We start from the raw sequence: 41,916 nt of genomic DNA on the forward strand, positions 1-41,916 counted from the left end.
CAAATCCTGTCTTCCCGATATTCCCAAAAACATGGGGCCTTAGCTCAGCTGGGAGAGCGCCTGCCTTGCACGCAGGAGGTCAGCGGTTCGATCCCGCTAGGCTCCACTTTATTTATTATATGTCTCGGAGGTATACCCAAGTTCGGCTGAAGGGATCGGTCTTGAAAACCGACAGGCGGTGAGAATCGCGCGGGGGTTCGAATCCCTCTACCTCCTCCATTTTCTTTTTAAATGGTTTAGACATAAATAATAAAATATTTCTTTTTTCCTTCATGGAGGTATACCCAAGTTCGGCTGAAGGGATCGGTCTTGAAAACCGACAGGCGGCGAGAGTCGCGCGGGGGTTCGAATCCCTCTACCTCCTCCATTTTTTAAAATATTATATTGTCGCGGGGTGGAGCAGCACGGTAGCTCGTCGGGCTCATAACCCGAAGGTCGCAGGTTCAAATCCTGTCCCCGCAACCAAATGGTCCCGTGGTGTAGTGGTTAACATGCCTGCCTGTCACGCAGGAGATCGCCGGTTCGAACCCGGTCGGGACCGCCATTTATGTTGGCTCGGTAGCTCAGTCGGTAGAGCAGAGGACTGAAAATCCTCGTGTCGGCGGTTCGATTCCGTCCCGAGCCACCATTTTTTTTTATGCCGACTTAGCTCAATTGGTAGAGCAACTGACTTGTAATCAGTAGGTTGGGGGTTCAAGTCCTCTAGTCGGCATCCTTTAGGGGCATAGTTTAAAGGTAGAACTGAGGTCTCCAAAACCTCCAGTGTGGGTTCGATTCCTACTGCCCCTGTAAGTATATGGGCCTATAGCTCAGCTGGTTAGAGCGCACGCCTGATAAGCGTGAGGTCGATGGTTCGAGTCCATTTAGGCCCACCATATATTATTCCGCAGTAGCTCAGTGGTAGAGCTATCGGCTGTTAACCGATCGGTCGTAGGTTCGAGTCCTACCTGCGGAGCCATGGCCCGTTGGTCAAGTGGTTAAGACACCGCCCTTTCACGGCGGTAACACGGGTTCGAATCCCGTACGGGTCATAAAAAAAGAGTCAGCAATATGCTGACTCTTTTTTATTTTGTAGAATCCTCTGTTATCAACTGATTTTCCTGAAATAAATAAAGGGATTTAGGAAAAGCTATGGTATGTATAAAAAGGAGGAGACAAAAATGACACGAGTGAGAGACGTTATGAGTACTCATGTTGTACATTGTACACCGCTAGACAATGTATATGAGGCTGCTGTAAAGATGAAAGAAGAATCGATTGGATTGATTCCAGTTGTTGAAAATGAGCAAGTTGTTGGGCTTGTTACGGACCGAGATTTAGTTATTCGTGGGATTGCTGAGAAACATCCTGGATCTAATAAAATTACAAATGTAATGACAACAAACATTGTTTCAGTTTCTCCAGATGATTCTATTGAAAAAGCTACAGAGTTAATGGCACAGTATCAAATTAGACGATTACCAGTAGTTGAGGGTGGTCAACTTGTTGGGATGCTAGCACTAGGTGATTTAGCTATAAGAGAATCGGCAGATGATCAAGCTGGATTTGCTTTAAGTGAAATTTCGGAGCATACGGAATGAAGAGAGACTTTTATTAGTGGGATAAGTTACGTATCAAAATCAGATGCATTATTCTAGTATATGGATTAAACTAATATGTTAGCATGATGTATCTGAGACATTATATAATATAAGTATACAGTTAATAATTTCGACAGTTTTTTTAAATTTGTCATTCCTAATTTTAAATAAGAGAAAAAATGATATACTGATAGATATAAGTATTATGAAAGATTTCGAATATAACAATATTCATCGTTAATGATGTAATAATGGATTAATATTTCCTATGTAGACAAAAGGGAAGGGGAATTATATGAGGGCTGTACAGCGCGATCCAAATTGGAATTTGGTTACAGATACATATATAGAACCAGATAATTTCGCTGAATTATTATCTTTGCTTGTACCTTGTCATCCAAAAGGTGGAGGGAAAGAACGAACTATATTAGTATGGAAAGAAAAAGAATTTTATAAAGAAGAAAATTTAGCGGCATTTATCGTATATGGAATGAATAAAGTAAAGAATTTACCGCAGTTTCATAAAGATGAAATTCCAACTCTAGTACGTATTCTTCGCTTATGCCAAGAGATTGGTTGGTATGAAGAAGCAAATACTTTTATGATAACTCAAGGACTAGCTGAGTTTGTTCACACTTCATTGGAATATGAAACGTGGGATCTTTTGACGCAGGCGGTTGCTTTAAACTATTTAATTATTAAATATCGTATTGGTGAATTGACTGATGAGGATGTAGAAATTTGGGATAGAGTTAAATTTAATGAGAAATGTATTACGGATTGTAAGCATCTATTATCTCATAAAGAAGTATTGGAATTTACATTCTTTTATATGTGTAAGAGAGCTAAATTACTATCAAAAGAGCAATTAAATAGTGATATGATGAGTCTAGCGATGTATTGTAATACGTTTGTGTATGACTTATACACACATGACTTATTACGAAAATATCGTAAGTGTACAGACTTCCTATCATATTATGGACCTAGTCAAGCGGTGTTAGCTTGTCAAAGAGCTGTACTTTCTCAAATTTCAGATCGATTAGATCCATTGAAAACTACTCATGTAGATGATTATTTATATGTAATGAAAGAAATGATGGAGCATATGACGATAGGAATAATGGATCGATATGATCATTTTATCGGGAAGTTATTATCATATGTGCCATTTTTCGAAATGATTCAAGTTCCACAACATGCATATTATTGTGAAGAATTACTGTATATTTGTAAGGGCATTGAATATAAAGAAGAAATATTACGCAATTATATATTTATACAATTACATGATTGTTTACCATCATTCTTTAAACTATTTCTTAAAAATAAGCGTTATGCAACGATTCATGACATTCTGTTCTATTGGTGTGATGATGAACAAAGAATGAGCTTAGAGAAAAAATATAATCTTAGCTTTATTTATGAAAAATATGCTTGCGGATAAAGAGCATTTTCTATATAAAAAATTTATATAAATTAAAAAGGATCTCAAATTTATTTGAGATCCTTTTTTTATTAGTAAAACAAGGAGAACGCAATTAAAATGAGCAATAACATTCCATAAAGGAGAAATTGTGCAGTATTACTTCCTTGTATACCAAAAAAAGTATTTGTTTTTTTATATAAATTTAATATATATTTTAGCGGATTATCTTTGAAAGATCGGTACACAGTGTCTCCTCTTTCTAAGCTTCTTGTTCGTGTTTCTTGTTTTTAGGAACATGAATGTACCTAGCTATGAATAATAAAACAGCCATAAAGAATACAGGATATACGGTAGATAAATAAAAACCATTACTAATAATATTTGTTATTAGGGCACTTAATAGAAAGATGGCATTATAAATATGGGCAATTTTTTGTTTTAGTTGTACTTGAAAAGATTCCATCATAATTTCTAAAGCAACAAAAGCAATGATAATAGATAAAAATACAGTGTTTGTATTATAAATGATTAAACAACAGATTAAGCCTAAAAAGGCTAAGTATTCAATTAAGAGAGGTATATTGATATTACGTGGCATACAATTTACCTAACTAAATATGGCAGTGGGTTTACTGCATTTGTTTTTTCAAAATTCCATTCTCCATTGTGTAACTCAAAATGAAGATGTTGCCCGTATGAATGACCTGTGTTTCCCATATGACCTACTAATTGTCCAGCTTGTACTTGATCACCAGCTTGTACAGTGCGATCTTTCATGTGTGCATAGACTGTTGTATATAATTTCCCGTTTATTTGATGGGCGACGAACACAACATTGCCATAGCTAGCTGAATAATATGATTTCACTACTTTACCTGCAGCCGCTGCCTGGATAGAGACATTACCTTGAGCTGCAATATCTATACCATAATGCATTTGTTCCCAGCGCATATCAAAGGTTGAGCTAATTCTTCCTTGAGTAGGAAATTTGAAAACAGCTGGAATGGAAGTAGATTGAGCTGTTTGAGCTTGTGATTGTGTTTGATTTTGCATCACATAATGTTTTGCCACGTATCCGTATCCTGTGCCAAAACGAATTTTATACCAAGTTCCCACAGTTTCCACTACTTGTATTTGTGTACCATTTTGTAATGAACCAAGTAGTGCACTACTTGTACTAGCGTTGCTACGTACATTAAGTTTAGGTGTTGCAACTGTGTATTTCGTATTATTTTGAACTGTGATGCCTTTTACTAAAGACTGTGAACCATTAGATACGAATGCTTTTTGTACGTAACCTGTTCTGCCATTATGTAAAATTTTATACCACTCACCTTGTTCTTCTTGAATGGTAACGAATTTCCCATTTGGTAATACATCTAAAATTGAAGATTCTAAATTAGGTTCAGAACGAACGTTTAATGCATTGGCATTAACGATGTATTGATTATTAGATTGAAGTTTGTTTTTTAGTAGAATAGCATCTTTTTGTACGTAACCTACTTTATTATTAACAGATACTTTATACCAGCCATTAGTTGTTTCAAGTATGTTCACTTTCGTATTAAAGCGAATTGTATCAATTGAAGAGCTATTTGCGTTATCTTTTGTATGTAAGGCTACTTGATCGACTTTGACATATCCAGTTTTCACATTAGATAATTGTTCAGCGTTGGCTGTTTTTACATTTGTTTCTCCCATAGAAGGAAGTAAAGAGGCAATTGCGACAGTAGTTGCTGTTAAAGCGGTAGCTTTCATATTCATATAATAGAGACCTCCTCTAGTTGTATAGTTGTAATTTTATTATAGTATAAAGATATAATATAGTGGGTGTATTCACATAAATGTAATATGAAATCAATATAAAAATAAATTTTTTGAGGATAATGATTCCTTATTATCCAATTCATTAGGATAATAATTTCTAACATAGAATATAAGTATTATATAGTTTCATTATTTTGTTGACAATTGAGAAAATTAAAACAGTTGATGATGTCTTATTACGATGTTATACTGACAGTGTTAATTTCATAGTTTGCTAGGAGAGCTGGTGTTGCCAGCTGAGAGTAGGCCATAAGCCTTTGATCCTTTTCATTACCTGATCTAGATTATGCTAGCGTAGGGAAGCAATTCGGACACTAATAATGAGTCCCCGTTTCTTTGCGTATAGAAACGGGGCTTTTTTATTTGAAAATTTCATATTGAAACCACTAGGGGTGCTTGTTGTGCTGAGAGAGGAATAATCCTTAACCCTTATAACACCTGATCTAGGTAATACTAGCGAAGGGAAGTGGAGCAACGAATAAATTATAATTTTATTTGCTGTAACCACTTCTTATTTAGAAGTGGTTTTTTATTTATATACACATACCGGAAGGGGATAGGGAAATGAAATTTTGCGATAGATTATTAGAAACTGTACAACCAGTTTGGGAGATGAGTCATAATCATCCGTTTGTAGTAGGTATGGGGGATGGCACGTTAGAAAAAGATAAGTTTCAGTATTACATTATTCAAGATTACTTATATTTGTTAGATTATGCAAAGCTATATGCGATTGGTGTTGTAAAGGCAACAAATCCACAAGTAATGGGGAAATTTGCTGAACAAATTGATGGCATATTAAATGGAGAAATGACGATCCATAAACAGTATGCAAAAAGACTTGGAATTTCTATAGAGGAGATAGAGTCTGCAAAGCCATCTGCTAAAAATTTAGCTTATACAAATTACATGATGTCTGTATCTCAAAATGGTACACTTGCGGAATTAATAGCAGCACTTCTTCCATGTATGTGGAGCTACTGGGAAATTGGAAAGCGTTTAAATGATATTCCTGGGGCAAGAGATCATGAGTTCTTTGGTGAGTGGATTCAAGGATATAGTTCTGCAGAATACGGTAACCTTTGTATTTGGTTAATAGATTTATTGAATGAAATGGCAGTTGGAAAGTCTGAAAAAGAGCTAGATCGATTAGAGGAGATTTTCCTATATTCCAGCCGATTTGAATATTTATTCTGGGATATGTCCTATCGTAAGGAGATGTGGGGATTTGAGGAGCAAGAACATACTACAGTTTCATAATGTTTCTTTTCATTATGATGAGAAACCAATCATCAATGAATTAAATGCTTCTATACAAGATAAAGAGTTTGTAAGTATTATCGGACCGAGTGGATGCGGGAAAAGTACTTTATTTCGCCTTATTACAGGTTTAGAAGAGGCAAGTACTGGACAAATAGAGCTGACAGAAACAAAGAGCCATCCTGTAGGGTATATGCCCCAAAAAGATATGCTTCTGCCGTGGAGAACGATTATTGAGAATGCAGCTCTGCCGCTAGAGTGCCAAGGTGTACAGAAGAAAGAAGCACAAATAAAGGCAAAGGAGCTGCTATATAAATTTGGGTTGCAAGGGTATGAGACAAAATATCCGAAAGATTTATCTGGTGGTATGAGGCAACGCGTATCTTTCATTCGAACTTTATTAACAGGCGGGGAGATATTGTTGTTAGATGAACCGTTTAGCGCGTTGGACGCTTTAACGAAGGCATCTTTGCAAGAATGGCTGTTTGAACAATGGAAAGAGTGGGAAAAAACAATTTTATTTATCACTCATGATGTGGAAGAAGCGTTGTTTCTTTCTAATCGAATTTTAGTAGTAGAGCAGCAACCGATAACTACTTTAACCGAGAGGGTTGTACCACTTGATCGTAATCGAACAAGAAAAGATTTATATAAGCCGGAAGTGTTAGCGCTTAAAGATGAGCTTCTTAGTATGTTACAAAGGCAGGTACTCGTATGATGAACCGGTTGAAGGAGCTATTGCCTGCCCTTACACTTTCTAGTATTTTACTTGCCTTTTGGGAAGTAGGCGCAAGAATCGTAGATGAAATGTACATTTTACCGTCACCGTCTGCAATTGTAATGAAGATATGGAAACTAAAAGATATATTATTCACGGTTCATTTGCCGGCAACATTATACGTCGTTTTAATAGGGGTGGCTATTTCTATCGTACTTGGGGTAGGGCTAGCGATGTTAATGAATGCGAGTAATTGGATGGAGAGAGCATTTTATCCATTATTAGTTGCTTCACAAACGATTCCGATTACAGCGCTTGCTCCGCTTTTCGTTTTATGGTTTGGATATACGATTTGGAGTAAGGTTGTTGTTACGGTATTAATTACGTTTTTCCCAATTGCGGTCAATACGTACGATGGACTACGCAGTACGAAAAAAGAATGGGAGGAGCTCTTAGTTACGTACGGGGCAACGAAAAAAGATGTTTTTCTTAAATTAAAGTTGCCGTCTGCTCTTCCTTATTTTTTCTCAGCTTTAAAAATTGCAGTTCCGCTTAGTGTAATTGGGGCAGCAATTGGTGAATGGCTCGGTGCACAAGCTGGGCTAGGGTATTTCAGTAAAAGAATGATGACGCAGTTAGACGGAGCGGGTGTATTTGCACCGATTGTATTGTTATCATTATTAGCTATTTTCTTCGTCATACTTATTACGGTATTAGAAAAGAAATTCATTAGTTGGAGGAAGCATTCATGAAATTTTTAAAACGCATCTTTGTGTTGACATTATTAGTTGCAATGATCGCTGGATGTTCTAATAATTCAGCATCAGATAAGAGTAAAAAAGAAAAAGAAATAACGGTCATGCTTGATTGGTACCCAAATGCGGTACATAGCTTTATTTATGCGGCAATTGAAAAAGGCTACTTTAAAGAAGAAGGAGTAAAGGTGAATATTAAATTCCCTTCCAATCCGACTGACCCATTAACTTTAGCAGCTGCAGGAAAAGTAACAGTGGGCTTATATTATCAGCCTGATGTTGTCATGGCAAAAGCAAATGAACAAATTCCAGTGAAATCAATTGGAGCTGTCGTACGTTCACCATTAAATCATGTTGTATCGCTGAAGTCAGCAGGCATTCAATCGCCGAAAGATTTAGAGGGGAAAACAGTTGGATATTCTGGAACACCTTTAAGTGAGATGTATTTAAAAACGATGGTAAAAGAAGCTGGTGGTAATCCAGATACAGTGAAAGTAGTCGATGTTGGCTTTGACTTAGTACCGGCACTAATTACGAAAAAAGTGGATGCGGTAACAGGGGCATACATTAATCATGAAGTACCTGTTATGCGTCATGAAGGTCATGAACCAGCATACTTTAATCCAGCTGATTATGGTGTACCAAATTATCATGAGCTTGTATTTGTAACAGGTGATAAAACGTTGAAAAAAGATAAAGAAGCGTTGCAAGCTTTCTTACGTGGTACGAAAAAGGGCTATGATTTCATGAAGAAAAATCCAGATGAAGCATTAAATATTTTATTAAACCACCAAGAAAAAGAAAACTTCCCACTTGTACCAGAAGTTGAAAAAGAAAGTATGAAAATTTTATTAGAGAAGATGGAAACGAAAGATGAGCCATTCTTATCAGATTCAAAAGAATCATGGGAGAAACAAAATAAATGGCTGAAGGATAAAGGAATGACGAAAGAAATCGTTCCGGCCAATGAATTATTCGAAAACATTTTAAAGTAGGCGAATGAATATGAAAAATGAGCTTCATGTAATCTCAAATGGTCACATGTCATTCGAAGAGTTAGTGAATGTAGCGATGCAAATTGAAAGTGAGATTGATTATTTGCATATTCGTGAGCGTGAGAAAAGTACGAAGGAATTGTATGAAGGTGTGGAAGGCCTTTTGAAGAAAGGCTTTCCGGCATCAAAAATAGTGATAAATGATCGAATTGATATTGCTATTTTATTAAACATTCCGCGCGTACAGCTAGGATATCGAAGCGCAAATGTAAGGTCAGTGAAAGAAAAGTTTTCTTATTTGCATGTCGGTTATTCTGTGCATTCTTTAGAAGAGGCGATCGATGCATTTAAGAATGGAGCGGATTCACTCGTCTATGGTCATGTATTTCCGACAGATTGTAAAAAAGGTGTGCCAGCGAGAGGGCTTGAAGAGGTTTCAGACATTGCAAAGTGTTTATCCATACCAATTACAGCAATTGGAGGAATCACCACGGAAAACACCAGGGATGTTCTTACTAACGGCGTCAGTGGTATTGCTGTTATGTCTGGAATTATAAGCAGTAGTAACCCGTATAGCAAAGCGAAATCTTATAAGGAATCAATAAGAAAGTGGGCGGAAAAACATGTGTAAGAAGTATGATGTAGCGATAATTGGCGGTGGTGTCATTGGTAGTGCAGTTGCACATTTTCTAGCAGAAAGAGGACATAAAGTAGCGATTATAGAGAAGCAAAGAATTGCATCTGAAGCCTCGAAAGCAGCCGCTGGCTTACTTGGGGTTCAGGCAGAATGGGATGCATATGACCCACTATTTGAACTTGCAAGAGAAAGCCGTGCTATATTTCCACAACTTGCAGAAGTTTTACGTGAAAAAACAGGCATCGATATTGGGTATGAAGAGAAAGGCATTTATCGCATTGCTCAAAATGAAGAGGAGAAGGAAAGAATTCTTCACATTATGGATTGGCAGCAGAAAACGGGTGAAGATTCTTACTTTCTAACGGGAGGTCGTTTACGAGAGAAAGAACCATTTCTTTCTGAGTCAATTATAGGGGCTGTATATTATCCGAAAGATGGTCATGTTATTGCACCGGAGCTTACGAAAGCATTCGCACATTCTGCATCATTTTCGGGTGCTGACATATATGAACAGACAGAAGTGTTTGATATTCGTATTGAAAATAATAAAGTGAACGGGATTGTGACGAGCGAAGGTAGTATCACATGTGAAAAAGTTGTTATTGCGGGTGGTTCATGGAGCACGAAGTTACTGCGTCATTTTCACCACGAATGGGGTACATATCCAGTTAAAGGAGAAGTAGTAGCGGTAAGAAGTAGAAAACAACTTTTAAAGGCGCCTATTTTCCAAGAAAGATTTTACATTGCACCAAAGCGCGGCGGACGTTACGTAATTGGAGCAACGATGAAGCCTCATACGTTTCATAAAACTGTGCAACCGGAAAGTATTACTTCTATATTAGAGCGCGCGTATACAATATTACCAGCTTTAAAAGAAGCAGAGTGGGAAAGCACATGGGCAGGGTTAAGACCACAATCGAATCACGAAGCTCCTTATATGGGAGAGCATGAAGAGATAAAAGGTTTATATGCTTGTACTGGGCATTATCGAAACGGTATTTTATTAAGTCCTGTTTCTGGTCAGTATATGGCGGATTTAATAGAAGGAAAGCAGGAGAATCACTTGCTAGATTCATTGCTTTCTAAAACAGTTTAGAAAGGGGATGGAAGTTTGAATTTAAAAATTAATGGTAATCAAATTGAAGTGCCAGAGAGTGTAAAAACAGTAGCTGAGCTACTTACACATTTAGAGTTAGAAAACAGAATTGTTGTAGTAGAGCGTAATAAAGATATTTTACAAAAAGACGATCATACAGATACATCTGTTTTTGATGGAGACCAAATTGAGATTGTAACTTTCGTAGGAGGCGGTTGATTATGTTAAACATTGGACCATTTTCATTTCATTCTAGACTTTTATTAGGAACAGGAAAATTCCCTGATTTTGATGTGCAGCAAAAGGCAATTGATGTATCTGAGGCGGAGGTTTTAACGTTCGCAGTACGTCGTATGGATATATTTGATGCAAAGCAGCCTAATTTATTAGAGAAACTTGATGTGAAAAAATATAAGTTATTACCGAATACAGCTGGAGCAAAAAATGCTGAAGAAGCGGTTCGTATTGCAAAATTAGCAAAAGCTTCGGGGCTTTGTGACATGATCAAAGTAGAAGTTATTGGTGATGATAGAACGTTATTACCTGATCCAGTAGAAACGTTAAAGGCATCTGAAATGTTACTAGAAGAAGGGTTTATCGTTCTTCCGTATACATCTGATGATGTTGTATTAGCACGTAAATTACAAGAACTAGGTGTGCATGCAATTATGCCAGGAGCATCACCAATCGGTTCAGGGCTTGGTATTGTAAATCCGTTAAATTTAAGCTTCATTATTGAACAAGCGAGAGTACCAGTTATCGTTGATGCTGGTATTGGTAGCCCAGCTGATGCAGCATTTGCAATGGAGTTAGGAGCGGATGGTGTGTTATTAAATACGGCTGTGTCAGGAGCAAAAGATCCTATTAAAATGGCACAGGCAATGAAGTTAGGCATTGAAGCAGGGCGTTTAGGGTTTGAGGCAGGTCGTATTGCACGTAAACGTTGTGCAACAGCAAGTAGTCCTTTAGAAGGAATGAGTGTAGTTGAATAATCGATATTCTCGCCAAGAACTATTTTCTCCAATTGGAGAAGAAGGGCAACGAAAAATAAGAGAAAAACATGTACTTATTATCGGTGCAGGTGCATTAGGTAGTGCAAATGCAGAGCTGTTTGTAAGAGCTGGTGTTGGCACAGTAACGATTGTTGACCGGGATTATGTTGATTGGAGTAATTTACAAAGGCAGCAATTGTATGCAGAGAGTGATGTAGAAAATAATCTTCCAAAGGCTGTAGCGGCGAAAAAACGTCTAGAAGAGATCAATCGTGAAGTAAGAATAGAAGCTCTCGTTCAAGATGTAACAGCTGAGGAATTAGAAGAACTTGTTACAAACGTTAATGTAATTATTGATGCAACTGATAATTTTGAAACACGTTTTATTGTAAATGATATAGCGCAAAAGTATTCTATTCCATGGGTTTATGGAGCATGTGTAGGAAGTTACGGCCTTTCTTACACAATTCTTCCTCGTAAAACGCCATGTTTATCTTGTTTATTACAATCGATTCCACTTGGAGGAGCGACATGTGATACAGCGGGCATTATATCTCCTGCTGTATCTCTCGTCGTTTCTCATCAAGTTACGGAAGCTCTTAAATTGTTAGTGGAAGATTACGAATCACTTCGAGATGGACTTGTGTCGTTTGATGTATGGAAGAATGAATATTCATGTATGAATGTGGAAAAGCTTCGTAAACACAATTGTCCTTCGTGCGGAGAGAATGCATTGTATCCGTATTTAAATAAAGAAAACACATCAAAAACAGCTGTTTTATGCGGGAGAAATACAGTTCAAATTAGACCGCCTCATAAAGAGGAAATGGATTTTGAACGATACAAAGAGCTGCTGCATGATCGTGTGAATGATTTAAATGTAAACCCATATTTATTATCATTTTCTGTGGAAGAAAAGAGATTAGTTGCTTTTAAAGATGGTCGTGTACTTGTACATGGAACGAAAGATATAAGCGAAGCAAAAACAATTTATCATCGCTATTTTGGATAGAAAAGGATGAGTGGGATGAAAGTAAATAAAGCTTTAACAATTGCAGGATCTGATAGCGGCGGCGGTGCCGGCATTCAAGCAGATTTAAAAACATTCCAAGAGCTTGGTGTGTACGGGATGACGGCTATTACGGCAATTACTGCTCAAAACACGCTTGGCGTTCAAGGGGTATATCCAGTTCCGTTAGAAGGTATTACGGAACAGTTGAATTCAATTGGTTCGGATTTAACACCAGATGCTGTGAAACTAGGAATGTTATTTAGCAGCGAAATTATTCAAATTGTAGCAGAACATATTAATAAATTTGGCTGGAATAATATTGTACTAGACCCTGTTATGATTGCTAAGGGCGGTGCATCATTATTACAACAAGAAGCAGTACAAGCATTAAAAGAATATTTATTACCAGTAGCAACAGTTGTAACACCGAATGTTCCTGAAGCAGAAGTGTTAACTGGGATGGAGATTCATAATGTTGAAGATAGTAAGGAAGCTGCGAAAGTACTGCATGAATTAGGTGCGAAATACGTGCTTATGAAGGGTGGACATGCAGAATATCAAGGTAATGAGGTAGTTGACTTACTCTTTGATGGTGAGCAGTTTATTGAATTTAGAAGTGAACGGATTCCTTCAAAGCAAACGCACGGAAGCGGGTGCACATTTGCTTCAGCGGTTACAGCAGGACTTGCGAAAGGCTACTCGATTGAAGAGGCAGTTCAAGAAGCAAAACGATTTATTAGTATAGCAATTGAAGAGCCGTTGAATATTGGAAGTGGCCATGGGCCGACGAATCATTTTGCATATAATTTGAATAAAACGCAAGCATAGGTAAGTAAAAAGTCAGTTTTATAACTGGCTTTTTTTCTGTTTACTTTTTCTAAATACAGGAGTAATATATCAGCCAGAATATATTTTTTGTAATACGCTGAGTCCAATTATATGGAGCGGGGGAACCAATTTGTGCATTGTCACTTGGGGTGAATCTTTCAATTTTGAAAGTAGGGCTACTCTCAAAGTCCGAATCCGACAGCTAACTTCGTAAGCGTCTTGAGAGAGGACGGTGCCATGATGGATACATCACTTCATCAATCTGATTAGTATAGGGGAATATCAATCTATGTTTGAGTTCTTTTATGCTAAGGAGGATGAGGTACATGGAACTAACACTTATTTGTGTTGGAGAAGAAAGCAAGGTAAATAGTTTAAGAGATTTAGTAGCATTTCAACATGAGTTAATTATTTTTACAGCAAATGAAGAGATAGCGGCTGAAGTTAGGGATTGTGGGTTTGATTGGACGTATAGTTGTAGCAAGGAGCAGGATTTTACTAGTATTTGTGAGTGCATAAAGAAGGTAATTTTACTAGGGGATGAGCTTCCAATCGTTAGCTTCTTTACAGAACACATTCGCTTTTCTTTTCAAGCACCTATTACTGTTGTTACAAGGAATAAACGATATCCAGCAAGGCTCTATGAAATAATTGGAGCTACATTTGTCGTGTTTACGAATTGTGATAATATTTCTTTTTTATTTTTTGAATAGGGCGGAGGAAAAGAAGATGAAGGTGTTGTTACTAGGAGATATAGCGAATCGTTGGGCGGTATCAGTAGATCGAGTTCAAGAATTGGTGGTGCTTGATCCTATTTTTCCAAGGCCCTATATTATATTGCCATCGAAAGACGCTTTATATTTAAAAACAGATGTTATCGAATATGAGCAGCTACATGCAGAATTGTCACAAGTTTATATTCGCGGGAGAAATTTACGTGCTTTTTTACAAGGAGAATAAATAGTGAATGAAAAAAGAGCGAATGCTAAGTGCAACAAGCTATGCACTTTATGTCATTCGCTCTTTTTATTTCGTATTTAAAAGATCATTTCTATGAAAAAGAAAGAAAAGACGAGAAAACAGGTGAAAAAATATTAATAACACTCAATGTAAGCGTTTAAATAGATGGATATTTTCTTATTTTCAGTAATTTGCCTCTTTACAAGTTAAATATAGAGGAGTATATTTACTCTCATAAATCATTCGTAAAATTTCCAAAAAAACCTAAAATCGCTGAGTTCCAGAAATGGAGCGGGGGAACCAATTTTGTGCATCGTCACTTGGGGTGAATCTTTCAGTTTTGAAAGTAGGGCTACTCTTTAGGCCCGAATCCGACAGCTAACCTCGTAAGCGTTTAGAGAGGAGGTTTACTTTGTGTTGTTCATTTCGAACACTAAGTAGAGCTTAGTGTTCTTTTTTTGACTATTTAATGGTAAATTTTTACAAAGGGAGAGGGTAGCTATGTTAGATGTTGTGATGATCGGGATTTTTGTTGTGTTAGTCGCATCGATGGCAAGTCTTGCAAGTTGGTCAGATAAAGTTGTGAAAGAAGGGAAGCAATCATGACGATTGCCTTATCGGTTATTGTTGCAGCAATTACGGTGTACTTAGTGTATGCATTATTAAATCCGGAAAAGTTTTAATTAGGGGGAGTCATTCATTATGATCTGGGTCGCAGTCGTTATTACAATGCTGTTGTTTATTCTTGTGGCAAAGCCAACGGGAATTTATTTAGAAAAAGCCTTTCAAGGGAGTAAAAAGCTAGATAAAGTATTCGGGCCTTTTGAAAAACTTATTTTTAAAATTACGGGTGTAAAAGAATACAATCAAACGTGGAAACAGTACGCATTATCATTAGTTTTATTAAATGGATTTATGATTGTTGTCGTATATTTCATTTTCAGACTACAAGGAGTATTGCCATTAAATCCAGCACACATTGAAGGAATGGAGCCCACGCTCGCTTTTAATACAGCAATTAGTTTTATGGCTGATACAAACTTACAGCATTATAGCGGTGAAAATGGTTTATCTTATTTATCACAATTAATCGGAATTACATTTTTAATGTTTGCAGCACCGGCAACGACGTTAGCACTCGTTATGGCATTTATAAGAGGGCTCGCTGGAAAAGAACTCGGTAACTTTTTCGTTGATTTTACGAGAGCATTAACGAGAGTATTTCTTCCTATCGCATTTATTGCGGCGCTAGCCTTTGTCGCACTTGGTGTACCACAAACTTTAGACGGTGTAGTTACAGCACAAACGATTGATGGCGCGAAACAAAGTATATTACGTGGGCCGGTTGCATCATTCGTTTCCATTAAGGAACTTGGAAATAACGGCGGTGGATTTTTCGGAGCAAACTCTACGCATCCTTTTGAAAACCCAGGACAAATGAGTAATATTTTGCAAATGATGCTTATGATGTTATTGCCAACAGCACTTCCATTTACGTACGGACGAATAGTAGGAAATAAAAAACAAGGTCGTATTCTTTTTGTATCACTATTCATGGTGTTTTTACTAGGGTTTATAACGATTACGACATCTGAACTACATGGGAATCCAGCGTTAAATGGAATAGGTATCGAACATGTACAAGGCAGTACAGAAGGAAAAGAAGTACGATTTGGAACGGTATTTTCTTCCCTATACGCAACAGTAACGACAGCTGCTGAAACAGGTGCTGTGAATACGATGCATGATACGTTAACACCAATTGGCGGGTTAGTACCACTCGTAAATATGATGTTAAATACAGTATACGGCGGCGTTGGAGCAGGTTTTGTGAACATTATTATGTATGCGATTATCGCAGTCTTTATATCTGGATTGATGGTTGGACGGACACCGGAGTTTTTAGGTAAGAAAATTGAAGGGAAGGAAATGAAATTAATTGCGGTAACAATACTATTTCATCCACTGCTTATTTTAGGATTTTCAGCATTAGCTCTTTCAACAAGTTTAGGAACGGATGCTATTTCTCATTCCGGTTTCCACGGTTTGACGCAAGTGGTATATGAATATACATCGTCAGCTGCGAATAACGGATCTGGATTTGAAGGATTAGCGGATAATACACCGTTTTGGAATATTACAACTGGTTTAGTTATGTTTTTAGGCCGCTATTTCAGTTTAATTACGATGCTGGCTGTTGCAGCTTCATTGAAAGAAAAGACGGTTGTACCAGAAACAGTCGGAACGTTCCGTACGGATAATAGTTTATTTGGTGGCATTTTCATCGGAACAATTGTAATTGTCGGTGCATTAACATTCTTCCCGATGTTAGTACTCGGTCCAATTGCAGAATTTCTTACATTGAAGTAATGGAGGGTAAATGATGAGACCGGTAGTAGTAAAAGAAAAAAGAGTAAATGAATCACAAATACATGCTGTAGAAGATGAAGTTAGACAAGCGAAAACGATGGATCGTGATATCGTGAAACATGCGATGAAACAATCTTTTGCGAAATTGAATCCGAAAGTCATGATAAAGAATCCGATTATGTTTGTTGTAGAAATTGGATTTATCATTACGTTCATTTTATCTTTTCTTCCAAGTCATTCTAGCAGTGTACCAGGATGGTTTAATATAACAGTTTCTCTCATTCTCTTATTCACAGTTTTATTTGCTAACTTTGCAGAAGCGTTAGCAGAAGGACGGGGGAAAGCGCAAGCCGATTCTTTAAAACAATCGAAGAAAGATGTGTTTGCAAATGTTATAAAAGAAAATGGAGACATTGCTCAAGTTTCAGCAACTGATTTGAGAAAAGGTGACGTTGTTATTGTAAAACAAGGAGAAATGATTCCAAGTGATGGAGAAGTCATAAAAGGGTTAGCATCTGTTGATGAATCTGCGATTACAGGGGAATCCGCTCCTGTTATAAAAGAAGCGGGCGGTGATTTTTGTTCCGTAACAGGCGGAACGATGGTTGTAAGTGATGAGATTACAATTGTCATTACGAGCAATCCTGGTGAATCATTTATTGATAAAATGATTTCGTTAGTAGAAGGAGCTGCGCGTCAAAAAACGCCGAATGAGATTGCTTTAAATACAGTATTAACGAGCTTAACGCTTATTTTCTTAATCGTCGTTGTGACGTTGCCGATTTTTACAAACTATTTAGGGTTTCAAATTGATACAGCTGTACTTGTAGCGTTGTTAGTTTGTTTAATTCCAACGACAATTGGTGGTTTATTATCAGCAATTGGTATTGCCGGGATGGACCGCGTGACAAAGTTCAATGTGTTAGCAATGTCGGGTAAAGCAGTAGAAGCTGCGGGTGATATTAATACAATCATTTTAGATAAAACAGGTACGATTACTTTCGGGAACCGAATGGCACATACATTGCTTCCTGTAGGAAATGAGACGATTGAGCAAGTAGGAAAATGGGCTGCGATTAGTTCAGTTTTAGATGAAACACCAGAAGGTCGATCAGTTATCGAATATGCAAAAACGAAATCTCTATCATATGATAGAGCACTTGCAGAACAAGGTGAATTTGTTCCATTTAAAGCAGAAACGAGAATGAGTGGTGTCGATTTACAGGACGGAACGAAAGTGAGAAAAGGTGCTGTTGGTGCCGTTATTGAATGGGTTAGGTCACAAGGCGGAACAATTCCGAAAGATGTAAATCAAAAAGCAGATTCCATTTCCAAAGAGGGCGGGACACCACTTGTGGTTGCGGTGGATAATCGTATTTACGGTTTAATTTATTTAAAGGATACAGTAAAACCTGGTATGCGTGAACGTTTTGAACAATTGCGCCAAATGGGGATTAAAACGGTTATGTGTACGGGGGATAACCCATTAACAGCAGCAACCATTGCAAAAGAAGCAGGGGTAGATGAATTCGTTGCTGAGTGTAAACCAGAAGATAAAATTGCGGTTATTAAAGCAGAGCAAGATAAAGGGAAACTTGTAGCGATGACAGGTGATGGTACAAATGATGCACCGGCACTAGCGCAGGCTGACGTTGGATTAGCGATGAATAGTGGGACGACAGCTGCGAAAGAAGCAGCAAATATGATTGATTTAGATTCGAATCCGACAAAAATTATTGAGGTTGTAGGAATCGGTAAGCAATTATTAATGACGCGTGGTGCGTTAACGACGTTTAGTATTGCGAATGATATCGCGAAATATTTCGCCATCATTCCAGCAATGTTTACACTTGCGATTCCGCAAATGGAAGCATTAAACATTATGCAACTAACATCACCACTGTCAGCTATTTTATCAGCATTAATATTTAACGCTGTTATTATTCCGTTACTTATTCCATTGGCGATGAAAGGTATCGCATATAAACCGATGAGTTCGAATGCACTACTTGGCCGAAACCTACTTATTTATGGGCTTGGTGGAGTGATTGTACCGTTCATTGGAATTAAAGTAATTGATATAATTGTAGGCTTGTTCATATAAGGAAGAGGGGAAAAAGATGGCGAAGAGACAAAGTATACTATCACCAATCATCCGTATTACTTTTACATTTTTAGTGTTGTGCGGACTTATATACCCGCTTATTGTAACTGGTATTGCACAAGCAGTAATGAAGGATAATGCGGATGGAAGTCTAATATATAATGATAAAAATGAAGTGATTGGTTCTACATTAATCGGTCAAAATTTCACAGATCCACGTTATTTTCATGGGCGTGTTTCTAGTATTGAATATAAGGCAGAAGCATCTGGTTCAAATAACTATGCACCGTCTAATCCAGATTTAGAGAAACGAGTAGAGAGAAGTATTGAAGAGTGGAAGAAACAAAACCGGGCCGTACCAGTTACAGAAGTGCCAATCGATTTAGTGACAAATTCAGGTTCAGGGCTTGATCCTGACATTAGTCCGAAGGCAGCTTCCGTGCAGGTAGAGCGTATCTCTAAAATAACGAATATTCCGAAAGAAATGTTAAATCAGTTGATTAAAGATCAAACGGAAGGTGCGGCACTTGGTTTATTTGGAGAAGATCGCGTGAACGTCTTAAAGTTAAATTTAGAATTACAGAAACTAATGAAATAGTAACAGTGCTACCTCAATCTAACGGATTGAGGTAGCGTTGTTTCGAAAGGAAGGTTGTGAGTGTTTTGTATGCGGATGACTATAAACCAACTTTTCAAAGGCGAACACCAGAAGAGTATTTAGAATATATTCGTCAGCAAAACCGCGGGAAGTTAAAGCTATACGTAGGAGCGGCTCCAGGAGTAGGGAAAAGTTATAAAATGCTCTTTGATGCAAGAGAGATGAAAAAAGACGGTACGGATATTGTAATTGGTTTAATTGAAACGCACGGAAGAAAAGAGACAGAAGAAGCAATTGCTGATTTAGAAAAAGTTCCTTTAAAAGAAATAGATTATAAAGGGAAAGTATTTTATGAACTCGACGTGGAAGGAATTATAAAACGTGCACCACAAGTCGTTGTTGTGGATGAACTTGCGCACAGTAATATTCCTGGATCTAAAAATAAGAAACGTTATATGGATGTACAGGAATTGCTAGATGCCGGTATATCAGTCTTATCAGCGTTTAATATTCAACATTTAGAAAGCGTTCATGACATTGTTGCTCAAATTACGAATGTAAAAGTAAGAGAACGTATTCCGGATTTTATTTTACAAAAAGCAAATGAAATTCAGCTCGTTGATGCAACACCGGAAGTATTAAGGAAGAGATTAATAGACGGGAAAATATATAGAGAAGAAAAAATAGAGCAAAGCTTACAAAATTTCTTTACGCTTAATAATTTAGGGGCACTCAGGGAATTATCGCTTCGTGAAGTGGCAGATGATATGGACGAGAAAATTAGCCAAACAGTGATAGAACCGATTGGCGTGAAAGAAAAAATTCTTGTTTGTGTACAATACAGTTCAACAGCAGAGAAATTAATAAGACGGGGATGGCGTATGGCGGATCGGCTAAACGCTGAATTGTATGTATTAAACGTTGAAAGGGAAAATATAGATTCTCTTTCAGCAGGGAAAAAGCAAACAATTGAAGAGTGGAAGTCGCTAACGAATCAATTTGATGCAAGTTTTGTTTTAGAAGAGGCTAAAGGAAGAAAGCCGGCTGATGTTATTATTGAAGTCGCGAAAAGACTACAAGTAACGCAAATTTTACTCGGACAATCAGCAAGAACAAGGTGGGAAGAAATTCGAAAAGGTTCAATTGTAAATGAAATTATGAGGCAAACGAAGTATATTGATATTCATATCGTTGCAGATCAAAGAGTTTAGAATAGAGACCATCTATAGGTCTCTATTCTGCTTTTTGTACAGCCTGAAAACGTAGCATTTTCATTGCGCATAAAATGATAAATAGAAATGTAATTGCACCTAGGAAGAAAATCCAAAAGTAATTTTGATTAAATACAAGAAATCCACCTAAAAGTGGCCCTGTGCCCATACCAAGATAGCGAATAAAGTTGTACATACCGATAGCAGTTGCGCGTTCTTGTACGAATTCTTCCGTTAATAAAGTAGTGTGAGTTGGCATAGAAATCCCCATACTAAAACCGTACAAAGATGTAACGATAATGATGAATGGGATATTGATGCTATATGTGAAAGAGAATAAAGTGACACATATAATATTGAAGAAACTAGTAATGAATAAAGTTTGTTTTGTTGTGAGGCGCTTTTGTAAAAGTTTGAAACAATAACTTCCTAACATAATAGAAAGGGACATCGGTACAAACATAAGACCAATTTCACTTGCAGTTAAGTGAAATAAATTCGTTAAAATACTCGGTAAAAAAACGAGGAAACAAAAGTAAATACAAAATTGAATAAAGCCAATAAGAGTAATAGAAAATCCAGTTTTATTTTTTAAGATAAACCAGTAATTCTTTTTTGCTTGGGGTTGCTTACTTACAGTTGGTTTTGTTTCTGGAAGTAGTGAAATGTTTATCGTTAATAAGAGAATGCCAAGTATAGATAAAAAGAGAAATACGGATACATGGCCGTTTATACTGCCAAGATAACCACCAATTAGAGGGCCAATCGCAGGTGCGAGGGCAAGTAACATTTGATAAAGGCTCATTGCTTCTCCTCGTTCTTTTCCTTCAAATAAATCGCCGATAATCGTTGCTGCTACTACAGGTATAGCCGCTATTCCTATAGCTTGAACAGCTCTAAAAAATAGAAATAAATAAATGTTGGCAGAAAAAGCACATCCGATTGAACCAATTGTACTAATGATCAAACTAGGGATAAGGACAGATTTTCTCCCTTTTGTATCAATTAAAGGTCCATATATGAGCTGCATAATCGCAAGAACGAATGTGAAAAGGGAAACTGTTAAATTTACAAGATAAAGAGAAGTGTGAAAAGAACCTTGAATCATGGGCAAGATAGGCGTGTAAATATTTTGAGCGAAGGAACCGAGTAAGGCACTCATACAGACGACATATAAAATGAAATTTAGTTTGGATTTTTTCATTATGTTAACCTCCTTGTCATTTAGTTTCTATGGAAACTAAATTTATTTTAACATGATATTCTCACTTGTAAATATGAAAAAATGATTTTAAAATGGTATATAGTTAAATTGTTTCTTTGGAAACTTAGGGGGCGAACGGATTGGATCATACAACGAAACAAATGGAAATACTTTTGCACATTCGTACACTTTTGCATAAAAAAGAAGAACATTCGAAAGGACAAAATGAGAAGTTTCTTCGTGAGACAGGTATAAGTGGTATGTCTTTATCTGAGTTACATGTGATCGAGTGTATCGGGAAAAATGGTTTGATGAATGTAACTGCTATTACGACAGAAATGGGAATGACGAAGGGTGCAATCTCTAAAATTTGTACAAAGTTGTTTCAAAAGAAATTCGTTGAGAAGATGCAAATGTTAGATAATCAAAAAGAAATATTCTTCCGCTTAACGGAAAGCGGAAATGAAGTATATAAAGCTCATGATAAATTGCATAAACAAGCTGAAGAAAAGTGGCTGTTATTGTTAGATAGATATACGAAAGAAGAGCAAGATTTTATTCAAAGGTTTATAAAGGATGTGTCCGATCATTTGGAAATATAATTGGAAGAAAAAACTCCTTTATTTCAAGTCTTTTGAATATAATTTCTAAAAGAACTTATATATAATAGAAAAGGATACTTAACATAGTGAATAATTAAAGAGTCAATATATAAAGAGGAGAGAATAACATGCTTGAAAATACGGGATTAGTATTAGAAGGCGGCGGTATGCGTGGTGTATATACGGGCGGGATATTAGAATATTTTATGGAACAAGATTTATATTTTCCATATGTAATCGGTGTATCGGCTGGTGCTTGTCATGCAGCGTCGTATCTTTCCAGACAAAGAAATAGAAATAAAACAGTAAATATTGATTATGCATCACACCCACAATATTTATCGTATAAAAACTTATGGAGAAAACGTCAGTTATTTGATATGGATTTCATTTTTCATGAAATTCCAGAAAAGCATGTGCCGTTTGATTTTGAAACATACTTTAATAGTCCAGAACGTTTCCTTGTAGGAACGACGGATTGTGAAACAGGACAGTCTGTTTATTTTGAAAAGGAGGGAACGAATGATGATGCACTAAATTTATTACAAGCATCTAGTTCATTGCCTTTCATTGCACCTGTAGTAAATTACCGTGGTAAGCAGTTATTAGATGGAGGAATTTCTGATCCGATTCCAGTTCGTAAAGCGCAAGAAGATGGCTTTAAAAAATCAGTCGTGATTTTAACGAGAAATCATGGTTATGCGAAGAAAAAGTCAAAGTTTGGCTGGGTGGCAGCGAAAGCTTATAAAAAATATCCGAACCTTGTTAATACGATGTTGAATCGTTATGAAGTATATAATGAAACACTTCACTATATTGAAAAAGAAGAGCAAGCGGGTAATTTATTTGTTATTCGCCCAGAAGTGCCGCTTCAAGTAGATCGTATGGAAAAGGATACTGCTAAATTACAAAGTTTATATGAGCAAGGCTATGAAGATGCAAAGAGACAGTTTGCAGATTTACAGTCGTTTTTACAAAAATAAGTATTAGGCTGCGGGGAAGAGTTTCTCCGCAGTCTTTTTTGTATTGCTTGCTTATCCGTTACTTTTTAAAAATGTATGAATGTTTAAGTGTTTAAAGAGTTTGTAAAACATATAGGTGTCTTATTGAGGAGAATTTACTTGAGAGGTATTATGACGATGTAGCGCTACAAAAAAACTATTTAATTTACGAGGTGATTGTTAATGAAGGGAAAGGTTTTTTCGATTACGACTTTAGTATTATTAGCAACATCAATCTCAACAAGTGCATTTTATCCAACTTTAAGTGGCCACAAAAGTGGTAACTTACTATCTTACAGAGCTCAAACGACTACGAATCAAAACGCATCTCGCTGTTCAGTAGCGATTTCTTTTATTAATTCAAAAGGAAGTTATTCATATATTGAAAGTGCTTCGGATAAATTAGGATCACATGAATCGGGAAGAGCATTAAATGCCACTGTTAGTAATGGCGCATATAACGCCTTTGGTGCAAAGGGGCTATATTCTGAGCATTATGCGAATGAGAATAATGACTATCAAGAAGATACACATAAAGGTACTTTTGATAGTAACGGTAACTTACGATTACAGTGGTGAAAAATATTAAATAGTTGTCTTTATAAATATTTGGATAAGGAGAAGGGGATGTGCATCATCTCCTTCTTATCTAAAAGGAGCAGAGACATGTATTTAGCCTTTAAAAATATAAAAAACAACAAACTGTTTTCAGTCATTCTTCTTATGTCATTTTTTATTTCGTTTCTTTCTATATCAGTAGCTGCGCTTTTAACAGAATCTAAACGGAATTTCATATCTGCTTTTCAAATCGGCTTTCCAGAAAAGAATCAAACGTTAACTGTTCCGATAGCGAATACAACTGAATTGGAAGCGATAATTCCTGTCATACAAGATATTTTTGTAAAAAGTGATATTTACGTAGAGCATTTAAAAGCATTAAATAGTTCAGGTGCAATAAAAATCGTAGCTGTGAATTTAAAAGATGATTATTATTGGAAGCCATATATTTCTGAAGGACAATATTTTTATCGTGAAAATGTAAACGATATGGTTGTTGGCGATCAAACGAATGTAGAGGACTTATATGAATTTGAGGATACATATAAAAAAATAGGAACTATATCGAGAAAAGACAGTGACGTCGGTGTATCAGACATATACATCCCACTTCAAAACTTACCTACTATATCTAAAAAAGGTATTATCGCGAGTAAACAATTACAATTAACAGTTGTTAATCCTACATCATCTATTCATAACGAAATAAAAAAATTTATGGGTAGGAGTAAAGAAGTGCTTTCGGGAGATGTTCAAATACTGAATGAACGAGATCTTCAGGAACTACATGTGACACATATAGATCCAGCAAATAAGTATTATTATAAATTTATTCTTGTTGCAATTGTTTCTGGCATTTCTGCGGTTTTATTTTGGATTTATAAAAAAGAAAGAGAGATTTCATTAAAAAAAGCAGTAGGTGCTTCTAATATATCTATTTACTGCGAACTATATATTCAAATTTTGTTTATTTCTCTAGTAGCGATGTTCCTAGTTTTTATTACGTTAGAAATGTTTTCGGGAACAATTCATACTTATTTTCAGACATACTTAGTAAAACCGTTAACACTATATGTGTTGATATGCAATGTTGTTTTTATAATTCTTCTTACAATTTGTGTTACTGTAATTCCAATCAAGCACATTATAAATATATATCCCGGAAAACATTTAAGAACGTAGGTGGTCGTCATGTTTTTTATATTTGATTCTATACGATCTATGAAAAAACGGTTGTTACCAAGTTTGATTATAGTAATTTCTTTAATTATTGCATTTTCTTCAGCAATAGAATTTGTTAGTAATCTTTCCGGATATCGAAAAATGATGACGGTAGCAAATAATTTATCGACTCATAAAAATTTCTATGAACTTTATGCGACGCAAGATATAACATTGTTTAGCGAAGAAAAAGCGAAAAATGATTATCGACATTTCATGCAAGGGTTATCTAATACGATACCAATAACAAATAAAACAAATTATTTGTTCCGTAACTATTCACTTAGTTTAAAAAAAGAAAATGGAACGATAAAGACTCTTATTGTTGATAAAGATATTAATAAGTACTTTCATATACGAATTTCACAAGGAAGATATTTTGAGGAATTGGAATTTCATAAATCAGTATTTGATATTAGACCTGTTATATTAGGGGCTAATTATATAGATAAGGTATCTATTGGTGATGTTATACCATCTGGAAAAATGAAGCTAAAAGTAATTGGCTTTTTAGAAAAAAATTCACCATTTACATATCCTCGAAGCGGTGAAATATCGGATAATCGTATTACATTATTAGATGACATGGCGATTTTACCAATTGGAACAGAAGAAGTAGAGTTCTATAGTGTAGAACTGTTATACAATGGGTTAATTATAGAAACAAATGAGAAGATAAATATAAATGAATTTCAAAAGAAAGTATTAAAGGTAACAGAAGGTAAGGGTTATTCGTATTATGTTACAAATCCGAATAAATTGTTAAAAAATGAAAAACAAGGTATTGATAATATGTCATACCCCTTATTATTAAGCGGTACAGTCTTATTTTTTTCATTTCTATCTATCGTATTAACATCAATGGCCGCACTTTATATGGAGCGTAAAAATATTTCTATTAAATCAGCGTTAGGTGCAAGTACTTTTCAAATATGTCTTCCATTTATTATTGAGTATATGGTGTTATTCATTTTATCGATATGTATAGGAATTACATATTTTCAATGGGAGAATAGCGGAGTAATTGAAATTCAAAAAGAACTAGAAAAGAGTACCATATCTTTTTTTGGAACGTTACAAGTCTCTATAGAATCATTGGTTGTTATAGGTGCTCTATCAATTGCAATGATCCTCGTTATATATGCAATCATTTATTTCAATGTGCTAAAAATAAAAAATACATATATGAAAGAGGTGTTATAGATGATTCAGCTTGCAAATGTGACTAAGGGATACGGAAAGAGTAATTTTAGTGCTTTAAAAGATATTAATCTTACAATAGAAAAAGGTGAAATGATAGCTATTATGGGACCCTCTGGTTCGGGGAAATCTACTCTCCTTAACATTATTGGCTTAATCGATAGCCCCTCTGCTGGAAAGTATTTTTTAGATGGAATGGATACGAGTACATTAAAGGCCAACTATCATAAGTATAGAAACACGGAAGTGGGATTTGTGTTTCAGAACTTTTCGCTATTAGATGATTATACAGTTGTTGAAAATGTAATGCTTCCGCTTGTATATAGAAGAATTACTCATAAGAAACGTATGCAAATATCAAAAGAAATGCTGAAAATGGTAGGGCTTGAGAGGCATATTAACAAATATCCTTACGAGTTATCAGGTGGAGAACAGCAAAGAACAGCAATAGCAAGGGCTTTAGCACAAGATACTAAAATTATCCTCGCTGATGAACCAACCGGTGCTCTTGATCAAGAAAACGGAAAGAAAATTATGAGCATCTTAAAAGAGATCCATAAACAAGGGAAAACGGTGCTCGTTGTAACACACGATCAAAAGATAGCTGCATACTGCCAGAGGACAATACGTTTGCTCGATGGGTGTATGGTATAATATGGATAAAAGTATGTGAAGAGGTGATACATATGGAAAATGTATATAAAGGTCTTAGGCATACTGGATTTACTATGATGTTTATTTTTTGTGGCGTATTTTTATTGCGCTGGTTCATTCATGATGAAATGCTATTGGATCAGCTTATTGGTTTTAGTGTAGGGATGGTAATGGTTATTTCGTCAGTATTCATTCAAAAGTATAGTAAAGAATTACAAGTAAATGAGAAGTGTTAAAAGTAGTTCGTTTGATTGTTGCAAGAGGAAAGTAGCGCATCGAATTTCGATGCGCTACTTTTTTTATGTATAAAAAAAACCCTCTTTATGAGGGATTTTAATGTGGTAAGAAAACTAATTGATAAGCGAACAAGATTCCGAATAAATACACAAGCGGGTGAACAGCACGGAATTGTCCTTTTGCCACTTTCATAAGTGGGTATGAAATAAATCCAAGTGCAATACCTGTTGCGATACTTGATGTAAGTGGCATGCTTAAGATTACTAAGAATGCTGGGAATGCTTCATCAAATGCGTCCCAATTGATGTGGCGAACTGAACCCATCATAAGACTACCAACGATAATTAATGATGGTGCAGTAATAGCTGATACACCAGAAACGGCACTTACTAATGGTCCGAAGAATGCTGCTAGTGCGAATAGAACAGCTACTGTAACAGTTGTTAAACCAGTACGACCACCAGCTGCAACACCAGCAGATGATTCAATGTACGCTGTTGATGGTGTTGTTCCGAACATAGAACCGATTGTTGCTGAGAATGAGTCAGATAGAAGAGCTCGTCCAGCTTTTGGAAGCTTTCCATCTTTCATAAATCCACCTTGTTGAGCAACGCCAAGTAATGTACCTGTTGTATCGAATAATGTAACAAGGAAGAATGAAAATACAACGCCGTATAATCCGTAGTTAATTACATCAGATACAGCAGTAATTGGATTTGAAACGATGATTCCTTCTGGTAATCCAGGCATTGATGTAACACCGTTTGAGAACGATAATTGTCCTGTGAAGTAAGCGATAATACCAGTTAATAGCATTCCGATAAATAGGGCACCATTTACATTTAAAGACATAAGGACGATTGTAATTCCAAGTCCAGCTAATGCTAGTAGTACTGGAGCAGAGTGAAGATCACCAAGTCCAACTAAGTTTGCATCGTTTTTTGTAACGATACCTGTTAAGCGTAAACCGATAAAGGCAATGAAAAGACCGATACCAGCAGTAATTGCATGTTTTAAGTTTTCAGGAATTGCTTCCATTAATTTTGTACGGAAAGAAGTGAATGATAACAAAATTAAAATCATACCTGCTACGAATACAGCAGAGAATGCAATTGCGAAAGTCATGCCTTCATGAGCTTTTACAACAGAATAAGAGAAGTAAGCATTTAATCCCATACCTGGTGCGATTGCGATTGGTAAGTTTGTAAAGATTGCCATAAATAATGTTCCGACAACAGCAGCAATAATTGTTGCTGTAAATGCTTGTTCAAATGGAACTCCTGCATCCCCAAGGATGACAGGGTTTACGACAATGATATATGCCATTGTTAAGAAGGTAATAATACCTGCCATAATTTCAGTTTTAATAGAAGTTTTATGTTTTGAAAGGTTAAACATATAAACATCCTTTCTGTTTACGAATAATTTTCACAACAGTTATATATAATATTCGTTTTTTAACTATTTTGCAATAGTTTTGCATAAAAAGTTTATAACAATTCATATTTTGTGTCTTAAATTCGAATATTAATCGTAAAGTGACGTGTGAATTTCAGTTTTTATTGTGCGCATATTATAAGGAAAAGGAGTTGAAAGAAGCTATGCCACAGCAAAAAAACTTTGTAACAATGCCTGCCCAACATCAAAATAAACAGCCCGGTGTTGAATCATTAATGAATCCACTTCCCCAGTTTGAAGATCCAAACTATAAAGGAAGCGAAAAGTTAAAAGGAAAGAATGTATTAATTACAGGAGGGGATAGCGGGATTGGACGAGCTGTTTCCATCGCTTTTGCGAAAGAGGGAGCGAATATTGCGATTGCGTATTTAGATGAAGATGGAGATGCAAATGAGACGAAGCAACGTGTAGAACAAGAAGGTGTAAAGTGTGTGTTGTTACCAGGTGATTTAAGTAATGAACAGCATTGTAAAGATATTGTAGAAGAGACCGTCAAGCAACTAGGTAGTGTAAATGTTTTAGTAAATAATGTCGCGCAGCAATATCCGCAGCAAGGGCTAGAGTATATTACAGCAGAACAGCTAGAAAAGACATTTCGTATTAATATTTTTTCTTATTTTCACGTTACAAAAGCAGCACTTTCTCATTTAAAGCAAGGGGACGTCATTATAAATACGGCGTCTATCGTTGCGTATGAAGGAAATGAAATGTTAATTGATTATTCCGCAACGAAAGGAGCCATCGTAGCTTTTACAAGATCGCTTTCTCAATCGTTAGTGCAAAAAGGGATTCGTGTAAATGGTGTTGCACCGGGACCAATTTGGACACCACTTATCCCATCGAGTTTTGATGAGAAGAAAGTCTCTCAGTTTGGAAGCAATGTCCCGATGCAAAGACCTGGTCAACCATATGAATTAGCACCAGCATACGTATACTTAGCATCTGGCGATTCATCCTACGTTACCGGGCAAATGATACATGTAAATGGGGGCGTTATTGTAAATGGATAGTTTTCATTTATAAGAGCAAAGTAAAGTTAATTCCACTTATTATAGTGAGCGCTAGGGGGGATATAGATGAAAAAGTTATGTTTTGTCATACTATTATTTTTCATCCTACCGGTTAGTGCTTTTGCTGATACAGATCATTTAATATTAGTGAATCTTACGACAAACCAGTTGTCTTTTTTTGAAAATGGAAATTATACAAAAACATTCCCCGTAACAACTGGAAGAGATCGTACACCTACGCCTGAAGGTAGTTTTTGTATTATAACTAAATTTAAAAACAAAGAATACCATCGAAAGAAAATACCTGGTGGTGCACCAAATAATCCTCTCGGTACGCGCTGGTTAGGTTTGGATAAAAAGGAGTACGCGATTCATGGAACAAATCGGGAATGGACGATTGGAAGCCGAGAGTCGAATGGTTGTATTCGCATGCATGACAGGGATATACAATGGTTATATGATAGGGTGCAATTACAGACGAAAGTAATTATTTCTCGTTTTCATACGAGTCCTGAATATGAAGCAAATAAGCTTGGTTACCGCGTTGTAAGCTGGAATGGTCGTAAAGTAAATGAAGAGCAAATTGGCGTGCTTACGTTAGTAGACCGTGCCGATATATATTGGCAAGAACCAAATGGGCAGTTAACGAAAGTGAAAACGGTATTGCCAAACGAAAGATATACAGTGTATTCAAAACGAAAAGATGGAATATATTATATAGGAAACAATTTGTATATTATAGATGAAATAGGAGAAAAAATTCGTTATGAGCAAATTCCTTCTTCGGTTTTAAGTAATATATATAAACGGAAATATAAAATTCCGTAATGGCTACCGTATTATAGACGGTAGCTTATTTCTACTTTGAGTTTAACTGCAACTATTGTATTTTGCTGAATATAATACAGTACAGATAGGGGGCGGTTCCATTATGAAAAGTGAATTTGCTTTTAAAGTTTTCTTAGTGACGACCTGTTTATTTATCGTGTATTTGTATGCATTTCTCGTCTTTTCTTTTTATGTTCCATATGTTGATTTAATATTGTTCTTCGGATTTATTTGGGCATTTGTGAAAGCAAGAGAAGGAGAGAAGAGTATATATCGGCGCATTACTTTATGTGGGACAGTTGTTCTCGTTATTTTGTACTTTTTTATGATGCATGATTTTTGGAGAGGAATGTAAAAAAGCATACGGTTAATCGTATGCTTTTTATGTTTAATATTTTGGCTTAAATGTGTGACAACAAGTTTCTACACTTGTTGCTACAGAACTTTCTAGTGTCTCGTTTGTTAAAACTGCACTTGTATACGATTCATTTTCAGTTTGACCCGTTTCATCCGCATCTGGCTGAACGATAATCGCACTTGCTTGACAAAAGTTACCTTGTCCCCAAAATGAGCAATTGGAAACAGAGCATCTTACTTCTGGCATAAAACCCCCTCCTTATACATTAGTTTGGGATTTTACGCCCATTTCATGTGTAGAAGGAGTTTCCTTTTCTCGTTATTTTTTCGTTTGCTCAAGCCATTCTTTTAATTTGTCTTTCGGTTGTTCGCCACTAATACGGTTTACTTCTTTGCCATCTTTAAAGTGAATGATTGTTGGAGTTCCTTTAATTTTATATTCATCCCAAGGAACATCTAATTTTTCAATATCCATAACTTTCATATCAACGTTCAAGTCTTTAGCCATTGGTACTACGACAGGAGATAGTTTTTGACAATGAACGCAAGATGTTTGATAAAAGTATACTGTTTCTTCTTTTTTCTCTTTTAAATTCTTTTGAAGGTCTGAAAGAGAGATTTTATTTGTATAGTAGTCAGGGCCATTTGTCTTACTATCAGTAGCGTTATCAATCTTTTGGCTAGTAGCATTTTTTTCTTCCATTTGTGTGACAGCGAAAATGGCTGCAAACAAGGCGATAATAATACCACCAAATATAAGCATTTTTTTCATTGTTTCATCTCCTTATTTGTTTTTTATTACAATAAAACTACATACCGCGATTGTAATAAAGCCGATAAGTGCTAAAAACGGGATTGTAATAAAACCAAACCAGTTTATAAATTCTCCGGTGCAGGGTACACGGCCGCAAGCTGCTCCAGCTGCTGAAAATGCTGGGACTTTTTGAATTGCATAGTGATATAAAGAAATACAAGCACCAATACTTGCAATTGGTAAAGAATAACTTGCGATGCGATAATCTTTCTTTGCTACAGCGATACCAAGCCATAAAACGAATGGATACATAAAAATACGTTGATACCAACAAAGTACACAAGGCTCAAATTTCATGATTTCGGAAAAATAAAGACTTCCTAGTGTAGCGATAAAAGAAGCTCCCCATGCGGTAAGTAAAGCATATTCTTGCTTTTTTTCTCGTCCCATATTTTATACCTCTCTTATAATAGTTACATACTAAATTATAGTATGAAGTGGTACAGAAAAGAAAGAAAAAATATGTTTATCAATAAAAGTTTTATAAGGGGAAACTTTTATTGATATAAACATTTTAAAAAGCGCTATTCTCATAAAGAGAATAGCGCTATATTTTACATTTGAATTTGCTCTACTTCTTCTATATGTGACTTTTGGGATGCATGGTCAATATATTGAAATAGGAGCTGCAATTGTTTATCAACTTCTGGCATTTCTTTACTGTATTGATAAGCGTGTAAAAAATGTTCAATACGCTTAGAAAATAGTTGATCGTTCGTTTGAACCATAAGAACGAGTAATTTATCCCAATTACAGCTATATGTGTAATAGAGAGCTTTGTCATAGTCGTTATATGTTTGCACTGTGTACCCTCCTTACTGAGGAGTTATATATAGTGTGTGAAAAGCAAGGAGAAATACACTTGAAAGAATTTGTTAAGAAAAAAAGTGAATGAAAAGAAAAAACGAGGTATTTCCTCGTTTTTAAGCTTTTGGCATTGGCGTAGGTGTTGGCTTACCGTACCCCTCTTTGTATTTATTGTCGATATAGTTGCGAATTTCCAGCGTTGATTTTCCTTTTTGTTTCATGGAAGCAGATTCAACAGCTATTTCTAGGCAATTGACACAAGTCGTTGCGTGGGAATCCCAAACAACTTCACCATTCTTTTTAATTTCACGAATAAAGCAATTTTTATTATTTTTATGTCCTACACTTTCACCGCAACCGCAGTAACATGGAATCCAATCTAATAGCTCTGCATTTTGCCCAGCGACAGTGTAGATATCTTTCATTTGTGGATCAAGCTTGTCTAAGAAGGTAGGAAGTGTGTCGACTCCTTTTGTTTTTTCCTGAATGTCAGCTTGCTGAGTATGCGATGCGTGGTCATGTTCTTCCTTTGATTCAGATGATTTTTTTTCATTTGTACTAGTAGCTCCGCAACCAGCAAGAATTAAACTCAGTACTGCAAGTAAAGAAAATACATATTTCTTCATACGCTTGTCCCCTTTACAAATGTATTAATCAAATTGTATCAGAGATTATGGTGTATCGGTTGAAGATTTTTTCGACTGATTTTTGAAACGCCATCGTAGTGAATGAAATAGAAATAAAATTGGGATATAGGCGTATACGATATATAAACCAGCTTGAGATAGCACCGTATTTAATGTATTGATACTTTCACGATTTGTGAAGAACAAAGAAGCTATAAAGACCATGAAAATAAAAAGCGGTAATGTAAATTTAAATGAAATATGGAATGAACGCTTCATCGTTTGACATGATGACCAAATGGTTAAGCAAAGATTTGGCAAAATAATTAAAAACCAAACGAAAATAATAATGTATTCAAAGCGTTGAATGAAAGGAACTTTAATAATTTTTAACATTGTTAAAGTAGGCCAAATCGTGTGATTTAATTGCCCCTCGCTGTAATACATAAAAGATACGATGGCTAAAATCACATAAATTAAAGTACTAAAAGCAGTTCCGGCATGGGCCCATTTTTTTAAGGATTTTCCTTTTTCGATAAATGGATAGAAGATTAGGATTGTTTCAAAACCAAGAAATTCTAAAGCAGAATGTTTTGCTGATATAAGCATGTCAAGAGGTGAATGTGTAAAGATAGGTAAAATATTACGGAAATGTGCATATTTCATTGGATAAATTAAAAAAAATACAACGAAAATAGGAAGCACAATACCCCAAAAGCATATCCCTGTCACAGAGCGGAATCCGCCTTTTATAATATAGTAAGTCACTAATAAAAACATAAGGGTAAGTTTCCATAATTTAATAGTAGGGAAAATCCAAACTTGTATTACTTCCATATATGTACGAAGAACAGTAAGGCAGAATAATAAGCAATAAAGAGTAAAAATTACGGAAAATATAGAACCAATCCATTTTCCAAAGGTCGTTGTATGAATGCTAATTAAATCTCCATCTTTTTCTAACATTTTTAGCATGCAAAAAAGTACAATATGAGTTGCAATCCCCGCAATAATAAGAGAAATCCAGGCATCATAACCAGCATTTTTTAAAATTACACGTTGATATCCGAGAACTCCTATACCGATCTGAAGAGAATGCAATAAAATAAATGCAAAATATGGAGAGACAGTTTTTGTTTTATTTATTGTATTCATTGCTTATTTCACCTCACTATTCCCCGATTCCAGATTGTACAATATTAATATCTAAATTTATATCCACAGCTACATTCGGATACATATTTCTAATTTGGTTTATATTCCATTTTCTCGTATGACTTCTAATTTCATCGCGTATTCCTAAAGGATCAATTCTCTTTTCTTGAAATTGTTTTATTAATTTTTCACAGTCTTGTTCAACATTTCGTTCGATTTGTTTTTTTATATAATTGATATTTGTTTTTTTTCTTAAATCAATCCAATTAGGAGAGTTTTTAATTAATCCATTTAGTTTTAAATAAATTTTTACTTTTGGTATGTCACCAGTTTGATCTATATCATACTTACTTTCCCCAGCTAAGTTTTGTATGACAACCATGCCTTTATGTTTATCCTTTTTTATCGCTGCTTCGTAACGCCCATTTTTTGTAGGATTAATAAGCAATTTTGCTAAAACAGAATGTCTTTTATCTGTATACATAACGACTTTATCACCTTTTAAAAAAGCAAGTCCTTTAACAGCGATGGAATGATTATCGCTCATTTTAATATAAGGGACATAAGCATCACATACAGAAGAGTAGTAATTATATAAAAAAATGTTTAATGAGGTTTGTGGAATGTTCTCATTTCGTATATTTTGTTCAAGTAAATCAGCAATATATAATGAACCATTTTTTTTTCCATAATTTAAAAGCTCTTCAGCTGATCCATCTACAATTGCTAGTTGTATATCACGCCCGATATTTGGATCACGTTGTAAGTTAGTAATAATTTCTCCCATTCCTCGTTCTCCTAGATCCTTCCCAAATAGGACGACACGCATTTGACCTACAACAACATTGTGAGGAGATTTCGCATTTAATCGTGAAGCGATTGTCTCAAGTGAACGGGCAGATGTGGATTGAGTTTCTGGTTTAGACTTTACACCATGTGTGTACTCTGGGAATAAAATCGTCCCTTGGAATCTTTTGTTTTTTGTGACATCAAATCCAGCTACATGAATAATACGCTGCGTATCCACTATATACGTTTGTGTACAACCAGTTTGTAGAACAAGGAAGATAATGATAAGGTGCAATAAAATCTTTTTCATTCATTATCACCATCACGTTTTTGCTTCGATTTGTTTGGATTATAGCGCCATTTTGATTTTGGTCTAAGAAAAGAAGGCCTTTGTGCCGTTTGGCTAAATGGTAATCGAAGAAAGCCTTCTGCTGTACCTAAACCACGAAATGGATATAAAGGTAATAAATAAGGTGATCCAAGTGATTTTAATTTAATTAAATGAGCTAAAATGAATACAAACCCGACAATAAGACCTAATCCGCCAAATGCACCAGCTAAAAGAATGAGCGGAAATCGTAACAACCGAATAGTAGAAGACATTTTTACAGTCGGTGTTGTGAAAGATGCAAGAGCGGATAAAGCAACTGCAATTAATAAAATCGTACTTGTTAAAGCGGCTTCAACAGATGCTTGCCCAATTACAATCCCGCCAACAATACCAATTGTTTGTCCGACTTTTGTCGGTAAACGTGCTCCCGCTTCACGAAGCAATTCGATTGTAATTTCTAAAAAGAGTGCTTCTAGAATAGGCGGGAAGGGTACGTTAGCTCTCGAAAAAATAATAGGTCCTAGTAAATCAGCAGGAATCATTTGATAATGATATGTCAAAGCTGCTGTATAAATAGCGGAGGAAAAAAGAGAAAATATAGCTCCGAAAAAACGAATGATACGAAAGAAAGAACCAATCATCCAGGGTAAATAATAATCTTCTGGCGAAATAAAAAAATCTAGTAACGTTGTCGGTCCTGATAAAGCATATGGAGAGCCATCTGTTAAAATTAAAACTTCCCCGTTAATTAATGAGAATACTGCTCGATCTAATCGTTCTGTAGGTAATAGAACAGGGAACGGTGAATTGCTATTATCACTAATAAATTGTTCAATCATAGTGGAATCAAATGGGACATCAAAGTCAATGTCTTCTAGTCGTTGTATTGCAGTGTTGATAAATTGTTCATTTGTAACTCCTTCTATATATGCAACTGCTACTTTCGTCTTCGACATAGATCCCACGATAACTTCTTTGAAAATGAGTTGCTCCGTTACAATATTTCGGCGTAATAAGTGTATATTTGTATCAAGGTTTTCAACGAAACCGATTTTAGGTCCGATTACGCTATACTCATTTTCTGTATCGTTATATAATCGTGTACCTAAAACAGTACTTTCGGCACGAATTAAAGCATATTGATTGGGATTCGAATTGCTTTTTAAGCGTACTAAAATATATCCACCTAATAATTTCTCACGAATATCATCAATAGAGGGAGAGGTAATAATATCTTCAATGGAGACAATATTACATAGGTCAGAGATATTTTGAATATGTTCTGATTCCCGTTTCATAGGAGTTAAAATAAACTGTTTAATAATAAGTGCTTCCACGACAGATTTATAATAAAACAAGCATAACGTTTCATCTTCAAGTACGTTATAAGAGACAAAATCGCTAGATTCTTTCATGGTTTTTATAAATTCAGGAATAGAACAAATTGTTTTTGTACTAGTTTTTTTGGATTTCTTAGATGATAAACGAAACATTTTCTCACCCCTGACATATATCATTTACTTATGTTAGTTTTTGGGAAAGACGGGAATTTATACTTGAAAATTGAAAGTTCATAAAGAAAAGGAAGAGTATTGAAAATCTCTTCCTTGTTGGTGTATTAATTTGTTTTCGTTTCCTTAATAGACTTTACTAATTTAATCATTTCAGCTCGTATATCTTCTTTTTTTACATTTAATTTTTCTGCAATTTGTTTAACATCCATTCCGTCTTTTTTCATTTTTAACAAATCATTAAGAGGTGTATTACTCTTTTGAGAGATGATTGTTAATACAGTGAGCTGACGTAATCCGATATTATATTCTTTCATTTTTTGTTTTAGTCCATCTGGTGTAGATTTTTGCATATTTGCTAATTCTTGCAGTAGCGCTTTTTTCGTCTCTTTATTCATATGATGCTTTTTCAACTTACTTGGATCTACACCGAAATGCTCGGCTGTTGTTTCCCAAGATTTATTTTGTTTATAGTAAGCTAAAACATCTTTCATTTCTTTTTTACTCATTTTTGCAATGTGGGCAGCTTTCCAAATTTCATGTTTGTTATAGCCGAGTTTTTCGAGCGACTGCATTTCTTCTTCTGAAACTGGTTTATGATGATGGAATGTTACTTCTTTTGGCGTGGCAGCGGAAGCAGGGAAGTTAGATATCCCGCATAATAATGCTGCCATAGTCATACTTACTACGATTTTTTTGTACATGTAAATTCCTCCTAGATAGATAATGTGGAAAACTGTACACATATCATTTCCATAAAATGTGAAAAACTTGTGAACAAGCTAAGTATTTTTATTCACAGTATAAAATGACGTTTTTGGAAGTTTTCCAACATAAAACATTGATTAATAGTAAAAAACTAGGGTATAATCGAAATTGAAAATCAATATCAATAACAAACGTATACATATAGATGAAAATAAGGGAGAGAAAAATATGACTATGACTACATATACTTCCATCGCAAATGTGATTAAAGAAAGACGCTCTGTACGTACATTCACAGATAAAGCTGTAGATAAAGAGTTATTAATTGAACTATTAAACGACGCAACGTGGGCACCGAATCATAAACACCGTGAACCATGGAATTGTAAATTATACATTGGAGAAGGCCGCAAAAAATTAGTAGATGCAGTATTAAACTCTTTCACAGAAGAAGAAAGAGCGAAACGCGGCAAAATTTTATCAGATCGTTTCTTAAGCACGCCGGCACAAATTGTTGTTTATATTAATGAAGATCCACGTCAAATTCAACGCGACGAAGATTACGCTGCAACATGTGCATTTATGCAAAACTTCCAACTGCTTGCTTGGGAACGTGGCTTAGGTTGCGTTTGGAAATCAGGCGGATTAAACTACAATCCATTATTTATAGAAGGACTTGGTTTAACAAGAGGTCAACGCATCGTTGGAATTCTTCACCTTGGCTATTTCGATAAAGCACCAGAAGGAAAAGCTCGTACGCCGATTACTGAGAAGATGGAGATTATTGAAGGTTAATAGACGAGACATTCTCGTTTTTATGAGGATGTCTTTTTATTATGCAATCAATCCTCATGAAAGCTTGTTCCTCATCATACACTTTCTTAAGGGAAAGTGTAAGGAGGGAAAATAATGAGAGCAAGTGAAGATAAAGCGCTGCAATATGCGATTGCGGAAATTACGGAAATTGCGACTGGATTTGGGCTTGATTTTTATCCGATGCGTTATGAAGTATGTCCAGCGGAAATTATTTATACATTTGGTGCATATGGGATGCCGACGAGGTTTTCGCATTGGAGTTTTGGAAAGCAATTTTTCAGAATGAAATTACAATACGATTTAGGACTTAGTAAAATTTATGAACTCGTTATTAACTCTAATCCATGTTACGCCTTTTTATTAGATACGAATTCTTTAATTCAAAATAAATTAATCGTGGCGCACGTTTTAGCGCACTGTGATTTCTTCAAAAATAATATTCGTTTCTCTAATACGAAACGCGATATGGTGGAGAGTATGGCAGCGACAGCAGATCGTGTGAAGGCGTATGAACATAAGTATGGAAGAGAAGAGGTAGAAACGTTCTTGGATGCAGTACTTGCCATTCAAGAACATATTGATCCATCGCTTATGCGTCCGAAACTTGCTTGGAGTATTGGAGATTTAGAAGAGGATGTAGAAAAGAAAAAGATATCACAGTACGATGATTTATGGAATTTAGATGATCGAAACAAAAAGAGGGAACGACCTAATATGCATAAAAAGAAGAAAATCCCACCGCAGCCAGAAAAAGATTTACTCCTCTTTATTGAAGAATATAGCCGTGAGCTAGAAGAGTGGCAGCGCGACATATTAACGATGATGCGCGAGGAAATGTTATATTTCTGGCCACAGCTTGAAACGAAGATTATGAATGAAGGCTGGGCTTCCTTCTGGCATCAACGCATACTCCGTGAAATGGACTTAACATCTTCTGAAGCGATTGAATTCGCAAAGCTTAATGCAGGTGTAGTTCAACCATCAAAAACAAGCATTAACCCATACTACCTCGGTATTAAAATGTTTGAAGATATAGAGGAGCGCTACAACAACCCGACAGAAGAAATGAAACGACGCGGTGTAAAACCCGGATCTGGTCGAGACAAAATTTTTGAAGTACGTGAAATTGAGTGGGACGTATCGTTCTTAAGAAATTACTTAAATAAAGACCTCGTAATGAGAGAAGATATGTACTTATTCCAGCGCCAAGGAAAAGAATATAAAGTAATAGATAAAGAGTGGGAACATGTACGTGATCAACTTGTAAATATGCGTACTAATGGAGGTTTCCCGTACTTAGTAGTAGAAGATGGAGACTACTTAAAGAATGGGGAATTGTACATTAAACATAGCTATGAAGGAATTGAACTAGATTTAAAATACTTAGAAAAAGTATTACCGTATCTTCATCAGTTATGGGGAAGAACGGTGCATATGGAGTCGATTGTGGAGAGTAAGGGCGTTGTGTTTTCTTATGATGGGAAGATGGTGCATCGGAAGTATGTGTGATGTAATAAAAAGAACGGACAAAGAATTTCTTGTCCGTTCTTTTTATTTGGAAAATCTAAGTTTTATGTTTAACGCAAAGTAAAGAATGTAAATAATTTTATCGTTTTATTAAGTCAATGTAATTAATAATGATAATCATTATTAATTACATTGACTTCTAAAAAAAGAAAAACTAGAATTTATAAAGAGATCTTCAATTGTTCGCTATCATTTGTATAGGAGGTAAGTTATGTTGGATAGCTTTATTTCTATAAGATGTAGGTTGGCTCTTTATAGTTTTGATGTTCTTTTTATCTTTTTTTGTACAGTATTTTTGGTGAATCAGAAGGTGTATGCAGAAGATGTACCGTGGACATCAGTTTCAAATGAGGGAGACAGGGTGCTGTTTGAAGAACATTCTTTGCGTATTAAGGATGAAGATAGGAGAGAGCTTATCTCAGCTCCTTTTGAAGGTCGTAAACATCGAGGAGAGGATTGGGGATATTTATTAAGAGACACTAACTTTAAATATTCATCTAATATCCTTACACATTCTGTAATAGGAAGAGATGATAGAATTAGAGTTATTGATACAACTTTGTATCCTTATCGGACTATAGTGCATTTAGTAATTCAGTTTAATGGACAAGAGGTTTATGGGTGTACAGGAGCATTGATTAGTAAAGATACAGTGCTTACAGCTGGACACTGTATTTACGATAAAAAGCTTGGTGGATGGGCAACAAATGTTATTGCGACTCCTGGTCGAAATGGAAACCAGGCACCGTATCTACCCTTTAGTTGGAAAAAACTCTATTCAGTAAGTGGATGGACTGACGACGGAGATTCAGAATTTGATTATGGAGCTATTAAGCTAGATGGATCTCCTGGGGATTATACGGGTTGGTTAGGATATAGAACTACTAATGTAGAATCACCAAAAGGTTTACTTGCGGTAGTCCCAGGGTATCCATGTGATAAATTAGGAAATGAAGCATATACTATGTGGACAGATTATGGGCCAATTGAAGGCACAAGTCCTAGAATTTTAACGTATAGGATGGACACTTATGGATGTCAAAGTGGAGCACCTGTATATCATGATTATTCTCGTACCGGTGCAACAGTAATAGCTGTCCATACAGCAGGAAGTAATTCTTGGAATTTCGGAAATCGGGTAACAGACAATGTTTTTAATAATCTTAAAAAATGGTCTGAATAAATATAGTAAGCTTATATGGGTTTTATGTTGTGTACTGGTCATAACCATGATTTCTTGTTCTATAGCAAATAATGAGGAGAATGGTAGTAAGGTTGTTGATTCAGTAACTTTTCATGTTAAAAATAAAGAGAAACAGTCGGTAAAAGATTTTGAAATTATACTTATGAAAGATGCATCACCTAAGCCCAGTAAAGAAATTGGGATTTCCATAGGGAGAACGGATGAAGAAGGAAAAGTTATTTGGAGGAATGTGAGGAAGGGAAATTATATCATATTTTTGCCAAATGGTGAGACGCAAATAGTTAGGGTTAACGATAGAGATGAAACGAGAGTAATAAATATATTATTGTAGAAAACGAATCCATTTTGAAAAAGATTGATCAAAGTGGATTCGTTTTTATTTACCAAACAGGTCGTATATTTGATGATAATTTCCCTGTATTTTCTTTAGTAACGAATGTTGTTAAATCCTCTTTCAGCATTTGCATTCGTTCAGCGCCTATATTTTCAATCCATCGCTGCTCTATTTCAGCTACTATTTCTTCTTTCGCCTTCATTACGGCTAAACCACGTTCAGTTAAAATAATGATTTTGCCTCTTTTATCAGTAGGATGCTTTTTGCGCGTGACATAACCACTGTTTTCAAGAGAATCGATCATTTTACTTACAGCTTGCTTAGAAACTCCTAAATACTCAGCTAATTCTATACCTGTTGCTCCAATAGGAAGGATACGCTTGAACATAAAACCGTGTGCTGGCCTAATATCTTCAAATCCCAATTCACTTAATCTATCATGCAGTTCAGTAATTAATGTACTGAAAGATAATGATAAAAGTGAAGTAAGGTCTAGTTCGTTAAATGTTTGATGATTCATGTATATAACCTCCGGAATTATAGTCAATTAAGTTGACTACGTGTGAAGTCTATTGTACTATACAGGATATAG

General features: G+C 35.7%; 48 protein-coding genes, 11 tRNA genes and 4 riboswitches. Of the genes, 45 read left to right on the forward strand and 14 right to left on the reverse strand.

What is annotated here, in order from left to right:
* Positions 1-33: 33 nt before the first annotated feature.
* The 13 genes from K5S59_RS19255 to K5S59_RS19315 all read left to right on the forward strand — a co-directional run bounded on the left by K5S59_RS19255 (position 34) and on the right by K5S59_RS19315 (position 3,027).
* Positions 34-106, forward strand: a tRNA-Ala gene (locus tag K5S59_RS19255).
* Positions 107-126: 20 nt separating this feature from the next.
* Positions 127-219: transfer RNA gene (locus tag K5S59_RS19260), tRNA-Ser, on the forward strand.
* A 55-nt stretch (positions 220-274) separates the two neighbouring features.
* Positions 275-367: transfer RNA gene (locus K5S59_RS19265), tRNA-Ser, on the forward strand.
* A 21-nt stretch (positions 368-388) separates the two neighbouring features.
* Positions 389-465: transfer RNA gene (locus K5S59_RS19270), tRNA-Met, on the forward strand.
* Between the two features lie 3 nt (positions 466-468).
* Positions 469-544 (forward strand) — tRNA-Asp (locus K5S59_RS19275).
* An 8-nt stretch (positions 545-552) separates the two neighbouring features.
* A tRNA-Phe gene (locus K5S59_RS19280) sits at positions 553-628 on the forward strand.
* Between the two features lie 11 nt (positions 629-639).
* Positions 640-712, forward strand: a tRNA-Thr gene (locus K5S59_RS19285).
* Between the two features lie 6 nt (positions 713-718).
* Positions 719-789 (forward strand) — tRNA-Trp (locus tag K5S59_RS19290).
* Between the two features lie 9 nt (positions 790-798).
* Positions 799-875 (forward strand) — tRNA-Ile (locus tag K5S59_RS19295).
* 8 nt (positions 876-883) lie between these two features.
* Positions 884-958, forward strand: a tRNA-Asn gene (locus K5S59_RS19300).
* Position 959: 1 nt separating this feature from the next.
* Positions 960-1,031 (forward strand) — tRNA-Glu (locus K5S59_RS19305).
* 129 nt (positions 1,032-1,160) lie between these two features.
* Positions 1,161-1,580 carry a CBS domain-containing protein gene (locus K5S59_RS19310; protein ID WP_000199029.1) on the forward strand — a complete coding sequence of 140 codons (420 nt, stop codon included), beginning with the start codon at positions 1,161-1,163 and terminating at the stop codon, positions 1,578-1,580.
* Between the two features lie 295 nt (positions 1,581-1,875).
* Positions 1,876-3,027: a DUF3965 domain-containing protein gene (locus K5S59_RS19315; protein ID WP_097844471.1), complete on the forward strand. Its 1,152-nt coding sequence runs from the start codon at positions 1,876-1,878 to the stop codon at positions 3,025-3,027.
* 241 nt (positions 3,028-3,268) lie between these two features.
* On the opposite strand, the gene K5S59_RS19320 is transcribed toward K5S59_RS19315, so the two are convergent.
* Positions 3,269-3,607: a hypothetical protein gene (locus tag K5S59_RS19320; protein WP_001137810.1), complete on the reverse strand. Its 339-nt coding sequence runs from the start codon at positions 3,605-3,607 to the stop codon at positions 3,269-3,271.
* Between the two features lie 5 nt (positions 3,608-3,612).
* The gene (locus tag K5S59_RS19325) at positions 3,613-4,773 is read right to left on the reverse strand and encodes an SH3 domain-containing protein (protein WP_001056027.1); all 1,161 of its coding nucleotides are present in this window, start codon (positions 4,771-4,773) and stop codon (positions 3,613-3,615) included.
* 269 nt (positions 4,774-5,042) lie between these two features.
* A riboswitch (TPP riboswitch) is annotated at positions 5,043-5,154 on the forward strand.
* A gap of 60 nt (positions 5,155-5,214) precedes the next feature.
* Positions 5,215-5,318, forward strand: a riboswitch (TPP riboswitch).
* An 82-nt stretch (positions 5,319-5,400) separates the two neighbouring features.
* Between K5S59_RS19325 and tenA the strand changes: the two genes are divergently transcribed.
* The 18 genes from tenA to kdpDN all read left to right on the forward strand — a co-directional run bounded on the left by tenA (position 5,401) and on the right by kdpDN (position 20,372).
* Positions 5,401-6,096: a thiaminase II gene (gene tenA / locus K5S59_RS19330; protein ID WP_000666823.1), complete on the forward strand. Its 696-nt coding sequence runs from the start codon at positions 5,401-5,403 to the stop codon at positions 6,094-6,096.
* Entirely contained in the window at positions 6,065-6,814 is a 750-nt protein-coding gene (locus K5S59_RS19335) for an ABC transporter ATP-binding protein (protein ID WP_001256817.1), read from the forward strand. Before tenA ends, K5S59_RS19335 begins: the two co-directional genes overlap by 32 nt.
* Positions 6,814-7,566, forward strand: coding sequence for an ABC transporter permease (locus K5S59_RS19340; RefSeq protein ID WP_002070529.1), 753 nt, complete (start codon positions 6,814-6,816; stop codon positions 7,564-7,566). Before K5S59_RS19335 ends, K5S59_RS19340 begins: the two co-directional genes overlap by 1 nt.
* A complete protein-coding gene (locus tag K5S59_RS19345; protein ID WP_000670439.1) occupies positions 7,563-8,564 on the forward strand; it encodes an ABC transporter substrate-binding protein in 1,002 nt (333 codons plus the stop codon). Before K5S59_RS19340 ends, K5S59_RS19345 begins: the two co-directional genes overlap by 4 nt.
* Before the next feature lie 10 nt (positions 8,565-8,574).
* Positions 8,575-9,195 carry a thiazole tautomerase TenI gene (tenI, locus tag K5S59_RS19350; RefSeq protein ID WP_000787176.1) on the forward strand — a complete coding sequence of 207 codons (621 nt, stop codon included), beginning with the start codon at positions 8,575-8,577 and terminating at the stop codon, positions 9,193-9,195.
* Positions 9,188-10,297: a glycine oxidase ThiO gene (gene thiO / locus K5S59_RS19355; protein WP_000335167.1), complete on the forward strand. Its 1,110-nt coding sequence runs from the start codon at positions 9,188-9,190 to the stop codon at positions 10,295-10,297. The genes tenI and thiO overlap by 8 nt, the downstream gene beginning before the upstream one ends.
* Before the next feature lie 15 nt (positions 10,298-10,312).
* Positions 10,313-10,516 (forward strand): sulfur carrier protein ThiS, encoded by a 204-nt coding sequence (thiS, locus tag K5S59_RS19360; protein ID WP_001049508.1) that lies wholly within the window; start codon positions 10,313-10,315, stop codon positions 10,514-10,516.
* A 2-nt stretch (positions 10,517-10,518) separates the two neighbouring features.
* On the forward strand, positions 10,519-11,289 hold the full coding sequence (gene thiG / locus K5S59_RS19365; protein ID WP_000931989.1) for a thiazole synthase: 771 nt from the start codon (positions 10,519-10,521) through the stop codon (positions 11,287-11,289).
* The gene (locus tag K5S59_RS19370; protein ID WP_001065452.1) at positions 11,282-12,301 is read left to right on the forward strand and encodes a thiazole biosynthesis adenylyltransferase ThiF; all 1,020 of its coding nucleotides are present in this window, start codon (positions 11,282-11,284) and stop codon (positions 12,299-12,301) included. Before thiG ends, K5S59_RS19370 begins: the two co-directional genes overlap by 8 nt.
* A 6-nt stretch (positions 12,302-12,307) precedes the next feature.
* The gene (gene thiD / locus K5S59_RS19375) at positions 12,308-13,129 is read left to right on the forward strand and encodes a bifunctional hydroxymethylpyrimidine kinase/phosphomethylpyrimidine kinase (protein ID WP_002070538.1); all 822 of its coding nucleotides are present in this window, start codon (positions 12,308-12,310) and stop codon (positions 13,127-13,129) included.
* Positions 13,130-13,214: 85 nt separating this feature from the next.
* Positions 13,215-13,362, forward strand: a riboswitch (cyclic di-AMP (ydaO/yuaA leader).
* 93 nt (positions 13,363-13,455) lie between these two features.
* The gene (locus K5S59_RS19380) at positions 13,456-13,842 is read left to right on the forward strand and encodes a hypothetical protein (RefSeq protein WP_000424082.1); all 387 of its coding nucleotides are present in this window, start codon (positions 13,456-13,458) and stop codon (positions 13,840-13,842) included.
* Positions 13,843-13,858: 16 nt separating this feature from the next.
* A complete protein-coding gene (locus K5S59_RS19385; protein ID WP_000866304.1) occupies positions 13,859-14,089 on the forward strand; it encodes a hypothetical protein in 231 nt (76 codons plus the stop codon).
* A 261-nt stretch (positions 14,090-14,350) separates the two neighbouring features.
* A riboswitch (cyclic di-AMP (ydaO/yuaA leader) is annotated at positions 14,351-14,496 on the forward strand.
* 94 nt (positions 14,497-14,590) lie between these two features.
* Complete coding sequence (locus K5S59_RS19390) at positions 14,591-14,695, forward strand: SipW-dependent-type signal peptide-containing protein (RefSeq protein ID WP_000887889.1); 105 nt, start codon at positions 14,591-14,593, stop codon at positions 14,693-14,695.
* Positions 14,692-14,772: a K(+)-transporting ATPase subunit F gene (gene kdpF, locus K5S59_RS19395; protein ID WP_000150656.1), complete on the forward strand. Its 81-nt coding sequence runs from the start codon at positions 14,692-14,694 to the stop codon at positions 14,770-14,772. The genes K5S59_RS19390 and kdpF overlap by 4 nt, the downstream gene beginning before the upstream one ends.
* A gap of 19 nt (positions 14,773-14,791) precedes the next feature.
* Positions 14,792-16,459: a potassium-transporting ATPase subunit KdpA gene (kdpA, locus tag K5S59_RS19400; RefSeq protein ID WP_120449496.1), complete on the forward strand. Its 1,668-nt coding sequence runs from the start codon at positions 14,792-14,794 to the stop codon at positions 16,457-16,459.
* Positions 16,460-16,472: 13 nt separating this feature from the next.
* Entirely contained in the window at positions 16,473-18,563 is a 2,091-nt protein-coding gene (kdpB, locus tag K5S59_RS19405) for a potassium-transporting ATPase subunit KdpB (RefSeq protein ID WP_001248023.1), read from the forward strand.
* Positions 18,564-18,579: 16 nt separating this feature from the next.
* The gene (kdpC, locus tag K5S59_RS19410; protein ID WP_098258876.1) at positions 18,580-19,161 is read left to right on the forward strand and encodes a K(+)-transporting ATPase subunit C; all 582 of its coding nucleotides are present in this window, start codon (positions 18,580-18,582) and stop codon (positions 19,159-19,161) included.
* A 56-nt stretch (positions 19,162-19,217) separates the two neighbouring features.
* Positions 19,218-20,372 carry a KdpD-like non-kinase potassium sensor gene (kdpDN, locus tag K5S59_RS19415; protein WP_002070545.1) on the forward strand — a complete coding sequence of 385 codons (1,155 nt, stop codon included), beginning with the start codon at positions 19,218-19,220 and terminating at the stop codon, positions 20,370-20,372.
* A gap of 22 nt (positions 20,373-20,394) precedes the next feature.
* Here the strand turns inward: kdpDN and K5S59_RS19420 are convergent, their stop codons facing one another.
* Positions 20,395-21,576, reverse strand: a complete 1,182-nt coding sequence (locus K5S59_RS19420; RefSeq protein WP_000748715.1) for an MFS transporter — start codon at positions 21,574-21,576, stop codon at positions 20,395-20,397.
* 140 nt (positions 21,577-21,716) lie between these two features.
* On the opposite strand from K5S59_RS19420, the gene K5S59_RS19425 reads away from it, so the two are divergent.
* The 7 genes from K5S59_RS19425 to K5S59_RS19455 all read left to right on the forward strand — a co-directional run bounded on the left by K5S59_RS19425 (position 21,717) and on the right by K5S59_RS19455 (position 27,048).
* Complete coding sequence (locus tag K5S59_RS19425; protein ID WP_120449498.1) at positions 21,717-22,178, forward strand: MarR family transcriptional regulator; 462 nt, start codon at positions 21,717-21,719, stop codon at positions 22,176-22,178.
* A 128-nt stretch (positions 22,179-22,306) separates the two neighbouring features.
* The gene (locus K5S59_RS19430) at positions 22,307-23,161 is read left to right on the forward strand and encodes a patatin-like phospholipase family protein (protein ID WP_120449500.1); all 855 of its coding nucleotides are present in this window, start codon (positions 22,307-22,309) and stop codon (positions 23,159-23,161) included.
* A 201-nt stretch (positions 23,162-23,362) separates the two neighbouring features.
* Positions 23,363-23,758 carry a hypothetical protein gene (locus K5S59_RS19435; RefSeq protein ID WP_000676986.1) on the forward strand — a complete coding sequence of 132 codons (396 nt, stop codon included), beginning with the start codon at positions 23,363-23,365 and terminating at the stop codon, positions 23,756-23,758.
* Positions 23,759-23,845: 87 nt separating this feature from the next.
* Positions 23,846-24,919 carry an ABC transporter permease gene (locus K5S59_RS19440; RefSeq protein WP_098258874.1) on the forward strand — a complete coding sequence of 358 codons (1,074 nt, stop codon included), beginning with the start codon at positions 23,846-23,848 and terminating at the stop codon, positions 24,917-24,919.
* Between the two features lie 9 nt (positions 24,920-24,928).
* Complete coding sequence (locus K5S59_RS19445; RefSeq protein ID WP_120449502.1) at positions 24,929-26,161, forward strand: ABC transporter permease; 1,233 nt, start codon at positions 24,929-24,931, stop codon at positions 26,159-26,161.
* Positions 26,162-26,812, forward strand: coding sequence for an ABC transporter ATP-binding protein (locus tag K5S59_RS19450; protein WP_000615296.1), 651 nt, complete (start codon positions 26,162-26,164; stop codon positions 26,810-26,812). It begins immediately after the preceding gene.
* A gap of 32 nt (positions 26,813-26,844) precedes the next feature.
* Positions 26,845-27,048 carry a hypothetical protein gene (locus K5S59_RS19455; RefSeq protein WP_087985826.1) on the forward strand — a complete coding sequence of 68 codons (204 nt, stop codon included), beginning with the start codon at positions 26,845-26,847 and terminating at the stop codon, positions 27,046-27,048.
* A 97-nt stretch (positions 27,049-27,145) separates the two neighbouring features.
* Here the strand turns inward: K5S59_RS19455 and K5S59_RS19460 are convergent, their stop codons facing one another.
* Complete coding sequence (locus K5S59_RS19460; RefSeq protein WP_087985825.1) at positions 27,146-28,447, reverse strand: NCS2 family permease; 1,302 nt, start codon at positions 28,445-28,447, stop codon at positions 27,146-27,148.
* A 203-nt stretch (positions 28,448-28,650) separates the two neighbouring features.
* On the opposite strand from K5S59_RS19460, the gene K5S59_RS19465 reads away from it, so the two are divergent.
* The 3 genes from K5S59_RS19465 to K5S59_RS19475 all read left to right on the forward strand — a co-directional run bounded on the left by K5S59_RS19465 (position 28,651) and on the right by K5S59_RS19475 (position 30,700).
* Positions 28,651-29,517, forward strand: coding sequence for an SDR family oxidoreductase (locus K5S59_RS19465; protein ID WP_001136294.1), 867 nt, complete (start codon positions 28,651-28,653; stop codon positions 29,515-29,517).
* A gap of 66 nt (positions 29,518-29,583) precedes the next feature.
* Entirely contained in the window at positions 29,584-30,345 is a 762-nt protein-coding gene (locus K5S59_RS19470) for a L,D-transpeptidase (RefSeq protein ID WP_120449504.1), read from the forward strand.
* A 103-nt stretch (positions 30,346-30,448) separates the two neighbouring features.
* The gene (locus K5S59_RS19475) at positions 30,449-30,700 is read left to right on the forward strand and encodes a hypothetical protein (protein ID WP_000834197.1); all 252 of its coding nucleotides are present in this window, start codon (positions 30,449-30,451) and stop codon (positions 30,698-30,700) included.
* A gap of 33 nt (positions 30,701-30,733) precedes the next feature.
* Here K5S59_RS19475 and K5S59_RS19480 read toward each other — a convergent pair whose 3' ends face one another.
* The 9 genes from K5S59_RS19480 to K5S59_RS19520 form a co-directional block, all read right to left on the reverse strand.
* Complete coding sequence (locus tag K5S59_RS19480) at positions 30,734-30,949, reverse strand: DUF1540 domain-containing protein (RefSeq protein WP_001115486.1); 216 nt, start codon at positions 30,947-30,949, stop codon at positions 30,734-30,736.
* 72 nt (positions 30,950-31,021) lie between these two features.
* Positions 31,022-31,474 carry a thioredoxin family protein gene (locus tag K5S59_RS19485; protein ID WP_000738442.1) on the reverse strand — a complete coding sequence of 151 codons (453 nt, stop codon included), beginning with the start codon at positions 31,472-31,474 and terminating at the stop codon, positions 31,022-31,024.
* Between the two features lie 12 nt (positions 31,475-31,486).
* A complete protein-coding gene (locus K5S59_RS19490; RefSeq protein ID WP_000532264.1) occupies positions 31,487-31,906 on the reverse strand; it encodes a disulfide formation protein C in 420 nt (139 codons plus the stop codon).
* A gap of 164 nt (positions 31,907-32,070) precedes the next feature.
* Entirely contained in the window at positions 32,071-32,319 is a 249-nt protein-coding gene (locus K5S59_RS19495) for a YhdB family protein (RefSeq protein WP_001195461.1), read from the reverse strand.
* A 120-nt stretch (positions 32,320-32,439) separates the two neighbouring features.
* Entirely contained in the window at positions 32,440-32,949 is a 510-nt protein-coding gene (locus tag K5S59_RS19500; protein WP_000761019.1) for a PCYCGC domain-containing protein, read from the reverse strand.
* A gap of 45 nt (positions 32,950-32,994) precedes the next feature.
* Positions 32,995-34,104 (reverse strand): GerAB/ArcD/ProY family transporter, encoded by a 1,110-nt coding sequence (locus K5S59_RS19505; RefSeq protein ID WP_098147987.1) that lies wholly within the window; start codon positions 34,102-34,104, stop codon positions 32,995-32,997.
* 16 nt (positions 34,105-34,120) lie between these two features.
* Entirely contained in the window at positions 34,121-35,203 is a 1,083-nt protein-coding gene (locus K5S59_RS19510; protein WP_120449506.1) for a Ger(x)C family spore germination protein, read from the reverse strand.
* Positions 35,200-36,717 carry a spore germination protein gene (locus K5S59_RS19515; protein ID WP_000489327.1) on the reverse strand — a complete coding sequence of 506 codons (1,518 nt, stop codon included), beginning with the start codon at positions 36,715-36,717 and terminating at the stop codon, positions 35,200-35,202. Before K5S59_RS19515 ends, K5S59_RS19510 begins: the two co-directional genes overlap by 4 nt.
* 125 nt (positions 36,718-36,842) lie before the next feature.
* Positions 36,843-37,439 carry a hypothetical protein gene (locus K5S59_RS19520; protein ID WP_120449508.1) on the reverse strand — a complete coding sequence of 199 codons (597 nt, stop codon included), beginning with the start codon at positions 37,437-37,439 and terminating at the stop codon, positions 36,843-36,845.
* Positions 37,440-37,677: 238 nt separating this feature from the next.
* On the opposite strand from K5S59_RS19520, the gene K5S59_RS19525 reads away from it, so the two are divergent.
* The 4 genes from K5S59_RS19525 to K5S59_RS19540 all read left to right on the forward strand — a co-directional run bounded on the left by K5S59_RS19525 (position 37,678) and on the right by K5S59_RS19540 (position 41,321).
* On the forward strand, positions 37,678-38,238 hold the full coding sequence (locus tag K5S59_RS19525; RefSeq protein ID WP_000214808.1) for a nitroreductase family protein: 561 nt from the start codon (positions 37,678-37,680) through the stop codon (positions 38,236-38,238).
* A gap of 114 nt (positions 38,239-38,352) precedes the next feature.
* Complete coding sequence (gene spoVR, locus K5S59_RS19530) at positions 38,353-39,768, forward strand: stage V sporulation protein SpoVR (RefSeq protein WP_001202728.1); 1,416 nt, start codon at positions 38,353-38,355, stop codon at positions 39,766-39,768.
* 229 nt (positions 39,769-39,997) lie between these two features.
* The gene (locus tag K5S59_RS19535) at positions 39,998-40,969 is read left to right on the forward strand and encodes a trypsin-like serine peptidase (RefSeq protein WP_120449512.1); all 972 of its coding nucleotides are present in this window, start codon (positions 39,998-40,000) and stop codon (positions 40,967-40,969) included.
* Positions 40,935-41,321, forward strand: a complete 387-nt coding sequence (locus tag K5S59_RS19540; protein WP_000478591.1) for a DUF2606 family protein — start codon at positions 40,935-40,937, stop codon at positions 41,319-41,321. The genes K5S59_RS19535 and K5S59_RS19540 overlap by 35 nt, the downstream gene beginning before the upstream one ends.
* Positions 41,322-41,370: 49 nt before the next feature.
* Here K5S59_RS19540 and K5S59_RS19545 read toward each other — a convergent pair whose 3' ends face one another.
* Positions 41,371-41,844 (reverse strand): MarR family winged helix-turn-helix transcriptional regulator, encoded by a 474-nt coding sequence (locus tag K5S59_RS19545; protein WP_098259387.1) that lies wholly within the window; start codon positions 41,842-41,844, stop codon positions 41,371-41,373.
* Positions 41,845-41,916 lie beyond the last annotated feature (72 nt).

Source organism: Bacillus sp. BML-BC051 (genome assembly GCF_019656175.1).
Taxonomy (GTDB): domain Bacteria; phylum Bacillota; class Bacilli; order Bacillales; family Bacillaceae_G; genus Bacillus_A; species Bacillus_A mobilis.

Bases quoted from the DNA above. Each gene is read 5' to 3' on its own strand.
- K5S59_RS19315 (WP_097844471.1), top strand. From the start codon at position 1,876: ATGAGGGCTGTACAGCGCGATCCAAATTGGAATTTGGTTACAGATACA.
- K5S59_RS19465 (WP_001136294.1), top strand. From the start codon at position 28,651: ATGCCACAGCAAAAAAACTTTGTAACAATGCCTGCCCAACATCAAAAT.
- kdpF (WP_000150656.1), top strand. From the start codon at position 14,692: ATGACGATTGCCTTATCGGTTATTGTTGCAGCAATTACGGTGTACTTA.
- K5S59_RS19540 (WP_000478591.1), top strand. From the start codon at position 40,935: ATGTTTTTAATAATCTTAAAAAATGGTCTGAATAAATATAGTAAGCTT.
- K5S59_RS19430 (WP_120449500.1), top strand. From the start codon at position 22,307: ATGCTTGAAAATACGGGATTAGTATTAGAAGGCGGCGGTATGCGTGGT.
- K5S59_RS19440 (WP_098258874.1), top strand. From the start codon at position 23,846: ATGTATTTAGCCTTTAAAAATATAAAAAACAACAAACTGTTTTCAGTC.
- tenI (WP_000787176.1), top strand. From the start codon at position 8,575: ATGAAAAATGAGCTTCATGTAATCTCAAATGGTCACATGTCATTCGAA.
- K5S59_RS19515 (WP_000489327.1), bottom strand. From the start codon at position 36,717: ATGTTTCGTTTATCATCTAAGAAATCCAAAAAAACTAGTACAAAAACA.
- K5S59_RS19510 (WP_120449506.1), bottom strand. From the start codon at position 35,203: ATGAAAAAGATTTTATTGCACCTTATCATTATCTTCCTTGTTCTACAA.
- tenA (WP_000666823.1), top strand. From the start codon at position 5,401: ATGAAATTTTGCGATAGATTATTAGAAACTGTACAACCAGTTTGGGAG.
- K5S59_RS19520 (WP_120449508.1), bottom strand. From the start codon at position 37,439: ATGTACAAAAAAATCGTAGTAAGTATGACTATGGCAGCATTATTATGC.
- K5S59_RS19485 (WP_000738442.1), bottom strand. From the start codon at position 31,474: ATGAAAAAAATGCTTATATTTGGTGGTATTATTATCGCCTTGTTTGCA.
- K5S59_RS19455 (WP_087985826.1), top strand. From the start codon at position 26,845: ATGGAAAATGTATATAAAGGTCTTAGGCATACTGGATTTACTATGATG.
- K5S59_RS19490 (WP_000532264.1), bottom strand. From the start codon at position 31,906: ATGGGACGAGAAAAAAAGCAAGAATATGCTTTACTTACCGCATGGGGA.
- K5S59_RS19310 (WP_000199029.1), top strand. From the start codon at position 1,161: ATGACACGAGTGAGAGACGTTATGAGTACTCATGTTGTACATTGTACA.
- K5S59_RS19435 (WP_000676986.1), top strand. From the start codon at position 23,363: ATGAAGGGAAAGGTTTTTTCGATTACGACTTTAGTATTATTAGCAACA.
- K5S59_RS19545 (WP_098259387.1), bottom strand. From the start codon at position 41,844: ATGAATCATCAAACATTTAACGAACTAGACCTTACTTCACTTTTATCA.
- K5S59_RS19525 (WP_000214808.1), top strand. From the start codon at position 37,678: ATGACTACATATACTTCCATCGCAAATGTGATTAAAGAAAGACGCTCT.
- K5S59_RS19500 (WP_000761019.1), bottom strand. From the start codon at position 32,949: ATGAAGAAATATGTATTTTCTTTACTTGCAGTACTGAGTTTAATTCTT.
- K5S59_RS19320 (WP_001137810.1), bottom strand. From the start codon at position 3,607: ATGCCACGTAATATCAATATACCTCTCTTAATTGAATACTTAGCCTTT.
- K5S59_RS19445 (WP_120449502.1), top strand. From the start codon at position 24,929: ATGTTTTTTATATTTGATTCTATACGATCTATGAAAAAACGGTTGTTA.
- K5S59_RS19505 (WP_098147987.1), bottom strand. From the start codon at position 34,104: ATGAATACAATAAATAAAACAAAAACTGTCTCTCCATATTTTGCATTT.
- K5S59_RS19390 (WP_000887889.1), top strand. From the start codon at position 14,591: ATGTTAGATGTTGTGATGATCGGGATTTTTGTTGTGTTAGTCGCATCG.
- K5S59_RS19325 (WP_001056027.1), bottom strand. From the start codon at position 4,773: ATGAATATGAAAGCTACCGCTTTAACAGCAACTACTGTCGCAATTGCC.
- K5S59_RS19535 (WP_120449512.1), top strand. From the start codon at position 39,998: ATGTTGGATAGCTTTATTTCTATAAGATGTAGGTTGGCTCTTTATAGT.
- K5S59_RS19460 (WP_087985825.1), bottom strand. From the start codon at position 28,447: ATGTTTAACCTTTCAAAACATAAAACTTCTATTAAAACTGAAATTATG.
- kdpA (WP_120449496.1), top strand. From the start codon at position 14,792: ATGATCTGGGTCGCAGTCGTTATTACAATGCTGTTGTTTATTCTTGTG.
- K5S59_RS19470 (WP_120449504.1), top strand. From the start codon at position 29,584: ATGAAAAAGTTATGTTTTGTCATACTATTATTTTTCATCCTACCGGTT.
- K5S59_RS19340 (WP_002070529.1), top strand. From the start codon at position 6,814: ATGAACCGGTTGAAGGAGCTATTGCCTGCCCTTACACTTTCTAGTATT.
- kdpC (WP_098258876.1), top strand. From the start codon at position 18,580: ATGGCGAAGAGACAAAGTATACTATCACCAATCATCCGTATTACTTTT.
- K5S59_RS19380 (WP_000424082.1), top strand. From the start codon at position 13,456: ATGGAACTAACACTTATTTGTGTTGGAGAAGAAAGCAAGGTAAATAGT.
- K5S59_RS19450 (WP_000615296.1), top strand. From the start codon at position 26,162: ATGATTCAGCTTGCAAATGTGACTAAGGGATACGGAAAGAGTAATTTT.
- K5S59_RS19475 (WP_000834197.1), top strand. From the start codon at position 30,449: ATGAAAAGTGAATTTGCTTTTAAAGTTTTCTTAGTGACGACCTGTTTA.
- kdpB (WP_001248023.1), top strand. From the start codon at position 16,473: ATGAGACCGGTAGTAGTAAAAGAAAAAAGAGTAAATGAATCACAAATA.
- spoVR (WP_001202728.1), top strand. From the start codon at position 38,353: ATGAGAGCAAGTGAAGATAAAGCGCTGCAATATGCGATTGCGGAAATT.
- thiD (WP_002070538.1), top strand. From the start codon at position 12,308: ATGAGTGGGATGAAAGTAAATAAAGCTTTAACAATTGCAGGATCTGAT.
- thiG (WP_000931989.1), top strand. From the start codon at position 10,519: ATGTTAAACATTGGACCATTTTCATTTCATTCTAGACTTTTATTAGGA.
- K5S59_RS19385 (WP_000866304.1), top strand. From the start codon at position 13,859: ATGAAGGTGTTGTTACTAGGAGATATAGCGAATCGTTGGGCGGTATCA.
- K5S59_RS19345 (WP_000670439.1), top strand. From the start codon at position 7,563: ATGAAATTTTTAAAACGCATCTTTGTGTTGACATTATTAGTTGCAATG.
- K5S59_RS19480 (WP_001115486.1), bottom strand. From the start codon at position 30,949: ATGCCAGAAGTAAGATGCTCTGTTTCCAATTGCTCATTTTGGGGACAA.
- K5S59_RS19420 (WP_000748715.1), bottom strand. From the start codon at position 21,576: ATGAAAAAATCCAAACTAAATTTCATTTTATATGTCGTCTGTATGAGT.
- thiO (WP_000335167.1), top strand. From the start codon at position 9,188: ATGTGTAAGAAGTATGATGTAGCGATAATTGGCGGTGGTGTCATTGGT.